The sequence below is a fragment of the Kribbella sp. NPDC020701 genome, from assembly GCF_055562215.1.
In genome coordinates this window covers 306,010-359,280 of the sequence record NZ_JBVHFT010000002.1, presented here as the reverse complement: position 1 = coordinate 359,280, position 53,271 = coordinate 306,010, and the positions used below count along the sequence as shown (strand labels likewise).

Genomic DNA, 53,271 nt, shown 5'->3' with positions numbered 1-53,271 from the left:
TCGGCCGCGGCCTTGACGCCGTACTCGCCGAAGCGCGCGATGAACGTGGGATCGACCACCAGCACCGAGTACCCCGTCATACCCTCGGTGTTCTCGGGCGCGTTGGCGTAGAGCGACGGCACGAAGCCGTACTGATCAGCCCTTGCGTTCGGCAACGAAATCGAACCCAGCTCGTAGGTGTGCCGGACCGGCAGGTGCGCGGCGACGTCGTCGACGATCGTGCGCGAGTACGCCGGCGAACCCGGGCCGGTGTCGAACCGCAGGACCGCGTCACCGTGGCGCGCGATCGGGGTGTACTCCTTCGCGTACGCCGCGATCGCGTTCGACGCCGCGAAGGCGACTGCAGCCGTCGCGGCCACCGCCATCATGATCGCGGCTGTCGCCGGACCCGTCCGGTGCCGGTGCCGGGCGGCGTCCCGGACGGCCATCCGTGCGCTCAGCGGCAGCATCCGCGCCAGGCCGGCGAGCTTCCCGACCAGACTGGGCAACATCCACACGAGGGCGGCGATCGTCGCGGTGATCCCGAGCAGCACCAGGGCGATCGGCCCGGTGGGTGTCGCCGTCGGCTGGTAACCGGGCTGAGTCGACTGCTGCGCGTGCTTCAGCGCCGCGGCGATCAGGCAGCTGCCGATGGCCACGCACACCACGCCGGCGATCAGCAGAACGACCGTTGCCACCCGGATCCGAGCCTTCACCGCCGTCGTCGCGAATCGTCCGGCCAGCGCCGCCATCGGCGCCTGCCCGCCCGCACTGATCGCCGGTACGACGGCCGCCGCGAGGCCGGCGAGCAAGCCGAGGGCAGCGATCAGTACGACGGTCCGCCACGGGACCTGCCACGCGACGAACACCGACGACGTCATCCGCTCCCACAGCGGCTTCCCCGCGAGGACCAGTGTGAATGCGAGGACGAGCCCGCCGATCACCCCGGCCAGACCGGCGAACAGCCCTTGCATCAGCACGATGCGGCGGACGTCCCGCGGTGTCCCGCCGGCTGCCATCACGAGGCCCAGTTCCCGGGTCTGCCGCCGGGCTCCGACGGCGAACGCCGTACCGGCGAGCAGGACGATCTCGAGGACGCCGAAGCCGATCACCAGCGCCACCGCGGCGTACGGGCCGATCTGCGCACTCGTCATGCCGTACGGGTCCGGCGGCGGATCGACGATACTTGCCCGCGGCAACAGATACAGGCCGTGCCCGAGCAGCTGGGTGGAGAGGTTGTAGGGATCGGCCGACGCGGGCAGCTTGACCAGGTAGCGCACGCTGCCGGCCGTGTCCGCGGTCTGCAGCGGAGTGTCCGGAGGGGCGAAGATCGTAGGCGCGCCCGGACCCGAGATCGAGCGGACGAATCCGACGACGGAGTAGCTCGTGCCGTCCGCGGCGACCACGGTGCCGGACGCCATACCGAGTCCGAGGCGATCGGCCAGCGACGGCGAGATGGCGATCTCGTTCTTCGCCGCGGGCAGCCGGCCCTCGTCCAGCTTCACGGTGCCCTGGGTGAGCGGACTCGTCCCGTCGCCGGTGACGAGGCCGACGGACGTGTTCGACCCGGGGCCCCGGATCTCGACCGTGCCGGCGTCGACGAACTGGCGGGCGACGGTACTCCCAGCCGGCAGCAACGGCAGTGGATCGAACGTCGACGGTGTCCGGACCGCCTGCTCGGCGCCGCGGACTACGGGCGGCTCGCCGAACTGCAGCGACGGCCCGCCGGGCAACTCCTGGAGCTTCCCGTACTGCGTGACGCTCAGCTGGCCGTCGGCCTGGCCGACCGTGATCGTGGCGAGCGTTTCACCCTTCGGGCTCGAGGTCTGGAAGACCACTCCCATCCAGGTCGCCGCGACGACCGGCAGGCCGATCAGCGCCGCGACCAGGAAGGTCCGGCCCGGCGACTTCCTCGTCGTCCGTCGGGCGATCCGCAATGGTGGACCCCAGTGGCCCATCAGAGCGTTTCCTGCAGCAATGCGTCGGCCTCGGGCAGCGGACCGGACTGGCCTACCAGCACACCATCGCGCAGGTAGACCACGCGATCGGCCCAGGCCGCGTGCCGGGCGTCGTGGGTGACGAGCACGCCGCCGATGCCGTGCTGGTCGCAGCGATCACGGAGTAGCTGGAGGACCGCTTCGCCGGTGTCGGAGTCGAGAGCACCGGTCGGTTCGTCGGCGAGGAGCAAACGCCGTTCGCCGACGATCGCGCGGGCGATCGCGACTCGTTGCCGTTGGCCACCGGACATGTCTTCGGGGAATCGGTCGGCGAGATCATCGATACCCACCTCCTGTAAGGCGGCTTCGGCGTACTTGCGGGCGGTCCGGGTCCGGGTGCCGTCGAGCTCCAGGGGAAGGGAGACGTTCTCGGCCGCGGTGAGGGCGGGGATCAGGTTGAAGTCCTGGAAGACGTAGCCGATCCTTCTCCGCCGCAGCGCGGCGACCGCGTTGCGGCTCAGCGTCGTCAGATCGTTGCCGTCGACAAGTACTTCGCCGTTGGTGGGCTGGTCGAGTCCGCCGGCGCAGGTGAGCAGCGTGGACTTGCCGGAGCCGGACGGGCCCATCACGGCGACGAGCTCACCGGGCGCCACCGCGAGGTCGACGCCGCGCAGAGCGTGGACGGCCTGCTCGCCCTGACCGTGGGTCCTGGTCAGGCCGCGGATGTCGAGAACGGCGCTCATCGCCTGGCCTCCTGCTCATTCGGTACCGCGTGGGTCTGTGGTGTCGCGGCGGGACGGCCGCGGTGGCGTAAGAGCAGGGCTTCGCAGTGGTCGAGCCAGCGGATCTCGGCCTCGGCGGCGAAGATCATCGACTCCAGCACGAGCTGCCACGAGATCTCTCCGTCGCGACTGCCGCGCTTCAGCCGGGTCAGCTCCTGCAGCGATCCCATCGTCGACATCCGCTGCCGCTGGACGACGGCGCTCACGTCCACGCCCGGTACGGCGAGTGCGAGCGCGAGCTTGATGGCGAGTTCGTCCCGCGGGCGCGACTCGCGCGTCACCGGGGTCTCGAACCACTTCGCCAGCTCGGCCCGGCCGGCGTCGGTGATCTGGTACATCGACCGCCCGTCAGCTTCAGCGGACGCGGCACTCACCAGGTCGTCTCGTTCGAGCCTGGTGAGGGTCGTGTAGACCTGCCCGATGTTCAGCGGCCAGGTGGCTCCGGTCGCGGCCTCGAACTCACCCCGCAACTGGTAGCCGTACTTCGGCCCCTCCCGCAGCAACGCCAGCAACCCGTGCTTGATCGACATGGATACTGAGTATGCATACCGAGTATGTGTTGGTCAAGCGACCGGTCTAGTCCTCGCGGACCAGGCGCCGGACCAGGCGCGTGGTGATGGCGTCGACGTCGTACGGGCGGCCGGTGCCGGGCGTGAGCTGGTCCAGGACCAGGCCGTCGATCGCGAAGTGCAGGAGGCGGACCTCTTCGGCGCCGCCGGGAAGGCCGGCGTTGACATGGAACGAGACGTCGGCGTCGAAGCCCTGCCGGATGGTGCGGGACAGGATCTCGTGCAGGTCGGGGCGGCGGGCGGCTTCGAGGCGGAGCTCGAGCAGGGCCAGGGAGAGCTCGGGGCGACCGAGGAGGCGCTCGACGATGTAGCGCACGTAGTCGACGACCAGGTCGATGCTCGGCCGGCGGTGTGACAGTGGCTCGATGACAGCTTCGTCGGGTGCGAGCCGTTCGAAGATGCGCTCACCGAGGGCGCCGAGGAGGGCGTCGCGCGTACGGAAGTAGTTGGACGCCGTTCCGGCGGGGAGTCCGGCCGCTGCGTCGACGGCGCGATGCGTCAGGCCGCGGGCGCCGGCTTCCGCGAGGACGGCGAGGCCGGCGTCGGCGAGTCGGGTCCGGCGTTCGGGGTTGCTGGGCATGTTGACAAGCGTAGCAGGCATCCACTACAACTGTCGTACACAACAACGACATTTGTAGTGATTAGGAGAACCGCATGCAACCCGCGGCATTCGGCGCGACCGTGGTCACCGACCGGCCGGCAGAGGTCGCCGCCTTCTACCAGCAGCACTTCGATCTACAGATCGCCATCGACCTCGGGTGGTTCATCACCCTGCGCCGTGGTGAGGCCGATTGGGAGCTGGCTATCTGCGAGCGCGGGCACGCGACGGTCCCGGCCGCGGTGTCCGCCGCCGGGGAGAGCACCCATCTGTTCGGTTTCATCGTCGACGACGTGGACAAGGTCGCCGCCGCCCTCACCGAGGCCGGCGTTCGGCTGGAGACCGATCCGGTCACCGAGGTCTTCGGGCAGCGGCACTTCTTCGTCCGCGACCCCGAAGGCACCTGGGTGGACGTCATCCAGCTGGTCGCCCCCGACCCCGACTGGCTGGCCGCCAACCTGCCGACCGCCTAGAGAGTCAGGAGGATCTTGCCCAGGTGGGTGGATTCTTCGAGGTCCTGGTGGGCGCGGGCCACCTCGGCGAGGGGGTAGGTGGCGTGGACGATCGGACGGACCTTCTTCTCGGCGATCAGGGGCCAGACGTGGCCGACGACCTCGGCGAGAATGCGGCCCTTGTCCTCGACCGAGCGGACCCGCAGGCCGGTTCCGGTGATCGATCCGCGGCGGCTCATCAGCCGGCCGAGATCCAGCTCGCCCTTCGTGCCACCCTGCATCCCGATCACCACCAGGCGGCCGTCGTACGCGAGCGTCTTCACGTTGTCGGTCAGGTACTTCGCGCCCATGATGTCGAGGATCACGTCCGCGCCGGCCTTGCCGGTCGCCTCCTGGACGACCGACGCCCACTCGGCTTCCTTGTAGTTGATCGCGACATCCGCGCCGAGCCGGGTGCAGAACTCCATCTTGTCCACGCTGCCGACCGTGGTCAGCACCCGTGCGCCATGCGCGACCCCGAGCTGGATCGCCATCGAGCCGATGCCGGACGAGCCGCCGTGCACGAGCAGCGTCTCGCCGTCCTTGAGATGCGCGGTCATGAACACGTTCGACCACACCGTCGCGACCACCTCGGGCAGCGCCGCGGCGCTGACCAGGTCGAGCCCCTCGGGTACGGGCATCACCTGCGGAGCCGGTACGGCGACCTTCTCGGCGTACCCACCACCCGCGAGCAGCGCGCAGCACTCGTCGCCGACCGACCAGCCCTCGACCTCCGCGCCGACCGCGGAGATCGTGCCGGACACCTCGAGCCCGATCGTCCCCGGTGCTCCGGGCGGCGGCGGATAGAACCCCTGCCGCTGCAGCAGATCGGCCCGGTTCACCCCCGCGGCGACCACGTCGATGACGACCTCGTCGACGGCCGGCTGCGGATCCTCGATCTCGCCGACCGTCAGAACCTCGATTCCGCCGGCACCCTCACACACGACAGCTCGCATGCCGCCCACCGTACCCTCAGCCGTTGACCAGCTCGGCCAGCTCCGCTGCGATGCTTTCGAGGTGAGTGGTCTCGCCTATCGACTTGAACCAGTCCCAGAGTTCGAGCGAGTGATAGACGCGGTACAGGTGCAGGCGGTCCGCCCAGTCCGTGGGGAGTGCGCCGTACCCGTCGACCAGACCGGCGAGCTTGTCGGCGTTGCCGCGGATCGAGTACGACGCGGTTTTCGCGAGGTCGATCAGCGGGTCGGCGGCGATCGCGTTCTCGACGTCGATGAATCCCGTCACCCGCCCGGTCACCGGATCCACGAGCACGTTGCCCTCGTGGAAGTCGTTGTGACAGAGGACGGGTGCTTCGTTGTTCGCCAGCAATCCTTGGTGGCGATCGACGAACTTTCCGATCCTCTCGGCCAGTAATTGGTCTCCGCCGAGCTGCTCGAACTCGTCGAGCTTCTTCGCGAACTGCCTGCGCATGTACTGATCGTTGTCCGGCAACGGATCGAGGATCTGGTCGGTCAGATACCCGTACGCCGGTTGTGGGATCCGATGCACCCGGGCGAGCAGTTGCCCGAGTTCGGCGTACGTCGCTCGCCAGTCAGTCGGCTCGAACTCCGACAGCGGTACGCCGTCGAGCTTCGTCAGGACTGTGAATGCGTCGTGCTCATCGGTGTGAATCACTCGTGGGATGGAGCCGTTCAGCTCCGTGGCCAGCAAGCGGTAGACATGCACTTCCTTGGCCTGCTTCCAGGCCCACTCCGGTGCGTACAGCTTCACGATCAGCGGGTCGGCGTCTACTCGTCGTACCTCGAAGACCGTGCTCAGTTGGCCGCCGGTCCGTTGGACGACCTCGGTGACTTCGCTGTCCGGGCTGGCTTTGGCCACCATCGCCTCGATATCCACAGCCTCACGCTAGAAGCGGTGTCTATCGGTTTTCAGTCGTCAAAATCTGACCAGGTGTCGACGTCGTCGCCCGCTCGGGTGGGCGCCGACCAGGTGAGATCGAGTCCCGCGAGCAGGCGGCGTACTGACTTGTCGCGGGGATCGCCGAGCTGCGTGATCGCTTCGGTGAGCGCCGTACGGCGGTACGCGGTCGCGAGCTGTTGTTCGCGGCCGTCCGTGTCCCGCAGTCCGTGGCCGTCGTGGTCACCGAGTCCGTCGACCAGCTGCGCGACGTCGTCCTTTGTCAGCCACGGCAGGTCGCAGCTCAGGAGTACGACGACCGGTGCGGTGCCATGGCTCAGCCCTGCTGCGATCCCTGCGACCGGACCGCCGGACGGTGGATCTTCGACGGTCCAGGCGACCGGGCGGCAGGTGGTGCGGACCGGGCCGACCACCACGGTCGATACGGCGTCAGCGGTCGCAGTCAGCACCCGGTCGAGGAGCGTGATGCCTTCGAGCACCAGCATCGCCTTGTCCACCCCGCCGAACCGGGTCGACCCACCCCCAGCGAGTACCAGCGCGTCGAACTCCACGAAGGCAGTCTCCCACCCGACGTGCTGCGGCTGGGTTCAAGTCCCACGCCTTTGCGGCACCATGGAGACGTGAAGATCGCCGTGGTGCAGACCGCCAGCAGCCTCGACAAGGCCGCGAACCGCGACCTGGTGACCCGCGTCGTCGCCGATGCGGCCCAGGGCCGGCCGGACCTCGTCGTACTGCCGGAAGCGATGATGTCCGACTTCGCCATCGAAGGCGGATCGGTGGCGGAGGCCGCTGAAGCGCTGGACGGGGAGTTCGTCGACACGCTGCGGAAGTGTGCGCTCGAACACGGCTTGGCGATCGTGGCCGGGATGTTCGAACGCAGCTGCGACCAGCACCGTCCGTACAACACGCTGCTGGCCGTCGGTGCGGACGGATCGTTGCTCGGCGCCTATCGGAAGATCCATCTGTACGACGCGTTCGGGTACAAGGAGTCGGATCAGCTGACGCCGGGAGACGTAGCGCCGGTGGTGGTCAACGTCGGCGGCGTGTCGCTGGGCCTGATGACTTGCTACGACCTGCGCTTTCCTGAGTTGTCGCGCGCTCTGATCGACGCCGGCGCCGAGGTGCTCGTCGTACCTGCCGCGTGGGTCCGTGGGCCTTTGAAGGAGCACCACTGGACCACTCTGCTTACCGCTCGGGCGGTGGAGAACACGTGCTACGTGGCGGCCGCTGCGCAGAACGGGAAGAAGTACTGCGGTCTCAGTCAGGTCATCGACCCGCAGGGGGTTGCTCTGGCGTCGGTGGGTGAGGCGGACGGGCACGCGCTCGCGGACGTGTCGGCCGAGCGGCTGGCCGACGTACGCACGCGCAATCCGTCACTGCGGAACCGCCGGTACACCGTGACCCCTCGCTAACGCCCAGTGCTTGGACCAACTGGTCCGGAATCCGGCTGGAACCGCTAGCCTCCAGGGGTGCTGGATGGGTTTGATCTGGAGCATCATGGCGATCTCGAGGTCGGAGATGGGCTGGTCGATCTCGCTGTCAATGTGCGGGCGGGTACACCACCGCAGTGGTTGATCGACGAGATCACGTGCAGTTTGACCGACCTGGCGTCGTACCCACGGCAGGACGCGGCGGTGGCGGCGATCGCCGCGCGGCACCGGGTGGCGCCGGCTCGGGTGCTGTTGACGGCGGGTGCCGCGGAGGCGTTCGTACTGATCGCGCGGGCGTTCCGGCCGCGGCATGCGGTGGTGGTTCATCCACAGTTCACCGAACCCGAGGCGGCGCTGCGGTCCGCCGGGCATGTGGTCGACCGGGTGATCCTGCGTGCCGAGGAGGGGTTCGTCCTCGATCCACGGACGGTGCCGGCCGACGCTGATCTCGTGGTCATCGGCAATCCGACCAACCCCACGTCGGTCCTGCATCGCGCCGACGATCTGCGTGAGCTCGCGCGCCCGGATCGGATCCTCGTCGTCGATGAAGCGTTCATGGACGCCGTACCGGGCGAACCTGAGTCGCTCGCTGCTGCCTCGATCCCGGGGTTGGTGGTGATCCGGAGTCTGACCAAGACGTGGGGTCTGGCCGGCCTGCGGATCGGGTACGTACTCGCGGCGCCCGGGTTGATCGAGCAGTTGGCTGCTGTCCAGCCGCACTGGCCGGTGTCCACTCCTGCACTTGCGGCGGCAATTGCCTGCAGCAACGAACGGGCCGTGGAGGAGGCGGCCCAGGCGGCGCTGGACATCGAGCGTCAACGCGTCCATCTGCTTGACAGCCTGGGAGTCGGGGGCATGGCCGGGTCCGGGGGTTTGGTCGCGTCCGTGGGCTCCGCCACGTCCGGTTCGGCCGGGTCCGGGGTGCGTGGTCCGGTTTCGACGTATGGCGTGCCGCGTGGACCGTTCGTGCTCGTGCGGGTCGAGGGTGGCGCCGTACTGCGGGAATCCCTGCGACAGCGTGGATTCGCGGTCCGGCGCGGCGACACGTTCCCGGGGCTCGGACCGGACTGGCTGCGGATCGCGGTCCGCCCGGAGGACGTGACCGACGGCTTCGCCAAGGTGTGGCGCGACCTCACGTCCTGACCGTTTGCGACCCCGCTTCCTGACCGCCCGCGACCCGGCTTCCTGACCGCTCGCGACCCGGCTTCCTGACCGCGCGTGGCTTGACGTTCTGGTTGCGATGGCGGTCGTGCGGCGTTCGCCGTCGAACCGAGTTGCCGCTGTAACCCCTGAGGGGTTTAGTCGACCCGCACTTTGCGCACAGGATGGTCCCTGAGTGCCCCGCTCCACGTCTGGCACTCCTTCTGGTCATTCGCGAAGGGAGCAGCAAGATGGGTCTGAACGACGATGACATGAACACCTCATCCGAAGGTGGCGAGGGTCTCGCGGACGGTGGCGCGACCGCAGGTGCCACGGATGGTGGTGCCGACGGCGGCGCCGGCGGGTACGGAGGCTCGGGCGGCGAAGGACCGGCGGACGGTGGCGCCACCCCCGGGGGCACTGACGGCGGCGCCGATGGTGGTGCGGATGGCGGTGCCGGCGGCGGTGAAGGGCCGGCCGACGGTGGTGCGACGCCTGGTGGCACGGATGGTGGTGCGGATGGCGGTGCCGGCGGCGGTGAAGGGCCGGCCGACGGTGGTGCGACACCGGGCGGCACGGATGGTGGTGCCGATGGCGGCGCGGACGGTGGCGCGGGAGGCGGCGGCGAAGGGCCGGCTGACGGTGGAGCGACGGAGGGTGGCACTGACGGTGGTGCCGACGGTGGAGCTGGCGGCGGCTCCGGGAGTTGGTGAGTACCGTGCCGGGGGCCGGGCCGCTGCCGGATGAGCGCCCGGCTCTCCGGCGCTGCGTAGCGGGTGATCTGGACGAGTTCTCGAACTCCTACTGGGGTTCGCGGGCTCTGCTATCCCATGGCCCGGACCTGCCCGCGCCGTACGACGATCTGTTCACCCTCGAGGCCGCGGACGAGCTGTTGTCCCGACGCGGGCTCCGGACACCGTTCCTGCGCATCGCCAAGAACGGTGCGGTTGTCGGCGACGGACAGTTCACCGGGTCGGGTGGTGTGGGCGCGGACATCGGGGATCAGATCCGCGACGACAAGGTGGCGGCGTTGTTCGCCAATGGCCACACCGTCGTACTGCAGGCCCTGCACCGCACCTGGCCGGCGCTCGTCGACTTCGCGACCCAGCTGTCGGCTGATGCCGGTCATCCGGTGCAGATCAACGCGTACATCACTCCGGCGGAGTCGCAGGGGTTCTCGGCGCATTACGACGTACATGACGTCTTTGTGCTGCAGGTGGCGGGTGAGAAGCACTGGACCGTGCATGAGCCGGTGCACGTCGATCCACTGCGCAACCAGCCGTGGACTGATTACTCGAACGCGGTAGCGTCGGCTGCGCGCGACGAGGCTCCGGTGATCGACGAGGTACTGCGGCCTGGCGATGCGCTCTATGTACCGCGCGGCTTCCTGCATTCGGCCAAGGCGCTCGGTGGTGTCAGCGCGCATCTGACGGTCGGCATGCACACGCTGACCCGGTACCTCCTCGTGCAGGAGCTGGCCGCGCTGGCTGCCGACGACGCATCGCTGCGGACCGCGTTGCCGCTGGGCTTCGATCCGGGCGACCCGGACCAGCTCAGCAAGGTGCTGCCAGAGGTGGCTGACCTCTTCGTCCGTCAGATCCAGTCAGCAACACCCGATGCGCTCGCGGCTCGCCTCAGACGCCGTACGTGGTCCGGCAACCGCCCCGCCCCACTACCGCCGCTGGCTCACGCAGCATCCATCGCTTCCCTGGCAGTCGGTACGACGGTCCGCCTACGCACCGGCCTCCGCTGCCGAGTCATACCAGGCGACCCCGTAGTCCTCCAGCTACCGGACCGCACCATCACATTGCCAGCCGTCACAGCCGCTGCGGTCGTGGAACTGACCTCCGGCACCGACTGCAAGGTAGGCAACCTCCCAGGCCTCGACGACCCCGACCAACTAGTCCTGGTCCGCCGCCTCCTCACCGAAGCAGTCCTAGTCGCAACCAGTCCCTGACCACCCCAACCGATGCGGTCGTAGCGCGACCAGCTCTTGAACAGCCGGGGGTGGTTGGAGCGAGCAACAGTAAGGTGAGTGGGCGTGGGTGACGACGGCAGATACCGCGCGGAGACAGGCTGCGCCGCGCTCGCCGGCCTCCGGGGCGATTCCCCCGTAGCCACCGCCCCACCCGCCAGCCGCTGGCTCCTCATCGAGTCCCACCACCCTTGGCCCCGCAACGCCCTAACCAGCCTCGACGCCGGCTCCGCAACACGTGCCCGCACCGCCAGCCCCCGTCCAGCAAGTGCTGGTCCCGGGAACGCCGCTGCCGGGAACGCCGGTACGGACAGCGCCGGTGCCGAGAGCCCCGACGCCGCGAGTGCCAGCGCCGCGAGTGCTGGTGTGGGGATTGCTGGTGCCGGGGTTGGTGGTGTGGGGGACGGGTTGGGGGTGGAGGTTGCGCGAGTTTGTCGGGAGTTGGGGTACCGGCCGGTGCTGGTACGGCGGTTTGGGCGGGTGGATCGGTCGGCGCCGCGGCGGTGGGGATTGGTGGATTGCCGGCCGGGGCGGGAGTCGGTTCGGTGGGGTGAGTTGCCTGCGGACGAGCACCTGCTGGACGTGCTTGTGGGCGCGGACAAAGGAACACTCAGCCACGAGCCGGTGTATCTGGTGTGCACGCATGGACGGCACGACGCGTGTTGTGCCGTGCGAGGGCGTCCGGTGGCTGCGGCGTTGGCGGCTGCCTATCCCGAGCGGACGTGGGAATGCAGTCACATCGGCGGCGACCGGTTCGCCGCGAATGTCGTCGTACTGCCGCACGGCCTGTTCTACGGGCATGTGTCCACGACCCGCGCCGTCGAGCTCGCCAAGCGCTACGACGAAGGCACCGTCGTACCCGATCTCCTCCGTGGATCAGGTGCGTTCACACCCCCGGTCCAAGCAGCGCAGCACTTCGCCCGCGCCGCCGGCCAGTCACTTGCCGTCAACAACCTCCGTCCTCAAGCCGTTCAAGAACTCCCCAACCACCGCTGGCTGGTAACGCTCGCTTCCACCGCAGGCCCCATCACCGTCGAGCTGTCCGTCCACCTCGACACCATCGACGCCCGCCTGACGTGCTCAGGCACAGCACCCGCCCAGGTACGCCGCTTCGAGCTACGCAACCTCACCATCGGTTGACGCGTCGCACGAGGCTACGGGTCGAGGAGGCGGTCGGACTGGTGCGTGCCGTAGTAGGTGGATTGGCGGGACATGATGTCGCGCATGGGGGTGCCGCGGGGGACGCCGTAGACGGTGCCGGGGAAGTCCAGGTCGCGCTGGAGTTGCCAGAGCTCTTCGTGCCGGTCGGGTGAGAAGAGCTGGGCCGGGTCGCCGGCCGCGATCCATCCGATCGGGAGGACCGCGCCAGGTTCCAGGCGCGAGTTCACGTGCAGCACGCTGTTGATCCGGAGCTCCGCGCCTGCGCCGGCGACAGAACCAGGGAACAACGCGGCGCCCGTGGCGATGAAGACTTCGTCCTCGACCGTGGCGCCGTTGACATGTGCATGGGGACCTACCAGGACCGCGTCGCCGAGCAGGGCGGGATGATCGGCCCGGCCGCGCACCAGGGCGTTCTCCATCACCACACTGTTCTCACCGACACGGACCTCGCCGTTCTCCGCCGTCAGCACCGCACCATGCAGGACTCTGCTGCCCTCGGCCAGCACGACGGCTCCACAGAGCACGGCTGATGGGGCGACGTAAGCGGATTCGGGCACGACCGGTCGGCGGCCGCGATGTTCCAGCAGCATGTGTCGCTGTCCTTCCGTCGATCATCACCTCGTCTTCCTCAGCTGTACCCGGTTGGTGAACGGATTCTCCACAGCCCGGGTCCTCACAACGCGGGCGGCGGCGTCGGGCGGCCGTCCACATCGAAGGTGGGAGGCTCGGTCGACCGGACGATCCAGGGTGGAGAACCACGAACTGGGAAAACATTAGAACAGATGTTCGATCGAACGCAACGCATCCTGACGAGTCAGATGTGATGTCTCAGGACATGGGTGACGGTTGATGTGTCAGGACTTCGGTGACGTTTCTAGGGGTTTGGGGCGGCTGCCGGGCGGGCGGGGGACTGCCGTTGCCGACGTATTTCACTCCGGGCGCGGGCCGGGGTGTGCTCGATGAGGATCTAGACTTCTGCTTCAGTTCGATCGAGCCGGTCCGGGACGTCGGCGAAGTCGCGGTTGACGACCCGGGGACCCAGGCGATGTTCGCCCGGCTCCAGCAGATCACCGGTACCGACGATCGACATCATCGGCGCGCAGTTTGCCATCTTCCATCAAGTCGTGTGCAGCCAGGACTCCTTCAAGAAGGACCGCGGCGCCGCGGGGCTAATGCCAGGAACCCAGCATCCGTGCAACGTGGTGAACGTCGTCGAGGCCCTTGGCAATGTCCAGCACCAACTCGTAGGCCGTGTCCTCGTCGAACCGCAACTCGACACCGTTGAGGGCATAGAACAACCGTATCGCGACCCAGCCGAGGCGCTTGTTGCCGTCGACTAGGGCATGGTTGCTGACCGCCGAGGTCAGCAGCGCGGCCGCCTTCAGGTCCAGACTCGGGTAGACGTCGATCCCGAACACGACCGAGGTGTGCCGTGCGATCGACGACGACAACAGCCCCACGTCGCGAATGCACTCCGGGCCGCCGATCCGTTCGGCAGCCCTCACCAGGTCCTCAAGCCTCAGGAACTCGGTCACTCGGCGAGACGCTTCAGCAGGTTCTCGTCCTCGGTGAAGATCCGGTCGAGGAGCCGGTCACGCAGTGCTCGGTGGTTTTGGGTGTATTCGGCGATCGCGTTTCTGGCGACGTCCTGCATCGAGCGGTGCTCAGCCTCGGCGGTTCGTCGCAGGGCATCCGTCTCTTCCTCGGTGAGTCGCAGTGTCATAGCCATACCAAATGATACCACGGCGGTATCACGCAGGCCGATCGAGCTATTCGAGACGCCCGTCTCATCAATCAGGCCCTTCATCTCTCGTCAAAGTCCGCCGATGCCTCGATTACTACCAGCTTCGAGGGGCTCGACCTCGGACGCCGGGACCGGGGCTCAAGCACCGCGGCCGGCCCATCGAGCATGGCGCGCTTGCGCAGCTCGTAGAACGAATTGCGGGAGATGCCGAACTCGGCACAAAACGTCGACACCGCCTCACGAGGCGCGTCATCAGACCACTGCGAGATAGCGAGCCGAACAGCAGGATCGATGGGTTCACTGGCAACCATCCCCAAGCCCTCAGGGCCGAAGTGTCACCACCCAGACCGCCACCAACGTCACCCATGTCCTGACGCAGAACTGTCACCTATGTCCTGAGAGATGACATCCTGACGAGTCAGATTGTCGGGCGAACCTGCGTCATTCCAGGTGCCCGGGGCGCGCGGTGAAACGCAGGTGCGCTCACGGGTGTGTTCGGTGATCCTGCCGTGTTGGGTGCGCGGGAGGCTCAGGCGCGCTGGACCGTGCTCTGAGGGATCGCCCGGTCCAACGCGAACATCGTCACGCTGGCCACGAGGGCCAAAGCGCTCAGGGCCAGCCACGGGAACTCGTGCTGCAGCTCGAAGAGCTGAGCGAAGAAGGCGGGCGCCAGCACACTCGCGAACGTGAAGGAGTACTGCCAGTAGGACAGGTACTTCCCGCGCCCGACGACCGGCGCCACCGCGGCTGACAGCGCGTTGTTGGTCGCAGCGTGCAGTACGTCGGCGAACGCGAAGCACGCCGTTGCCAGCACCAGCACGGGCACCACCAGCGCTCCCGGAAGATGCAGCAACGACGCCATCAGCAGTCCCCACACCGCCCAGGTCACACCGGACACGATCATGACGTTCGTACGACGACGCCGTTCGGTGTGCCGCACTACGAGCGTCTGGCCGGTCGCCAGGACGACGGAGGTCCCGGCCAACAGGACGCCGACCAGCCACTTGGGTACGGGCAGCGCCTCAGCGATGTACACAGGCAGTCCAACACCGAACATCATCATGCAGAGGGCCAGCAAGGTGTTGGCGCCGATCAGCACCAGGAACGGCTTGTCCTTGCGCAGAAGCGGAGCCGGTCCGGTGTCCTGCTTGGTCTGCTCGTGGTGAGACGGGTGCAACCGCAGGAGAAGCAGACCGGCCACGAAGAAGGTCACCGCGTTGACAGCCATCGCAATCAGGAACGGCGTATCGCCGCCGATCGCCAGCAGGAGGCCGGCCGCCAGTCCACCGAGGGCGAATCCCCCGGCCTGCATCATGCCGCCCAGACCGAACCACCGGTCGCGGTCGCCGTCGTCCGCGATGTCAGCCAGCAGACTGAAGATCGCAGACCAGAACGCCCGCTGTCCGGTCGTTGTCACAAGTGCGCAAAGGAACAGGAGCCAAAGCGACCGGCCGAAGAAGAAGCCCGTGAAGGCGAGACCCTGGGCGAACTGCGCGCCGATCACGAGGTTGCGCGGGCCTACTCTGTCGATCACCAAGCCCACCACGGCCGGTGCGGCGATGGAGAAGAGCGTCGCGACCGTCAGTACCAGTCCGGCCCTGCCGAGAGGGACGTCGGCGACCCTGACGAAGTAGAGCAGTAGAAGCGGCCCGGCACACCCGCCGCCGAACGAGTCGATGGACAGCGCGACGAGAAGCGGTACGCGACCACGGACCTTCGGGAGACCGAGAGATGTAGCTGTGGGCATGACAGTGCTTCTCCCATCGCATCGACTCGGCGGCCACGAACATAGCAAGCGCTCTCCGAGACCCTGCAACCGATTTCAGTCCGTTGCGGGCACCTGGCGTACCGAGACGTGGCGAAGTGGCCGCCAGGCGACCACCGTCATCAGCACCATAGCCACGAACGCTGCGGCGAACGGCGCGGCCAGTCCGAACCGTTGCGCCAGTACGCCGCCCAGCGCCGAGCCGATCGCGGCGCCACCGACCGAGGCCAACATGTACACGCTGTTCACTCGCCCCATCAGCGGCTCCGGCGTCGCCAGCTGCCGAGCGGTCGTGGACACGATGCCCCACACCACGGCGTGGACGCCGAACACAGCCATGGTCGCGCCGGCGACCCAAGGGCTCCGGGTGAGCGCGAGGATCAGGTGGACCGTCGTCTCGATCACCAGACCGCCGCGCAGCAGGGTCAGCGAGCCGACGCGCGGCTCGAGCAAGTGGTACACCGGCATGCCGAGGACCGCTCCGATTGCGCCGACCGAGATGAGCAATCCGAACTGCGTTTCGCTCAGACCGAGCCGCTCCCGGGCGAACAGCACCCAGGTCGCGAAGGCGGCGCAGAAGGTGATGTTCATGACCAGGATCGAACAGGCCAACGTCCGTACGCCGGCGTGGCCCCAGAGCCAGCGGACTCCCTCCCGCACTTCGCTCCAGAGCGCCGTACCCGACGGCTCCGGTAGTGGTGGACGTACGGCGACTCGTGCGACCAAGGCGGCCGCAGCGGCGAACGTCACCGCGTCGAAGACCAGTGGGACGCCGGACCCGACCGCGAACAGCAGTGCGCCGAGCGGTGGGCCGCCTAGCTGTTGCAGAACGGTCCCACTGGCAAACAGTCGCGCGTTGGCCCGACCCAGGTGTGCTTTGGGTACGGCGCTCACCAGCAATGCACTCGATGCGTTATCGGCGAGTGTTTCCGCCGTACCGAGTAAGAAGAGCGCCAGATAGATCGCCCACAGGGGTGAGGTGCCGAGCAGTACGGCGACGCCGAGGGCGGCGAGCACCGTCGCGCGAAAGAGGTCGGCGGCAACGACCATCAGCCGGCGATCGAGCCGGTCGACCAGTGCGCCGCTGAACAGGGCGAACAACAGCCATGGCAACTGCTGGACGAAGGCGGCCGCGCCGACCGCGGCCGGTTCACTGGTGATCGAGGCGACCAGCAGCGGGCCGGCGGCGAGCATGGCGCCGTCGCCGAGGTTGGAGATGATCGAGGCCGGCCAGATCTTGCGGAAATCGGATCCGAGGTCGGACGGCAGCAGGAACGTACCGAGGGAACGCATACGAGAGCTCCAGAGGGCATGACGGGACAACCGGAAGTGCCGGCGTGACGCCGGCGGAAGACCCGGTCGGCTGCACCACAGCCGGCCGGATAGCCCGGTCAGCCGCTGGTCAGCGCGCCGACCGGACGGTGTGTGCCATGTCCTCGAACGACCGAGACATTGCCCTCACCTCCGTCCGTACCCCAGGCGGCCCGTCCGCCTCTGCCGAGACCATACCGGTGGCTACCGGCCCCCGCACTCGACTTCCACCCCACCGCCCTGCGCTATCCTCAACGATCGGCGGCACAGCCGTCTGGAGGGTTCGCATAGCGGCCGAGTGCGCTGGTCTTGAAAACCGGTATGGCGGGTGACCGTCATCGTGGGTTCGAATCCCACACCCTCCGCGTTGTTATTTGGGTTTCCGGGTGGCTCCTGAGAGGCGGCCGGCAGCGGCGGGGCGTGGTGTGGAGCTGCGGCGGCGGGTGGTGCAGTGGCGGTACCAGGCGTAGGCGAGTAGGGCGCAGATGGCGCCGTTGAGTACGCCGGCGCCGACGTCCGTGACGTGGTGCATTCCGCGGTAGAGCCTGGAGAACGCCACGAGCAAGGGCATTGCGAGGCAGAGGATCACTGTGGTCCAGCGCAGCCAGGTGCGTTCGATGCCCAGTGCGAGCAGCGCGAACGCGACGTACAAGCCGGTCGACGCGCCTACGTGCCCACTGGGGTAACTCGCGGTCGGTGGTGACGCGTCGAGCTTGTCCACCTGCGGGCGATCGCGGTCCACGACTCTGGCCGCGATCAGGAAGATCAGCCCCTGCATGGCGATCGCCACCGGTGCGACGAGCGCCAGGCGCAGGTCCCGGGTCCGCCACAGCAGCAGGGACGAGACGACGATGCAGACCGCGATGACGCCCGCGGTGTTGCCGATCTGCGACCACACCGCGGTGATCGTGTCCCAGGTTCCGTTCCGGTCGGCGGCTAGATCCTTGTTGACCGTCTCTTCGGCGTGGGAGATCCCGTCGAGTGGTCCCTTCAGTGCGAGCCCGATGCCGATGATGAGGCCACCGAGGGCTACGCCGGGTGCGACGGTCCTGGTGAGGAGGTCGCTGCCGTCTTGCCGATGAATCCGATCCATGAAGCGAACATAATGCCCAGACCGAGTACGTGCCCGGCGAGAATGTCGGACGGGAAATGCGCGCCGATGAACAGCCGGTCCAGACCGACGATCACCGGCACCACGATCGCGAGCGCGACGGCGATGCGGCGTTGGGTGGCGGACAGCAGCGGCCAGAGCAGGAAGACCAGGACGCCGGCCGCCAAGGTGATGTTCAGGGTATGGCCGGAGGGGAACGAGTAGCCCTGCGCATGCGGCACCGAGTCGTCGACGACCGGCCGGGCGCGCTGGGCGATGGGCTTGGCGATGCCGCCGATTCCCCAGCCGACCATCATCGTGACGAAGGCCCACAACGCCCGCCCCTTGAGCTTCTTGGACCTCCAGACCCAGACCACCACCACGGTCCCCACGAGGTACACGAAGATCGGCTGGCTGACGAGCTGGATCACGGTCAGCGCCGGTACCAGCCCGTGACGAACGCTGAACCCGGTGGCCGCCCGGATGGCCGCCTCGTCGGCCGTGATCAACGGATCGAACTTCTGTCGCACCGCCAACCCGAGGAGCACCACAGGCAACGCGAACACCAGCATCGCCAGGACACCACGGACCAACCGCCAACTCCGCGTCCGGACGACCGCAGCCGCACCTGCCCGCCGTATCGCCATAATCCGCCTGTACCCACTTGTCTCGGATTTCCTTGGAACATCAGCCCGGTAGGTTGTGAGACGCCCGTCCGGAATGTGTGGAGCCACACTCCACATCCTCCGCCGATAGACCACGGGGTGGAACGTGGTGGATGAGCCTGCTGAGCGGGCAGTGCGGTTCGTTGCCGCGACAGCCGCTGGGGACGCGGTGGACCCGGGGTTGCGGGTGACGGTGAACTTTCAGCCGGATCGGTGGGTTCGGGGGCGGCTGGTGCTGGATGCGCTGGCGAGGGACGGCGTGTATGTGTCGCAGTTTGTTACTGGAGTCAGCAGTGGTGGGTTGACGGCGCATCCGGGTGGGGATCGGTGGCGGTGGGAGAGCCGGATGTTCGGTGGGGCATACGACGGGGCTCCGGCGGGTGTGCGGCCGGTCTATGGGGCTCTGAACTATCGGACCAAGGTGGTTGGTGGGGCACCGCGGTTTGGGTCGGCGCACCTGCGGTTGACGGCGGATGCGGTTGCGCGGGCGACGTTCTGTTATCCGGATAGCTGCTTTGAGCCGGAGCACTTTGGTGTTGCGGAGCGGATGGGGCTGATCGCGATGGCTGAGGCGGCGGAGTGCGACGTACTGGATGACTACGTCGAGGCTCAGATCCACGGTCCGGTGCGGTTGGCGAGGGATGTTGAGGCGGTGGTGCTGGATCCGAGTTATCGGGGTACTCCGGTGGAGGATGCGGCGCACGGGCTTGGTTGTGCGGTGGAGTGGCATGGCGGGTTTCGGTTGACGGTTGAGGAGTTGGGGCGGCATCCGGAGTACCGAGGGGCGCGGTACGTCGAGGTGGGCAGGCGGATCGCGGTCGATGGGGTGCTGACGCCGCGGGTGGTCGGGGATGCGGCGGGTGCGTACGACGAGCAGGAGTTGAAGCGGGTCTGGCACTGTCTGGCTCGGTTCGGCCTGGCAGGGTAGAGGGATGGAGCTGCGGATTCCGGTTGGGCCAGATGAGGTTTGGGCGGAGCATGTGGCGGGGGACGGGGTGCCCGTGGTGCTCCTGCATCCCGGGGTGGGGGACTCGCGGGTGTGGGATCCGGTGATGCCCGCGCTGGCGGGGCGCCGGGTCGTTCGGTACGACGTGCGCGGGTACGGGCGGTCCGCGGCGCCGACAGCCGAGTTCTCGTTGCTCGAGGATCTGGTGACGGTGCTGGATCAGCTCGGGCTGGAGCGCGCGCTGCTGGTCGGGTGCTCGATGGGTGGCGGTACGGCGCTCAGCCTGGCGCTCTCGGATCCCGCCAGAGTGCAGGGCTTGGTGCTTCTGTGTCCTGGGGTGCCGGGGTTTCCCATGCCGGACGAGCCGGAGCTCGACGCGGAGTATGAGGCGCTCGCGGACAAGAGGGATGTCGAGGGACTGGTGCGGCTCGGGCTGCGGCTATGGGGTGCCGCGGGGGATGACGAAGCCGCGGTCGCTCAACTGCAGGCCGCCGTACCGGCGTGGTTCGACCAGGACGACTATCTGACGCCGGACCCACCGGTCTACGACCGCCTCCAAACCGTGCAGGCCCCGACCGTAGTCATGGTGGGCGACAAGGACCGCCCGATCCTGGCCGCAGTCGCCGGTGCGACCGCCGCACGCATCCCCGATGCCGAGTTCATCTGGATGCCGGGCGTCGACCACCTCCCGAGCCTACGCAACCCGGCCCTGGTCAGCCGGACGATCCTGCGCCGGGCCGACCACGTTCCCACTCAGCCTTCGTGATCGAGAACTGCCGGTAGAACGACTGTGCGACGAGGAAAGGTTCTTCGGCGCCTGTGCCGGTCTCGGTCATGCCCAGGCTGAGCAGAATGCGGATCGACGCGTGGTTGGCGTCCAAGGCATCGGCGGTGATCGCCTTCAGGCCGAGGTGACCGAAGCCATGGTCGAGGCCAAGGCGAGCGATGGCGGTGCCGATGCCTTGGCCCCAGCGGGTGGACGGGCCGACGACATAGCCGAGTTCGCGCTGCTGCGGGTCCTCGCCGTGCAGGTCGACGTACCCGACGATCTCGTCGCCGAGAACGGCGGCGAGGCGGATGAGCTCCGGATGCGGTTCGGTGATCAACCGGTTCCAGTGCGCCTCGTAGTCGGGCAGCGGTAGGCCGATGGTCCACCCGGCGTGCTCACAGAACCGCTGGTCCTGCCCCCATCGCGCGTACGTCGCGATGTCCGACAGAACCAGCGGGCGGAGAGACAGCATGTACTGAGCCTAAATGCGCTGGTTCATCGGTCACGGCTAGCGAGTGATTGGACCAGCGCTCCAGAGTTGCGGCGGCACTGCCGTTGTCCACAGCCTGTCGACACCGCTCCAGACAGTCCGCCAACTGTTCGAGCAACTGTCCGTCTTCCAGGTGCAGGGTGGCCAGGGCGGCCGCAGCGTTCAGGAGTACGACGTCTCGCACCGGACCGTGTTCACCGTCGACCAGACCGCGGAGCACACGGGCGTTGAAGGCGGCGTCACCGCCGCGGAGCTCGGCCAGTGAGGACGGGCGCAGTCCGAGTGCGCGTGGGTCGAAGACATGCGAGCGGGCGGAGCCGCCGGACACCACCCACAGCCGAGAGAGCCCGGTGGTGGTGAGCTTGTCGAGGCCGTCGTCGCCTCGGGCTACGAGGGCGGATTTCCCTTGCTGGGCAAGCGCATGGGCGAGCACTGGGAGCATGCGAGGGTTGGCGACGCCGACCAACTGATGCTGCGGGTCGGCGGGATTGAGCAACGGGGCCAGGACGTTGAAGGCAGTGGGGACCGCGAGCTCGCGACGTACCACGGCGACCTGGTGCAAGGCCGGGTTGAAGCGTGGTGCGAACAGATAGGTGAGGCCGACGTCCGCAGCCACCCGCGCCGCGTCCGCGGCGGACAGATCCAGTGGGACGCCGAGGTGCTCGACCAGATCGGCAGAGCCTGCTGCGGACGAGGACGCGGCCCGACCGCCGTGCTTGACCACGGTGACACCGGTGGACGCCGCCACGACCGCGGCCATGGTGGAGACATTCACCGCACCGGTACGGTCGCCGCCCGTGCCGACGATGTCCACGAACGGCTCGTCGATCCGCACCGGCGTGGCGTGCGAACGCAGTACCGAGGCCAGTCCGGCGAGTTCGTCGGCGGTTTCGCCCTTGGCCCGCAAGGCGATCAGGAAGCCGGAGATCTGGGCCGGTGACGCGTCGCCCAGCACGACCTGGTCCATCGCCCAGCCGGTGTCCGCGGCCGTCAGGTCGGAGCCGGCCAGGAGCGCGGAGATCAGTCCGGACCAGGTCCGGAGTGTTGTTGCCATCGGCAATCCTCGAGGGTGCGGGGCCGCCCACGAGGAGACATCACAACGGCCGCCTCGCAGGAGACGGCCGGGTGGTTACGCGCGGAAGCAGCCGTCTAGTCGACGGCCCACCACTGACCCGCGCGCAGGAACATACCGACGACCTTAGTCAGGCGACCAGTTGCTCCGCAATGTTCCATCCACGGATGGAGTCGACGGTGAAGGTGGGCACATGGTCGTTGGCACTCCCGTCGGGGAAGTCGAAGACGGCGAGCATCAGCTGCAGCGGGTACGTCGGAGCGCCCGATCAACTGCGGATCGGCGCGCCGTCGACGAAGAACGTCGCCTCGCCGGAGGCCCATTGCACGGCGTAGGTGTGGAAGTCGCGCAGGTCCAGCGGGAGCCGGACCGCCTCGAAGTCCTGCGGCACGGACGGGTCACGGATGGTTTTCAGGCCCATGCCGACAGCTGTGGAGTCACCGGGAACGATCGCGTCGCCGAAGACCTCCATCACACAGATCTCTCCGCACCGCTCCGGCTGGTCCTCCAGTCCGACCATCCACAGCGACACCATCGACCGTGGACTGAGATCGGCCCGCGCCCGCAGTTCGACGTACCCACCGTTCGGAGTCCAGCCCCAGAACTCATGCTGCGCCTCGCGGACGACGAGACCCTCCCGGTACGGCTGCTGCCCGATCGTGCTGCCGACCGGACCGGAGTAGTTGCCGGACTGGATCCCCGACACCCGCAGGTCCGGTTTGTGGTCGCCGTCGCACCAGAGTCCCTGCTCCGGCGGGATGCTGAGCGTGAGGCATGAGTCATTCAGCCGGTACGTCGCAGCCGACGCCGCACGGGAGCTCCAGTGCGGCAGATAGTGCGGTGACCACGCGGACCGGTCGAGCGACGACGCTTCGAAGTCGTCCTCGAACACCAGGTCACCGCGGGTCGCAGGCATGACCCCATCATGGGTGATGCGGAAGCCCTGTCACATCATGGTGCTCCGATCCGTCAGGGAAGTGATGGAGGCATCAGTGGACGACCACGACCAGCTGGCGAGGCAGTTCGAGCAGCATCGCGGGCAGTTGCGCGCGGTCGCGTACCGGATGCTCGGGTCGCTCGCTGAGGCCGAGGACGCCGTCCAGGAGGCGTGGTTGCGGCTGAGCCGGTCCGACGTGAGTGATGTCGGCAATCTGGCCGGATGGCTGACCACCGTGGTGTCGCGGGTCTGTCTGGACATGCTGCGCAGCCGCAAGTCCAGGCGGGAGGACTCACTGGACACGTTCGTACCAGATCCGATCATCAGCCGGGAGGCCGGTGGGCTCGGGCCGGAAGACGAGGCGTTGCAGGCGGATGCGGTCGGTCTGGCGCTGCTCGTCGTACTGGAGACGCTGGCGCCGGCGGAGCGGCTGGCGTTCGTGCTGCACGACATGTTCGGGGTCAGCTTCGACGAGATTGCGTCGATCGTGGACAAGTCCCCGGCGGCGACCCGGCAGCTGGCCAGCCGGGCACGGCGGCGGGTACAGGGCGCGCCGCGCAGCGATGGTGACACCGGGCGGCAGCGGGCTGTGATGGAAGCGTTCATGGCCGCGTCGCGCAGTGGTGACTTCGAGGCGTTGCTTTCGGTGCTCGATCCGGACGTCGTACTGCGCGCTGACGCGGGAGCGGCGACCGCGGAGTTCGCCGGTCCGGCGGTATCGAAGCTGGTCCGTGGTGCGCGGGCGGTGGTCGAGCAGGCGCTCCTCTTCGGCCGGATGGCGCCGTACATGGAGCTCGCGACGATCAACGGCGAGCCGGGCGGGATCACCGTCGTCAACGGCCGCCTGATGGGGGTCATGGCGGTCACGGTCGCCGATGGCAAGATCACCCAGATCGATATCCTCGCGGACATCGAACGCCTCAAGGAACTCCCGCTGCCGGCCTGAGCAGCTCGAGCACCCGTCGCGCCTGCGCCTCCGCCGCACCGGGTGGATTCCGGTTGGCACTTGGTCCGCCCGGACCGATCAGTGTCAGCCAGAACGCCGCCCACAGACAGCGGGCGGTGTGGAAACGGGACGGGTCGACGGCGAAACGTCGTACGACGGGACTCCAGTCGGTCTCGCGTCCGGCGAGATGCTCGACGAGGTTGGCGAGCTCAAGGCAGAGGTCACCGCGCCCCGCGTCCTCGAAGTCGACTATGCGGATCCGGGTGCCGTCCCAGAGGTAGTTGGTCAGGTTGGGATCGCCGTGGGCGACCACTGGGTCGCGCAGCTCGAAGTCGGCAAAGCCGTCGAGCCAGACCGCTGCGGCTGTGGCGGCATCGGCGAACACTCCCGTGCCTGTCCGCAGAGTGGCGAGGGCGGTCTGGGTGCGGTTGACCAGGGCCGGTGTGTCGATCGGGTAGGTCGTGGGGAGCCACCGACCACAGAGTGGTGAGGGCGTCGCCCAGGGCGTCGATTTGCGCACCAGTGAGCGCGCCGCTAAGTGGCTGACCAGGGAGGACTGTCATCGAGACCCACGGACGCGGCGCGGCGCCGTCGACCAGGGGGATCGGTGCCAACCCCGGCGCGTGCTGCGCGAGCAAGGTGAGGGCAGCCCATTCGCGGCCCGGCTCATCGCGGGACCACGAGCTGTAGTGCTTCGTGAGGACCTCGCCGGTGACCTCGACGGTGTGGGTCATCTGAAGAAGTTTGCCGGGGCGTGTCGATCGGCGCCTCCTTCCTTCGACGTATTGGCAGAAGCGGATACGTGAGGGAGTGGGTTGGGATGACGACGCAGACGGTTGCACCGGTTGCAAGCGACGTGGTGGCGGGGCTGCTGGGCGCCGGGTTCAACGGCGCCATCCGGCAGCCCGGTGAGACGGAGTACGACGTACAGCGGAAGTCCGTGATCCCCACAATCGACTCACGGCCGCTGGTGGTCGCCGAGGCCTCCAGCCGGACCGACGTCCAGGCGGCGGTGCGGACGGCACGCGAGTACGGCGTACCGATCGCGGTGCAGGCCACGGGTCACGGGACTCGGGTACCGGCCGACGGCGGGATCCTGCTCAAGACCACGCCCATGACGAGCGTGCTGATCGACCCGGAGCGCCGGATCGCCAAGGTCGCACCGGGAGCGCGCTGGGGTGCGGTGCTGGACGCCGCAGGGCAGTTCGGGCTGGCGCCGCTGTCGGGCTCACACCGCGACGTCGGCGTCACCGGGTACACGCTCGGTGGCGGCGTGGGCTGGCTGGCCCGGAAGTACGGGTTCGCGGCCGACAGTGTGATCCGCGCCGAGGTCGTCACCGCGGACGGGCGCACTGTGACCGCGAGCGCCGAGCACCACCCGGACCTGTTCTGGGCGATCCGCGGCGGCACTGGCAACTTCGGCATCGTCACGTCGCTCGAGTTCCGGCTGTATCCGGTCCGCACAGTCCACGCCGGCATCGTGTACTACGGCATCGACCGCGCGGCCGCGATCCTGCGCCACTACCGCGACTGGACCGCCACGATCCCCAACGAGCTGAGCACTGCGGTCGTCCTGACCCGGGTCCCCGGCACCGAGCAGCGTGCCGTCGCGATCAAGGTCATGTACGCCGGTGCCGCCGAGCTGGCCGAGCACCTGCTGAAGCCGCTGTTCGAGGTCGCCGGTCCCCGGCTGGCCGGCGAGCTGACCACGATCGAGTACGGCGACGCCGCGATGGGCGGCACGCCCGCCCGGCACCTCGACTTCCTCGACACCCTGACCGACGAGGTGATCGACGTGGTCACCGGCTTCGACGACGAGGACGCGCCGACCGTGGAGATCCGGCACTGGGGCGGTGCGATGGCCCACCCGGGTCCCGGCGCCGGTCCGGTCGGTCACCGCGGAGCGTCGTACTCGCTGATCGTGGACCGCGAGATGCACGGCGTGCTGCCGGACTCGGGCCGCACCTTCGTGAACTTCCTCGGCGACCTGGGCCGCGCGGACACGGCGTACGACGTCAAGGACCTCAGCCGGCTGCGCGAGGTCAAGCGGGCCTACGACCCGACGAACTTCTTCCACCTGAACGCCAACATCCGCCCCTGAAAAAGCGACCCGGTCCCCAGGAGGGCAGGGGACCGGATCGCTCGGGGCGTCTCGGGTTTGGCTCAGACCGTGCCGGAGTTCCCGTAGACAGTCACGTGCACGTGGTCGTAGTGGTTCGCGGTCGTGCTGCCGCGGTCCTCCATCGCGCGCCAGCCTTCGCTGCTGCGCTGGACGGTCCAGATGTGCTGCTGCCAGATCAGCTGGCTGACACCGAGCTTCTTGTAGTTCGCGTGCAGCCAGTCCGCGACCTCCTGGCCCTCCGACCCGCTGACCATGATGTCCAGCGCGTGACCGGTGGAGTGCTCCGAACCGCTGTCGCCGGACCGCAGACCGCCGTACGACGTGATGTCCGGGAACTTGGCGCAGATCGCGCGGTGGACCCGGATCGCGTCCTGGGTCAGCCCGTCCTCGACCGAGGAGCCGGACTTGCAGGCCGCCTGGGAGATGCTGCCGGAGGTGCTGGTCGTGCTCGCGACCGGCTTGGTGGCCGACAGGTACGCCGCCTTCACCCAGCGGGACTTGTTGTCGCTGACGACCTCGGCCCAGATCCCGTCGATCTTGCCGGTGACGGAGACCTTGGTGCCCTTCGGCAGCACGTCCAGCAGGACGCCGGTGAGCGGGAGCGACCAGAGGTTCACGTCGGTGGTCGTGTACTTCGTGCCCATCACCTTCGGCGGCGTAGCGCTCGCGGCGGCGCGCGTCTTGGTCGCGGTGGGCTTCGGGATCGGCGCCGCCTTCTTCAGGTGCTTCGCCGAGGGGGTGCTCTTCGGCTTGGGAGCCGGGGTCTGCGACGGAGCGACGTCCAACGGCGGGCGCAGAGCGTCCCGGCTGACCTGGGCCTCGCGCGACAGCTGCAGGGACGAGCTGGCGATCGAGGTGTCGAACTTGACGTGCTGGTCGGGGAGTGCGGCCGCCGATCCGGTGACCACCAGGGCCACTGCGGCGCCGGGAATCGCCACCTTCGCGACACCGGGCCGGATCACCTGGGGGCGCGCCTGCCGGTGCCGCGCCTGTCTATGCCGTCCTGCAGTCACTTTCTGAAACCCAATCTGCCGAGACCAAAACGTTATCGACCGGAGGAGTCAAGCACACATCGCCGCGCGGGTTCGAATCGGCCCCGAGTCTTAACGCATTACGAACATCCACAGCGGGGTCCCAGTCGTGATCTGCTCGCGATTCGGATGTGACCTCTTCGAGATCAAACGCTTGGTCGGATCACGGCGTCCGTGATCGCGCTCGCGACCAGGTCGGCGTACCGCTCGGGGGTCCAGCCGCGGAGCAGAACGAGGAGCTCGTAGAACTCGACCGAGATGTACGTCCACAGCACGTCGGCGACCTCGTCGAGCGTGATCCCGGGCCGCAGTTCGCCGGTGTCGAGCAGGTGCCGGCCGAACATGGTCATCCCGGTCAGGCGTTCGTCCAGCAGGGTCTGCCAGGTATCCCGCAGGGTCTCGTCGTTGTGCCGGCCGTCCCGGATCAGGATCTGCACCCGCGCCGACCGCTGCTGCCGCTGGACGAACCCGTCGACGTACAACTGGATCTTCCGGCGTACGTCGGGCTCCTGCTGGATCGCCCGTGACTCGGGGCGCTCCGCCATCGGGATCGGCGCGTCGTCGCCGGCGATCACGAAGTCGAACACGGCCTTGGCCAGCGCGGCCTTGGTGCCGAACCCCTTGTAGATGCTCTCGGCCGAGACTCCGGCGCGCTGTGCGACCGCACTGATCGTGGTCGCCTGGAAACCGTCGGCCTCGAAGAGCTCCTGCGCCGCGACCACGACGTCCCGCCGCCGTTGCCGGGCCCGCTCGCGCCGGCCGGTGGCGTCGTACTGCCTCTTGACTTCCGCCATCACCGATCCCATGCTTTTGAGTACAGCCTCACTGTATCTAATTAATGGGGGAACCATGCACACCGAAACCGACGTGGGTGCGATCGCGGTCCGCGGCATCCAGATCATGGCCGACGGCGACCGGGCCGACTTCGACACCCTGATCCATCCGGACGCGGTCAACCGGGAGGACGAGATCGAGCCGCCGGACTGCCGGGTCGGTGGACCGGCCGGCTACTACGCGACCGCGCTCTGGCTGCGGACCGCGTTCGAGGGACTCGCGTACGAGATCCATCATGTGGTTGCCGACGGCAACTTGGTCGCGATCGACTCGACGATGAGTGGGCGGCACGTGGCGCCGTTCGCGGTTTACACCCCGGTGGGCCAGGTGGACACGGTCTTCCCGCCGACCGGCAAGACCTTCGCCATCACGCAGTCGCACTGGCTGCGGATCGAGGACGGGAAGGTCGTCGAGCACTGGGCCAACCGCGACGATCTCGGTCAGGCCAAGCAACTCGGCTGGGTCCCGCCGACGCCCGCCTACCTCTTCCGCATGGCCCGCGCGAAGTCCCGCGCCAAGCGCGCCGCCGCGTAGTCCTTCTTTGTGCACGGCTCGACCGTTTTGGCGGCCGATCCATGGTCGAACGGTGCACAAAGTGGGTGGTGTGATGCAGCTAGCGGCGCGGAGGGGTGGCCGGCTGGTTGACTGCGGGGGTGGATGAGCTGGGGTTCCGGATCGAGGGCGGGGTGGTGGCCCGGCTGGTGATCGACCGGGTCGAGAAGCGGAACGCGCTGACCCGCGCGATGTGGGATGCCCTGCCCGGTCTGCTGGCGGAACTGGCGGCCGACGACGCGGTGAAGGTGCTGCTCGTCACCGGCGCCGGGCCGACCTTCTCCGCCGGTGCGGACATCCGCGAGCTGATCTCCGGGGACGATCCGGTCGATCCGATGGCGGAACTGCGGGCGTTCAACCTGCGGGCCCAGACGGCGCTCCGAGATTTCCCGAAGCCGACGATCGCCGTGGTGCGCGGGCACTGCATCGGCGGCGGTCTGGAGATCGCGGTGAACTGTGACTTCCGGTTCGCCGCGCGGGACGCGACGTTCGGGGTGACACCGGCCCGGATCGGGGTGGTCTATCCGCCGGCGGCGATCAAGGTCTTGCTCGATCTGGTCGGTCCGGCGACGACGAAGTACCTGCTCTTCAGCGGTGAACTGCTGACCGCGGAACAGGCCGAGCTGAAGGGTCTGGTCGATCGGGTCGTCGACGATCCGGACGCCGAAGCGGCGGCCTTTGCGGCGACGATGGTGTCGCGGTCGCAGCTGACGATTCGCTCGGCCAAGGAGACCGTGAACGCGTTGCTGGCCGGCGAGGACGCGGACGCCCAGGCCGTACGGCGTTATCGCGAGACGATCGCCGGTGGTGAGCTCGCGGAGGGGATCGCGGCGTTCACGGAGAAGCGCTCACCCACGTTTCCCTGGCATTCACGCTGAGATCAGCGTGCCGCGGAGCTCGACACGATCGCCGGCCGCGGTCGAGACGCGCGCCGCGATCGCCTGGGCCTGGTCGTCGTCGGCGACATCGATGAGGAAGAAGCCCGCGAGCTGCTCCTTCGACTCGCCGAACGGCCCGTCGGTGACCACTTGCGCACCATCGCGGATCTGCACGATCCGCCCCTCCTCCGGAGGTAGCAGCCCCTCCGAACTGACCAGCTCACCACTGGCGGCGAGCTCGCTCTCGAGCCGCATGAGCCGGCCGAGCGCCTGCTGGTCCTCGTCGGTCCAGGTGCGATCGAGGCTCCGGAAAATCATCACGACGTACTTCATGGGCACACCGTAGCGACCCGCACGGACAGAACCCCGCGGGCCGGAAGGGCCCGCGGGGTTCTGAAGCCTGCGACGGATCAGTACCAATGTCTGCGTCCGCCGACCGCCCGGCCGGCCGATCCGAGCAGGAACAGTACCGCTCCGATCACGACCAGGATGATGCCGATCGTCCACAGGATCGGAACACTCAGTAAGAACCCCAAAATCAGCAGGATCACACCGAGGATGATCATGAAGCCTCCTTCTCGAGGGCCGCCGGGCGAAAAGGTGGCGGCCACGCGGATCAGGTGCCCTCGGCCGTCGCAACGGCAAACGTCCAACGAGTGTTTGAAGTCAGGGCGCCACTGCCTCCAGCTGGTGCTGTACGGTGCGATTGCGTCCGAGCAGGAGGCCGCATCCGGCGAGACCGAGCGCGATGAACAACCACACCGCCACGAACGCGACCCGGTAGCCGTGGGTGAGAGCGGTCGGCGTGGCACCCGTCGTACTGGCCGTGGCGACTGCCGATAGAACGGCGATGCCTACCGCGCCGCCGATCTGGAAGCTGGCGTTCTGCAGTCCGGATGCGACGCCGGCGTCTGCGCCGGTCACGTCGCTGAGGGAGGCGATGGACCCGGCGACCGTTCCGGCACCCAGCCCGGCACCGAAGATCGTCAGACCCCAGAAGGCCAGCTCGAAGTACCCGGAGTCCACCGTTAGCCGAGCCATCACGGTAGTGCCGACGCCCGCGAGCAGCAGGGAGACGAACGCGACCCGGCGGGTGCCTACGCGTGTGACGAGGTGTTGGCCGACCATGGACCCGCCTACCGCGGCAGCCGCGAGTACGGCGGACATCAGGCCGTAGCGGATCGCGGACACACCCAACGCCAGTTGGGCGTACTGCGTGTAGATGAAGTTCAGTCCGAACGCCGCCAGTCCCCAAGCGATCGTGATCAGGTTGCCGCCGACCAGAGCGCGCGAGCGGAAGATCCGCAGTGGTACGAGCGGTGCGGCCGACCGCTTCTCCACGAGTACGAACAGTCCGAACAGGGCGGCCGACAACAGCACTAGCAGCACGGTCCGGCCCGCGGACGACTCCGGCGCTTCGATGACGGCGTACACGAGCACGATGAGCGCAGCAGTCACTGTGACAGCGCCGGCCACGTCGAACCCGCGTCTGCCCGGTCCACGGCTGTCCAGCAGCAGAACGGGAGCCAGTACGACGACCAGCAGGCAGATCGGCACGTTGATGAAGAAGATCCACTGCCAGCCGAGTCCGTCCGTGACAGGCCCTCCGACGAGCGATCCCGCCGTACCGCCGACCCCACTGGTCGCTCCCCAGATCCCGAGCGCCTTGTTGCGGTCCGGACCCGCGGGGAACGTGGTCATGACGATCGAGAGTGCACTCGGAGCCAGTACGGCGGCAGCCGCGCCCTGCAGCCCACGCGCGAGTACCAACGCGTCACCGCTCCACGCGAACCCGCAGAGCAGCGAGGACCCGGCGAACAGCACCAGTCCGGTGATGAACACCCGACGTCGGCCCAGCAGGTCGGAGATGCGGCCGCCGAGCAGCAGCAGGCCGCCGAACATCAGCGCGTAGCCGCTGGGCACCCATTGCACGCCACCGGTCGAGAAAGTCAGCTCACGCTCGATCGACGGGACGGCGACCAGCACGATCGACGCGTCCAGGATGATCATGAACCCGGTCAGGCAGAGCAGCGCCAGTGCGAACCAGCGCTTCGATTCCAGAACCATCTGACATCTCCAGTACGGCGCGGACGCCCCGGCTGAGCGTCACTCGGTGGAGACGTCGGGTCCGGCCCGGTCACTTCGACATCTCGCGTTTGTCGAGTCGGGCCCGGGTGTTACGACGTACCGGGTGAGAGGGGGTCACAGCGGCCTCCGCGAGGGACAGGATGGTGCCTGTGAAATACATGCTGCTGATCTACAGCAACGCCGAGAGCTGGGCGGGCCTGTCTGCTGAGCAACGCGAGGGTCTGTCGCGGGCGCACGAGTCGCTGTCGCGTGAGCTGAGTGAGCAGGGGCTGCTGGTCAGTGCGGCCGGGCTGGCCGACCCCATCACCACGCGGACCGTGCAGGTGCGTGACGACACCACGATGACCACGGACGGGCCGTACGCTGAGGCCAAGGAGCACCTGGCCGGGTTCTACCTGGTCGAGTGCGATGACATCGACCAGGCGATCGGGTACGCCGCCCGGATGCCGGATGCGGAGTACCTCGCGGTGGAGGTGCGACCGGTGATGGACACGTCCGGGCTGGAGATGTGAGCGACTTCGAGCTGCTGCTCCGTGAGCAGGCGCCGCAGGTCCTGAGCGCGCTGGTCCGGCACTACGGTCACTTCGACCTGGCCGAGGAAGCCGTCCAGGAGGCACTGCTGGCGGCCGCGCAGCAGTGGCCGACCGAGGGGATTCCGGACAACCCGCGGGGCTGGCTGATCCGCGTCGGGTCCCGCCGGCTGACCGATCTGCTGCGCAGCGAGTCGGCCCGGCGGCGCCGCGAGGAGAACGCGGCACAGCTGTCCGCACCGGAGGAATTCGTTGCTTCAGGCCCGGAGATCGACGATCCGGGCGGCCGGGACGACACGCTGACGCTGCTGTTCCTGTGCTGTCACCCGGCCCTGTCGCCGGCCTCGCAGATCGCGCTGACGCTGCGCGCGGTCGGTGGTCTCACCACTGCGCAGATCGCGGCCGCGTTCCTGGTGCCGGAGGCAACCATGGCGCAACGGATCAGTCGGGCGAAGCGCAGTATCAAGCAGGCGGGCAGTACGTTCGAGCTGCCGCCCGAGGCGGAGCGGGACGAGCGGATGGGCGCCGTACTGCACGTCCTCTACCTGATCTTCAACGAGGGCTATACCGCCTCATCCGGTACGTCGTTGCACAGCGCGGAGCTCACCACCGAGGCGATCCGGCTGGTGCGGGGCGTGCGCAAGCTGCTGCCGGACGACGGAGAGGTGGCCGGGCTGCTGGCACTCATGCTCCTCACCGACGCACGTCGGCCGGCTCGGACCGGTGTGGAGGGCGCACTGGTGCCGTTGGCGGACCAGGACCGCTCGAAGTGGAACAAGGCTGCGATCGTCGAGGGCGAAGCACTGGTGACGGATGCGCTGTCGCGCACGCAGCTGGGGCCGTACCAGGTTCAGGCCGCGATCGCTGCGGTGCATGACACCGCTGAGCGCGCCGAGGACACGGACTGGCGGCAGATTGTCGCGCTGTTCGACGTACTCGAGCAGATGGTCGACAACCCGATGGTGAAGCTCAACCACGCGGTCGCGGTCGCCATGGCGGTCGGTCCGAAGGAGGGGCTCGCCGTACTCGAGCCACTCGAGTCCGACGACCGCATGACCGGCCACCACCGGCTGGAGGCGGTGCGTGCGCACCTGCTGGAGATGTCGGGTGAGCGGGCTGCCGCACGAGAGAGCTTCCTGCTGGCGGCCCGCCGGACGACGAGTGTCCCGGAGCGCAACTACCTGCAATCGAAGGCAGACGAGCTGACCTGAGTCGCGATGCCCCCGGACATGTGTCAGGTTTGAACCGTGGATCTGACCAGGGCCTCGCTCCTCCGGGAGATGCTGACCGGCACTGAGCTGGGGAGCCGGACGACCGAGTTCGCGCACTCCCTGCGGCGGTTCACCACTCGGACCGGTGGACTGATGCTGTTCGGGCCGGCCGACGACGAGCCGTGGCATCTGACCGCGCACCTGGATGACGAGCTGCACCGAGCCGGGGTTGAGGACATCCGGCCGTCGCTGGTCCGCTGGGCGCCGCCACCGGACGCACCGCCGCACCTGGCGATCGGACTGGATCGGCTGCAGGACGCGGGCCGCGGTGAGTCGCTACTGGTGGTCGCCGAGGCGGATCCGGCGGAGACGTTGCTCGAGCGGATCAGCGACGTACGACGCCGGGGTACGACGATCTTCAGCATCGGGAACGGGGATCAGGAGCTGACGTCCCTCAGCCACGAGACGCTGGTGCCCGAGTTGCTGGTGCCGGACGGGTTCGGGTGGACCAGTCGGCGGATCGAGCTCGAGTTCGACCACGACGAACCGCAGACCGCCGTACCGCTGACCGATCTGGAGCCTCAGGCGGCGGAGGGGTTCGAGATGGCCCAGCATCTGGTCAGCCTGGCCGCGGCCGACGCGGACGCCGGTCAGCCCGGGTGGCGCCGCCGGCTCCGCGCCGCCATCGAACGCCTCAGCGGCGAACCGGCCTAGGCTTCTAGGTAGAGCGCGGCCAGCCGGGGCAGGTGGGTCTCCAGGTCGTCCTCGTCGTCGAAGTCGATCTCCTTACCGGCAGGCAGGGCCGGGGTGTCCGGGGTGTCCGCCTCGACGGCCTTCCAGTACGCCGCATCGTCGCCGGTGACGTTCTTGTACGCGTGACTGCCCACGTGCAGCAGCCCCTCACCGTCGAATCCCTCGAAGCCCTCCGGCCGGTCCTCGTCGACCACGTCCGCGAGCGAGTCCGGTTCGGCCAGCGCGGCCTCCCAGACCTCCCTCCCCTGCGCGATCAGCCAGCCACGGAACGAGTCGAACCCGTCCTCCGAGGCACCCGAGTTGATCAGGTACGCCGCCGCCCACAGATCCCACCGGTAGGACTCGACCTGCAACCGCGCGAGCTCCACCCCGAACTCGGCGATCTCCCCGGCCTCTAGTCCACCCAGCTCCTTGACCAGCGCGTCCGCAACCCCATCCGGATCCGCGACGGTGTCATCCACACCACCACGCGCATCCTCGACCAGTCCCCAGAAACCATCCCTGTCCACCCCCAAAGCGTCTCACCACCCCTAGGCCAAAGGGGAGCGTTGATCAGAGGTGATTTACCAGACCTCGTCCAGTTGGGCGCGGTGTTCGGGGGTGAGTTGGAGGTGGGCGCCGTTGAGGGCGGTTTGGAGGTAGGTGGGGGTGCTGATGCCGATGATGGGGGTGATGGCGGGGGTGCCGGTGGTGAGCCAGGCGATGACTGCTTCGGAGGGGGTGATGTCGAGGTCCGCGGCTACCGCGGTGAGGGCTTCCAGGCGGCGGGTGGTGCCGGGGTGGGTGAAGGCATCGGGGATCGGGCGGTCGGGGCGGTTCTCGTAGGCGCCGGACATCAGCGGGCTGTAGGCGAAGAGTTGCTGGCCGGGGTTGGTGGCGGCGTAGTCGAGGACCTCGTCGGTGATCCAGCCGAAGCGGTGGTCGTGGGTGTGGTCGCGGACCAGGGGGCGGGGCTGGAGGTAGGAGTAGCGAAGCTGGAGAGCGCTCGGGCCCATGACACCCAGCTCGGCGGCGAGTCCGCGCATCCGCTCGTACCGCCACAGGGCGTAGTTGGACAGGCCGAGGCGGCCGATGGTGCCGGCTGCAGCGTGCTTGCCGAAGGCGGCGGCGGTTTCCTCCAGCGGGGTCGAACGGTCGTCGCGGTGGGCCCAGTACAGGTCGATGTGGTCGACGCCGAGTCGCCGGAGCGAGGTCTCCAGCGCCGCGTCGATCGCCTGAGCGCCCAGGCCTTCCGCGTGCTCGGGGTAGCTGCCGGGCCACAGTGGTTCGCAGCCGACCTTCGTCGCGAGTTTCACCCGGTCACGCACCCCTGGCCGCTGGGCGAACCACCGGCCGAGCAACTCCTCGCTCTGCCCGCCATGCCCACTCGGGTCCTGCCAGAACGCGTAGCAGTTCGCCGTGTCGATCCATTCACCCCCGGCATCGACGTACGCATCCAGCAGCGCGAAAGACTCCTTCTCACCGATCCGCGTCCCATACTCCATAGCGCCCAGCGCGATGTTCATCATGCCGACCACCCAACGACCTAGACCGCTCTCTAGGTCAAGTCGTGTGCGAACTGGCGGAGGACCGGTGCGAGTACGGGAGGCTCGACGTTGTGGTTTTCGCCTGGGACGGGCTTAAGGGTCGCGGTTGGCAGGAGTTCGGCGACTGCTTGGCTGCCGGTGATCAGGAAGGGTGCGGTGGCGTCGCCGTGCATGACCAGGACCGGGACGTCGACCGCGGCCCAGCGGTCTGCTGGCAGTGGGTTGCCCGACATGGTCGTGCCCATGATCCGGCCGTCGTACGAGATCGTGTGCGCGATCTCCTCGACCGGCGCCCAGTACGGGCTCTGCCGGATCCCGGCGACGAACTCGGGCGGCATGCCGGCCGCGGCGGTCATGAACAGTTCCGCGGCCTGGTCCCGGCGGCCCGCCGCGACGAACGCGTCGAGTTGCTCGACGTAGTCGGAGGGCAGCGGCGGACGCGAGTCGTCGACCACCACCGGCGGCTCGAAGAGCGCCAGTGCGGTGATCGGTAGCCCGGCGGCCGCCGCGTCCAGGGCCAGCAGCGAACCGGAGGACCAGCCGAACACGATGGCCGGCTGCCCGGCGTCCTCGATCAGCGCGGCCAGGTCCTCGATCTCCCGCTGGATCGCGTACGGCGCGGTGTCGGAGCTCTCACCGCGTCCGCGCCGGTCGTAGGCGTAGACCCGGAACTCGTCACTCAGCAGCTTCGCCACCTCGGCGTTCGACGGGTTGACCGCGCGGTGGGCGGTGGCGCCGTCGACCAGGATCAGCGGCCGGCCCGTGCCCCACGCCTCGAAGGCGATCGTCGTGCCGTCGGCGGATTTCACAGTGCTCATCGTCGTTCTCCTTCAGTGTCGTTCGGAACTAGACCGTACAGTACTCAGAGAAGAACTGGACTGTCTAGTATGATTTCGGTGACCACCGAGGAGGACGCCGTGGAGGAGTATCGACAGCGGGCTGCCGTCTGGCAGCCGGAGCAGGCCGCCGTCACCGTCGAGGGCGAGGGCAGGACGCCCCGCAAGCGCCGGGCGATCCTGGCCGCCGCGACCGAGGTCTTCCTCCAGCACGGCTATCTCGGCGCGAGCATGGACGAGGTCGCGGCGAAGGCCGGCGTCTCCAAGCAGACGGTCTACAAGCAGTTCGAGAACAAGGAGCGCCTGTTCGCCGAGATCGTCCTCGGCACCAGCGATCAGCTGATGGACGGACTGCTGCAGGCGTACGCCGAGACTCTCGACGGCGCGACCGATGCCCGCGAAGCCCTGCGCGCGCTGGCTCGTCGGCTGCTCGACAGCCTCACCTCCGACAGCGTGCTCCAGCTGCGCCGGCTCGTGATCGCCGAGGCCGATCGGTTCCCCGAGGTCTGCGGAGCCTGGTTCACCAGCGGGTTCGAGAACTCACTGGAGGCGTTGGGTACGGCGCTCACCCGGCTGACCGAGCGTGGTCTCCTGCGTGAGCTCGACGACCCGACGCTGGCGGCGTACCAGTTCGCCGGGCTGGTCATGTACAAGCCGATGAACCGGGCGATGTTCGCCGGCACCCGGCAGCGGCCGAAGCCGGGCGAGCTCGACAAGCTCGCGGACCAGGCGACCGAGGTGTTTCTCGCCGCGTACGGCGCTTGACGCCTACTCCTCATCCCCGGCGGACGGCGGTGCCTCTCTCCTCGACGGACTGGTGATGTGCAGGTGGATCCGCCAGCCGGCCCAGGCCAGGAGGCCCACCGGGATCGGCAGCCAGAAGGAGACGAGCCGATACATGAGTGTCCCGATGAGTGCCGTGTCCGCGCTGACTCCGATCAGGACCAGCAGCGCTGCGAGCCCGGCGTCGACGAAGCCGAGACCACCCGGCGTGATCGGGATCATCGCGAGGGCCTGGGCGACGACATAGGCCAGGAGCACCATTGAGGGCCGGGCGTGCGCATCGAGCGCCGCCAGCGCGGCCACGAGCGCTGCGTAGTCGAACATGCGGTTCGCCGCCGCCGCGACGGCCGCACTCCACCAGTGGCCCTCGAACGCAGCGGCTACCCGGTCCCGCTGTGCGACCAGCGTCGCGGCGCAACTGTCCGCGGTCACGCTGCGCTTCACGACATGGATGACGCGACCGGCCGCCCGACCGGCCATCACCACGAACCGTTTCCAGGTGAGCGCAGTGAGCCCGAGACCGACGATGACGATCGCCATGATGAGCGACACCAGGAGGCCGAGTTCCAGCTGCCGAGCGGGCGGTGGACCGATCAGCACCGCGGGCACAGTGAGTACGGGCAACAGCAGCAGCACGCCGGTGGTGATCAGGCCCATCGCGGTCAGAGCGGACGCAACGACTGCGGCCGGCTGCCCGGCCTGGATCAGGAGCCTGGCTTGGAGGACTCCACCGGTGGCCGCGCCACCGGGGACGACCTTGCTCGCGGCGTTCCCGGCCAGTTGCGCCGTCGCGATCGTGCCCCACCCTGGATGGACGGGTCGTGGCTCCTGGTCCCCGTGGTGCTGGGCCAAGGCCAGTTTGGCGAGCCACCACAGCGCGGCGAAGCTGCAGGCCTCCAGGACTACGAGGACCGGGAACCACCAGGGATTCACATCAGCGAGGCGTGGCCAGGCTCCGAAGAGGGACAGAATGCTCGGCGCCACGATGTACAGGCCGACACCGGTGATCGCCAGGCCGACAGCGCGGCCGCCCCACCGCCGCACCAAACCCCCGCCAGCGACGCGCATGTCTCACCTCGCACAGTGACCCCCACTCGCCTGGCCACCATAGCGCGACAGGCTCAGAGAGTGCCTCGGGTCGAGGTCCGGACGACGAGCTCGGGGGTGAACGTCACCCGCTGGTGCTCGTGGTCCGGGTTCGAAGACTCGTCCAGCAACAGTTCGGCGGCGGTCCGGCCGAGGAGCTGCCGCGGCTGGCGGACCGACGTCAGGGGTACGGCGGCAGCCTCGGCGAACTCGATGTCGTCGTACCCGACGATGGCGAGGTCCTCGGGAACGCGCAGGCCGAGGCTCACGCACTGCTGCAGCAATCCCAGCGCCAGCAGGTCGTTCGCGCAGAAGGCGGCGGTCGGGCGCCGGGCCGCCGGGAGGCCGGCGAGTCGTTGCCCCGCGCCCCTACCTTCCGCGACCGTCAGAGCGCCGGTGGTGATCTCGATCAGGTTCTCCGGCGGTTTGCCGGCCTTGCGGAGCGCGCGCCGGGCGCCGTCGCGGCGGTCGATGACCTGGCCGATCGTGTTCGGGCCGCCGACGTACGCGATCCGTTCGTGGCCGAGCTCGAGCAGGTGGGCGATGGCGAGCTCGCCGCCGAGGATGTCGTTCACCGCGACGGAGCAGTGGTCGGAGTCGTCGATGGAACGGTCCACGACGACGACCGGCGTACCGCGGGACGGGAGTTTGCGCAGGCGGGAGGAGTTCTGGTCGATCGGGGTGATCAGAATGCCCTGCACGCGTTGCTGCTCGAGCAGGTCGAGATAGTCGGCCTCGCGGTCGGCGTCCTCGTTGCTGTTGCAGAGGAAGACCGACAGTCCGGCCGCGCGGGCCGCCTCCTCGACCCCCTTCGCGACATCGGTGAAGAACGGGTTGCCGGCGTCGAGCATCAGGTACGCGAGGATCCGGCTGCTGCCCGCGCGGAGCTGGCGGGCCGACTCGTTCCGCACGAACCCCAGCGAGGCCATCGCCGCCTCGACCTTCGCCCGCGTCAACGGACTGACCACCTCGGGCCGGTTCAGCACATTCGAGACCGTCCCCAAAGACACTCCCGCTGTCGCCGCCACCGCCTTGACCCCCGCAGCATGCCGCTTGGCGGCTGACCGGCTGGCGCCGGCACGGCGGATGGGGCCAGGGGCGTGGTCCGGGGTGCTGTCCGCCGGCATGCGTGACCTCCCCGCGTCGTGGATCGGTTTGAAACGTGTTAGCGGGCGAAGCGTACCTGCTTTCCGCCGGGTTTCCGCAGTAACCGTCCGGAATGGGACGCCAGGAGGTGGGCGACCTCTTGACGGCTGGAGGCGCCCACCCTTACGTTCGTGCAATCCTCTTGAAACCTTTCAGCAACTCTACGCCCCGAGTTGGAGGTGACGATGACCGACGGCTCGCCGCGTCCCCGACCTGTCCGGGGCCGGGAACATCGCGATGGGCCGCCGGCCGCTGGGTCGTTTCAACATCATCGACCGGGCTGTCGCGGCCCGGCGGTCCGCCCAGCCGTTCGGCCGCCTCGGCGTGTCGACCGCCACCATCGACCAGTTCAACTTCTGAGGACCGCTGTGAATCGCTACTGCTTCTGCCTCCAGGTCAGACCTGACCGCTTGGAGGAGTACATCGAGCGCCACCGGAACGTCTGGCCCGAGATGCAGGCCGCGTTACGTGACTCCGGCTGGCACAACTACTCACTCTTCCTCCGCGACGACGGCCTGCTGATCGGATACGTCGAGTCCGACGACCTGGAGGCGGGGCAGAAAGCGATGGCGGCGACCGAGGTCAACACCCGCTGGCAGGCGGAGATGACCGAGTTCTTCACCGGGATCGATGGCCGGCCACCGGACGAGTCGTTCCTGCTGCTGCCCGAGATCTTCCACCTGACTGCGTCGAATTTTCCATCCGAAGGGGACTGAACCATGACGACCGAAGCCGCGAAGGCCGCCCTCAGCCGCCAGGAGATCGAACTGCCCTCGTGGGCGTTCGGGAACTCCGGCACCCGGTTCAAGGTGTTCAGTCAGCCCGGCGTGCCGCGCTCGCCGGAGGAGAAGATCGCCGACGCCGCCGTCGTGCACAAGTACACCGGTGTCGCGCCGAGCGTCGCGCTGCACATCCCGTGGGACAAGGTGAACGACTACGCAGCCCTGTCGGCGTACGCGAAGGAGCAGGGTGTCCGGCTGGGCGCGATCAACAGCAACGTGTTCCAGGACGACGACTACAAGCTCGGCAGCGTCACCAACCCCGATCCCCGGGTACGGCGGAAGGCGACCGACCACCTGCTCGAGTGCGTCGACATCATGGACGCGACCGGGTCCCGCGATCTGAAGCTGTGGTTCTCCGACGGCACGAACTACCCGGGCCAGGACGACATCCAGGACCGGCAGGACCGGCTCGCCGCGGCGTTGAAGGAGGTGTACGACCGGCTCGGTGACGACCAGCGGATGCTGCTGGAGTACAAGTTCTTCGAGCCGGCCTTCTACACCACCGACGTGCCGGACTGGGGTACGGCGTACGCGCACTGTCTCGAACTGGGGCCGAAGGCAACGGTCTGCATCGACACCGGGCACCACGCGCCGGGGACCAACATCGAGTTCATCGTTGCCTCCCTGCTCCGGACCAAGAAGCTGGGCGCCTTCGACTTCAACAGCCGGTTCTACGCCGACGACGACCTGATGGTCGGGGCGGCCGACCCGTTCCAGCTGTTCCGGATCATGAACGAGATCGTCCGCGGTGACGCGCTCGACCCGGACCGCGGGATCGCGTTCATGCTCGACCAGTGCCACAACATCGAGGAGAAGATCCCCGCGATCATCCGCTCGGTGATGAACGTCCAGGAGGCCACCGCGAAGGCGCTGCTGGTCGACCGGGACGCGCTGCGCGCTGCCCAGGCCTCAGGTGATGTGCTGGAGGCGAACGCCGCGCTGATGGACGCCTACAACACCGACGTACGGCCGTTGCTCGCCGAGCTGCGGGAGTCGCAGGGACTCGATCCGCAGCCGGTCGCGGCGTACAAGCGCAGTGGCTACTTCGAACAGATCGTCAAAGACCGAGCCGACGGCCAGCAGGCCGGATGGGGAGCCTGAGCAACTATGACCGACACCGCCTCCGAACTTGTTGCACGTAGCAACAGACTCGGTGCCGATCCGCGCAATACGAACTACGCGGGTGGGAACACGTCCGCGAAGGGTACGGCGACCGACCCGGTGACGCAGCAACCCGTCGACCTGGTCTGGGTGAAGGGCTCCGGCGGTGACCTCGGCACGCTGACGTCGGCCGGTCTCGCCGTACTGCGGCTGGACCGCCTGAACTCGCTGGTGGACGTCTATCCGGGCGTCGACCGCGAGGACGAGATGGTCGCCGCGTTCGACTTCTGCCTGCACGGTAAGGGGGGTGCGGCGCCGTCGATCGACACCGCGATGCACGGCCTGGTCGACTCTCCCCATGTCGACCACCTGCACCCGGACTCCGGGATCGCGCTGGCGACCGCGGCCGACGGCGAGAAGCTGACCGCGGAGTGCTTCGGCGATCGGGTGGTCTGGGTGCCCTGGCGGCGGCCCGGGTTCCAGCTCGGTCTCGACATCGCGGCGGTCAAGCGGGAGAACCCGTCCGCGATCGGCTGCATCCTCGGTGGTCACGGCATCACCGCGTGGGGTCAGACCTCGGCGGAGTGCGAGGCCAACTCGCTGGAGATCATCCGTACGGCGGAACGCTTCCTGGCGGAGCGTGGATCCGCGGAGCCCTTCGGTGGCGTGGTCCCCGGGTTCGAGCCTCTGCCGGAGGACGCCCGGCGGACCCGTGCGGCGGAGTTGGCACCGGTGATCCGCGGACTCGCCTCGACGGACAAGCCACAGGTCGGCCACTTCACCGACTCGGAGGTCGTCCTCGAATTCACCGCCCGGGAGAAGCTCACCGCCTTGGCGGCGCTGGGTACCTCTTGCCCCGACCACTTCCTCCGCACCAAGGTGCGGCCGCTCGTGCTCGACCTGCCCCCGACCGCCCCGCTCGACGAGGCGGTCAGCCGGCTTCGCGAGCTGCACGAGCAGTACCGCGAGGACTATGCCGCCTACTACAACCGGCACGCCTCGGCGGACAGTCCGGCGATGCGGGGTGCCGACCCGGCGATCGTGCTCGTTCCGGGTGTCGGCATGTTCAGCTTCGGCAAGGACAAGCAGACCGCGCGGGTGGCCGGCGAGTTCTACGTGAACGCGATCAATGTGATGCGCGGTGCCGAGGCGGTGTCGACGTACGCGCCGATTGACGAGCGGGAGAAGTTCCGGATCGAGTACTGGGCGCTGGAAGAGGCCAAGCTGCAGCGGATGCCCAAGCCGAAGCCGCTCGCGACCCGGGTCGCTTTTGTGACCGGTGGTGGGTCGGGGATCGGGAAGGCGATCGCTCAGCGGCTGGCGGCCGAGGGCGCTTGTGTCGTGGTGGCGGACCTGGATCTGGCCGCGGCCGAGGCGGTGGCGAAGGAGATCGGGTCGTCCGACGTGGCCGTTGCCGTCGGCGCCGATGTCTCGTCGGCCGAGGCAGTGGAAGCGGCGCTACGGGAGGGCGTACTCGCCTTCGGTGGTGTCGATCTGATTGTCAACAATGCCGGATTGTCGATCTCGAAGTCGTTGCTGGAGACCACCGAGCGCGACTGGGACCTGCAGCACGATGTGATGGCGAAGGGTTCGTTCCTGGTCTCGCGGGCGGCGGCGAAGGTGCTGATCGACCAGGGCCTGGGCGGCGACATCATCTACATCTCCAGCAAGAACTCGGTCTTCGCCGGCCCGAACAACGTTGCGTACGGCGCGGCCAAGGCGGACCAGGCACACCAGGTCCGGCTGCTCGCGGCCGAGCTGGGTGAGCACGGCATCCGCGTCAATGGCGTCAACCCGGATGGCGTCGTACGCGGTTCCGGGATCTTCGCCAAGGGCTGGGGAGCGCAGCGTGCCGCGGTGTACGGCGTGCCCGAGTCGGAGCTGGGTGCGTACTACGCGCAGCGGACCTTGCTGAAGCGGGAGGTCTTGCCGGAGCACGTGGCGGCCGCTGTGTTCGCTCTCGCCGCCGGCGAGCTCACGCACACGACCGGTCTCCATGTGCCCGTTGACGCCGGCGTGGCTGCCGCCTTCCTTCGTTAGGAGTTTTGATGACCGAGCTGGACGTCCGCCCCGGGCTGGAGCGGATCACCACGCGCAAGACGCGGATCGGGCTCGTGGCCGGCGGGCTCGGGGCCTACTGGCCACAGTTCCCCGACCTGCTGCCGCAGTTGCAGGCGTCTGCGCGGCGCGTCTCGGAGCGGTTCTCCGCACTGGACTGTGAGGTCGTCGACGTCGGGTTCATCTCGGACGCGCAGGAAGGTGCTGTCGCGGCCGAGAAGCTGCGGGTCGCTGACTGCGATCTGATTGTCGGCTTTCTGACGACGTACATGACCGCGTCGATGCTGGTCCCGGTCGCTCAGCGGAGCGGTGCGCCGGTGCTGTTGCTGAATCTGCAGCCGACCGAGGCGATGGACCACGCGACGTTCGACACGGGTGCTTGGCTGGCGTACTGCGGTGCCTGCCCGTTGCCGGAGATGGCCAACGCCTTCGAGCGGTGCGGGGTCGACTTCCGATCCGTGTCCGGCTATCTGGAGGACGAGCGGGCGTGGGGGCGGATCGATCGGTGGATCCGCGCGGCCGGGGTGCGGGCGGCGTTCCGGCACGGGCGGCATGGTCTGCTCGGGCATCTGTACCCGGGGATGATGGACGTGATCACCGACCCGACGCTGGTCTCGTCGCAGCTCGGCGGCCACGTGGAGATCCTCGAGATCGACGACCTGCGGGTCCGCGTCGAGAAGGTCACGTCGGCCGAGACGGACGAGCGGATGAAGCTCGCGCAGGACATCTTCACCCTCGACGACTCGGTGAACGAGGACGACTTCCGGTGGGGTGCCACGGTGTCGGTCGCGCTCGACCGGCTGGTGGCGGACTTCTCCCTTGATTCGCTGGCCTATTACCACCGGGGGCTCGACGGAGAGACGCACGAGCGGGTCGCGGCCGGCATGATCCTGGGCGCTTCGTTGCTCACGGCAAGGGGTATTCCGGCGGCCGGCGAGTACGAGCTGCGGACGTCGCTGGCGATGCTGGTGATGGATCGGCTGGGTGCGGGCGGGTCGTTCACCGAGCTGCAGGCGCTGAACTTCAACGACAACGTGGTCGAGATGGGCCACGACGGACCGGCGCACCTGGCGATCAGCTCGTCCAAGCCGTTGCTGCGTGGGCTCGGGGTGTATCACGGGAAGCGCGGCTGGGGTGTCTCGGTCGAGTTCGACGTGAAGCACGGGCCGGTGACGGCGTGCGGTCTGGGTCAGCGCCGGGACGGTTCGTTCAACCTGATCGCGTCCGAGGGCACCGTCGTACCGGGGCCGTTGCTGCAGATCGGGAACACGACGTCGCGGGTCGACTTCGGGTGTGATCCGGGCGAGTGGACCGACGCGTGGTCGGCCTCCGGGGTCGCGCACCACTGGGCGCTCGGTACCGGTCACCGCGCCAAGGACCTGGCCGCGGTCGCCGACCTCCTCGATCTCGACCTGACCGTCGTCTCCCCATGAAACATCTCGCCGCGGTAGATCTGGGCGCGTCCAGCGGAAGAGTCATGCTGGGCGCGGTCGGCGACGGCCGCCTGGACCTGACCGAGATCCACCGCTTCTGGAACGGTCCGGTGCAGGTCTCCGGCACCCTCCACTGGGACATCCTCCACCTCTACCGCTCAATCCTCGAAGGCCTCCGTACGGCGGGCGCGGTGGACGGCATCGGCATCGACTCCTGGGCCGTCGACTACGGCCTCCTGGACACCTCCGGCCGCCTCCTCAACAACCCCGTCCACTACCGAGACTCCCGTACCGACGGCGTGCTGGAACGGGTCCTGGAGAAGGTGTCCGCCGCCGAGCTCTACGAGATCACGGGCCTGCAGCAACTTCCGTTCAACACGATCTACCAACTAGCTGCAGAGAACGCGCTCGACCGGGCCGAGGTTCTGCTCATGATCCCGGATCTGCTCGGCTATTGGCTTACCGGGGAGGTTGGGGCCGAGCGGACCAACGCCTCCACCACTCAGCTGTACGACGTACGTGCGCGGGAGTGGAGTGACGTGCTGGCCGCGAAGGTGGGGATCCCTCGGGAACTGCTGCCGGCGCTGCGTGAACCGGGTGAGGTGGTGGGGACTTTGCTGCCTTACGTGGTTGAGGAGACTGGGCTTGATGCTGCGACGCCGGTGATTGCGGTGGGGTCGCATGACACTGCTTCGTCGGTGGTCGCCGTACCTGCTGGGGACGAGCGGTTTGCGTATATCTCGTCCGGCACCTGGTCGTTGGTGGGGCTGGAGTTGGAGGCGCCGGTGCTCACGGAGGAAGCGCGGGCGGCGAACTTCACCAACGAGGGTGGGGTGGACGGGCGGACCCGGTTCCTGCGGAACGTGATGGGGTTGTGGATTCTGCAGGAGTGCCGGCGCATCTGGGGGGACGACGACCTACCGCGGCTGTTGCGGGAGGCGGCCGACGCGCCGCCGTTCGCCGTACTGATCGATCCGGACGCCCCGGAGTTCCTTGCCCCCGGCAACATGCCGCAACGGATCGACGAGCACTGCCGTGCGACCGGGCAGGAGCCGCCGCGATCGCGGGCCGCCGCAGTGCGGTGTGTGCTGGAGAGTCTCGCGCTCGCGTACCGCCGGACGTTGCGGTCGGCGCAGAGCATCGCAGACCGGGCGGTCGACGTACTGCACGTCATCGGCGGCGGCTCGCAGAACGAGTTGCTCTGCCAGTTGACCGCCGACGCCTGTGGGTTGCCTGTACTGGCCGGGCCGGTCGAGGCCTCGGCGCTGGGCAACATCCTCGTTCAGGCTCGCGCGTTGGGCGAGCCGTTGCCGGACCTGAGCGCGATGCGCGCCCTGGTCCGGTCCACCCATCACCTGCGGCGCTACGACCCGCAGGGCAAACCGGCCGACTGGGACGCCGCCGAGTCCCGGATGTTCGGAACCAGGTGATCCGTATGACCGTTCTCCCCCAGGAACTCCGCCCCCTCGCTCGCCGGGTGCCACCTCGCGAGATCAGCCACGACGACCTGCAACTTCTGCGACTGCTCGCCACCGGGCTGCCGGTCGACGCGGTGGCTCGCCGGCTCGACCTGTCCGAACGCACTGTTCGCCGCCGTACCCGCCTGGTCTGCGACCGCCTCGGCTTCAGCACCGCCATCGAAGCGATCGTTTGGGCCGCCCGCCGCGGACTGGTCTGAACCTCAACCCGGACCGGCTTCGGCGTTAGGCCGAGGCAGGTCCGGGTACCGGGTGTTCTGGACATCGAGCCTTGGAGGGGCGATGGACGGATTGACTGTTTTGTGGATTGTTGTGGCTGTTGCGGTGCTGGTCATCCTGGTGGCTCTGCTCGCCGGGGCCTCGTCGCGGTCGTCGAAGCGACGGGCCGAGCGGGAGCGTCAGGAGGCTTACGAGCACGAGCAGCAGGCCAGGGCTTCGGCAGTGCAGGCCGAGCGGCAGCAGGCTGTGGCCGATGAGGTCGAGGCGCGCTCGCGCAAGGCGCAGGCGATCGCCGATGAGAAGGCAGCTGAGGCACGTCGCCTCGCGGCCGGTGCGGCTGAGCGGCAAGAGGCCGCGCAGGAAGCCCGTACGGAGTCGGAGGACCACCGCGCGCAGGCAGCTGACCTGACGCACGATCGGGATCAGGACTGGGCCGATGGCACGCATCCGCAGGATCCGCGGACTGCGAGGCATACGAAGAACTGACGACGAGGTGGTGATCCCGCCGGCGCGGAGAACGCTCGGCGGGATCAGTGCGTTCAGATCAGGTAGCGGAACTCCGGTGAGTTCGGGTTGATGCGTTCGATCTCGAGCGGCGCCGCGTCCATCCGTGCCTTCAGTCCCTCGAGATCGCCCGGCCGGCTGATCTCGATGCCGACCAGTGCCACACCCGTCTCGCGGTTGTTGCGCTTCACGTACTCGAACAGCGTGATGTCGTCGTCCGGGCCGAGCGCCTCGTCCAGGAACTGGCGGAGTGCGCCCGGCTCCTGTGGGAACGTCACCAGGAAGTAGTGCTTGAGCCCTTCGTGCACAAGCGATCGCTCGAGGATCTCGCCGTACCGGCTGACATCGTTGTTCCCGCCGGACAGCAGGCAGACCACCGTCTCACCCGGCCGCACCGCCAGACCGTTGCCCAAGGCACCTGTCGACAGCGCGCCGGCCGGCTCGGCGATCAACCCGTCGGTCTGGTAGAGCTCGAGCATCTCCGAGCACACCAGTCCTTCGGGCACCGACATCATCTCGACGCCGGCCGCCTGGACCAACGGCAGTGTCACGTCGCCAACCCGCCGTACGGCGGCGCCGTCCACGAAGCTGTCCAGGTGCGGCAACGTCACCGGCTCGCCGGCTTCCAGCGCCGCGGCCATGCTCGCCGCTCCGGCCGGCTCGACGCCGACGATCCGTACGCCGGGATGCCGCTCGGCCAGCCACGTCGCGACCCCCGCGACCAGCCCACCACCGCCGACCGGAACCACCAGTACGTCGGGCGCCTGACCGAGCTGCTCGACGAGCTCGACGGCCACAGTCCCTTGTCCTGCAACGGTTCTCGGGTCGTCGAACGCCGGAACCAGTGTGGCACCGGTGGCCTCGCCTTCCGCGAGTGCCGCGGCGGCCGCGTCGTCGTACGTGTCGCCGGTGACGATCACCTGGATCTGCTTGCCGCCCAGCGCCGCGATCCGGTCCCGCTTCTGGCGTGGCGTCGTACGCGGAACGTAGACCTTGCCGTGGACACCGAGGATGTGGCACGAGTACGCCAGGCCCTGACCGTGGTTGCCCGCACTCGCACAGACGACCCCGGCCGCCTTGGCCGCGTCGTCGAGCTGGGCGATCAGGTTGTAGGCGCCGCGAAGCTTGTAGGACCGGCCGATCTGCAGGTCCTCCCGCTTCAGCCAGACCTGCGCGCCGGTGCGTTCGGAGAGGCGGAGGTTGCGTTGCAACGGTGTACGCACCGCGACGCTGTCGAGTCGCTTGACCGCGGCCTCGATCGCTGCCGCGTCAACGGCCGGATGGCCTGTACCGGTGGTCGATCGAGCGACTGAACTACTGCCCTGCATGAGCTTCCTTCCCGTGCATTTGCACGATCCTCGCCGATTCGCTCGCTGCACAAGACAATTCGCGTCCACAGTACGGACGGGCGGGCTAACTTTGCGCATCAGACTCTTGCACTATGCGTGAAACGGCTCTTCGATGGGGATTCTAGTTTTCATACGCTCACTCGGTGTAACGGCCAGGGGTCTGGACGGGATGAGCCGAGTAAAGCCGGTCAGAAGGACTGGAGGGCAGGATGGAACTGATTCCGTTCAGTCTGTGGGGCGACGCCTTGTGGTGCGGTCAGGAAGTCGTGCGGGAGGCTCCGCACGAGCAGGCGATCCGAAGCCTGTTCCCCGACCCCATCCCGGCGCGCGGCGCAGACCTGGACACCGAGGCGGACCTGGTCCCGGAACCGCACAACCGTTTCGACCCCCGATCGATCGCCGTACGGGTGCAGGGGAAGGTTGTCGGCTATCTGCCGAGGGACGACGCGCACCGGTACCACCCGGTGCTGTCAGAACTGGTGGCACAAGGCCTGCAACCGCAGGTGCCGTGCCATCTGTGGGTGAGTGAGTGGGAGCCGGCGGACTGGGACAGCAAGGGTGACCAGGGCACCGAGTTCCACGCCAGCGTGGCGGTGGCCCTCGGCCAGCCGCACATGCTCGTCCCGGTGAATCTGCCGCCACCCGGCAGCTTCCACCTGCTGCCGCCCGGCAGCGGCATCGTCGTACCGGGCAGCGAGGTCTATCCCGACCTACTGGCGCCGTTCTTCCGGGCGGAAGGCGAGTGCTGGGCGTACGCCACCATGCATGCGATCGAAGAGGAGGACGGCATCCAGGACCGGCACCGGATCGTGGTTGAGATCCGGCTGGACGACGAACCCGTCGGCCGGCTCAGTCCTCGGCTGAGTGCGGAGTTCCTGCCCGCCATCCACTACCTCAACGACATGCGTGCCGAAACCGCCGCACGCGTCGCCGTCCGCGGCGACCGCACCGCATCGGAGGTGACCTTGTACGCGGCGCGAAGTCACGACCTGCCGGCTACCTGGCCGGACGGCTTGACCCGCTCCCCGGTCGCGTCCCCGCAATGGCACTACTGGGCCACCAAAGAGGCCAACTAGGCGGCTGCGCAGTACTCACCACGCCCTGAGGTGGGTACTGCGGAGCTACTTCAACCGTCTACCTGAAGGCTGCGGCGTTCTGCCGGCACCAGTCCGCGAAGGTCCGTGGGTCCTGACCGGTGAGGCGGCGTACGGCGTCTGTGCGCAGGCCGACCGTGTCGGCGCGCATGAGCTGGAGACCCTCGACGAGCGCGGCGGCCAGGGCCGGCGGGGCGCCGTCGGGGTAGCGGAACCGCACCGCGTCCTCTGGGGTCTCGACTGTGCGGACTTCGAGGTCGCGGCCGATCGCCTGGCTGAGGATCACGACCTGCTCGGCCACCGTGAACGTCTCGCCGCCGGTCAGGGTGTAGTCCTTCTTCTCGTGTCCTTCCTCGGTGAGGACGGTCGCCGCGACCGCCGCGATGTCGGCCGGGTCGATCGGTGCGGCGCGGCCGGGGCCGATCGGGTCCAGCACGTAGCCGCCGTCCCGGATCGTCGGCAGCCAGTCGAACGCGTTACTCATGAAGCCGGTCGGCCGGAGGAAGGTCGCCGGGATCCCGGCCCGCTGGATCAACTGCTCGCGCTCGTGATGCCAGTGGCCCATGGCGGGGATCGGTTCGCCGAGTACGGCGTACGACGAGAGGTACACGAGGTGCCGTACACCAGCGGCCCGGGCGGCGGTGACGACGTTCTCGGTGTGCTCGAGGCCGATGCCGGGCGCGAGGAGAAACACCTTGTCGACGCCTTCCAGTGCGAGCGTTTCCGGCCGGCCGAGGTCGCCGATGAGGTGCTCGCCGGGCACGTCGGTGCGTGGTTCTCGCAGGAGGACCTTGAACTCGGCGCCGCGGCGGTCGAGCTCGCCGACCAGGAGCCGGCCGACGTGGCCGGTGGCGCCGGTGATGAGTAGCATGGGAGACTCCTTTACCGGTTAACGATCTCTGAGAACGTTAACCGGTAAACGATCTGGTCGTCAATCCGGAGTCCCTTGATGCCTGAGTTCCTGGACCTGCACAGCAAGACGTCGAAGGCGCTTCGGGTGGCCGCGGACGCCGCCGTACAACGGCATGGGCTGCGGCTCGGGCAGGACCACCTGCTGGCCGCGTTGTGGGAGCAGGACGGGCGTACGCCGGGCGAGATCGCCGCCGCGGTGAACGTCACCACGCCGGCCGTCACCAAGCTCGCCACCCGGATGGCGGAGTCCGGGCTGATGGAACGCCGGCCCGATCCGCACGACAACCGACTCGTCCGCCTCTGGCTCACCGACGCCGGCCGCGCCCTCCGCGAACCGATCGAGGCCGAGCGTCAGCACCTCGAGGATCAGCTCACCGCCACGCTGACGAAGACCGAACGCGCCCACCTCATCAAGGCCCTCACCAAGATCCACGAAGCAGCGACGACGCTGGCCAAGTGACGTACGTTGGCTCCATGGCAGCTGATGTCGTCGCACCCACGTGTCCAACCTGTGGCGATCGTGGAGTGCCGATCCTCTACGGCCTGCCAACACCTCGGGCCCACGAAGCAGCCGCCGCCGGCCGGGTCGCCCTCGCCGGCTGCGTCCTACCGCAAGAACCCCCGCAATGGTGCTGCCCCGCCGCCCATCAGTGGCGCGCCGGCGACGAACAACTCCTGGTCGCCGCCATCGAAGCAGCCCTCACCGAGAGGTAGATCACGTCACGGCGCGAGGATGCCGAGGTGGTCGGCAGCCTCGATGACACTGACCTTCCACGAAGGCGATGCGGTGCACGAACTCGACCCGGGCGACTCGATCGAGGTCGACGAACCCGTCGCGCACGTCTTCGCCAACACCAGCGATGGCGAGTGCCGCTACGCGATCATCCTCACCCGCGTCGACAGCCCGTAGGCCCAGGTCGATGACCTGGGCCTGGGGCCTCCGTGCTGCTACTTGGTGGGTTGGATGTTCTGGTTGAGGTGGAACAGGTTGGTGGGGTCGTAGGTGTTCTTCACGGCGACGAGCCGGTCGTAGGTCGTCGTCGGGTACGACGCCCGCACGATGTCCTCGTTGGTCTCGCCGGTGAAGTTCACGTACGACGCCGCGTTCGGGCCGAGTGCGGCACCCGAGGCGCGAGCCCACTGGACGGCCTCGTCGTAGCCGTCCGCGTCCGGCGTACGGGCGACCACGTTCAGGATGTACTCACGGTCGCGAGTGCCGAACGCGGTGGCGTCCGCCGGAACCCGGCCCATCGCTCCTCCGAGGTGATGGACGTGGAGCTCGGACACACCGTTCGGCACCTGGGCGTGGGCCGAGACGAGCGCGTCGACGGTCGGCTGCTCGAGGTCGCTGAAGAACGCCGAGCGGAAGTAGTTCCGCATGCCGCGCGGGAACAGCGGATCGAGCAGCGTCTGCATCGCGTTGTACGGCATCGGGCCGAACAGATCGGCAACCACCGGCGCGAGCTCGCGGAACGGCTTGGTCGCCGCATCGCCCTCCTCGACCCGCCCCGACCACATGCCCAGTACGGCGACAATCGGCTTGCCGTGCACATCTTCCGGCAGGAACGGCAGCGGCGGCGCGGTCGTCAGGTTGATCGCCAGCGACAACTCGTCGGGTGCGCCGGCGGCCGCCGTACCGAAGCCGCGCAGTACGTCGGCTGCGCTGTCGCCCGGGTAGAAGACGAGACCGGCGAACACCGTCGGGCCGACCTCGTGCGCCTTGAACTCGAACGACGTGACGACACCGAAGTTGCCGCCGCCGCCACGCAACGCCCAGAGCAGCTCCGGGTTCTCCTCCTCACTTGTGTGCAGGTACCGGCCGTCCGCGGTGACGATGTCGGCGCCGACGAGGTTGTCGCACGCGAGTCCGGCTTTGCGGACCAGCCAGCCGATCCCGCCGCCGAGGGTGAAGCCCGCGACGCCGGTCGTGGACACCAGGCCGCCGGTGACGGCCAGCCCGAAGGCCTGCGCTTCGGCGTCGACGTCTCCCCAGACGCAGCCGCCCTGCGCCACGATGCGGCGCCGGTCGGGATCGATCCGGACCGAGTTCATCGGCGACAGGTCGATCACCAGGCCGCCGTCCGTCGTCGAGAAACCGGGGATGCTGTGACCGCCGCCCCGGACGGCCAGCGTCAACCCCTCGCTCCGGGCGAACTCCACGGCCCGGATGACGTCGGCCACCCCGCGGCAGCGCACGATGAGCGCGGGTCTCTTGTCATGCGCGGCGTTCCAGATCGACCGTGCTTCGTCGTACGAAGCGTCGGTCGGGCGGATCAGCTCGCCACGAAGTCCCTCGGCGAGCTCACCGAGCGTGGCCTCCCCGAGCGTGTCCTGCCGCGCTTGCGTCGTTGTCATCTCTGCTCCTGATTCGTCGAACCCAGGGGTTTCCCTGGACCCGAACGACATTAGGAAGGCTGACTTCGCAATGGCTTAGCGTGACTTAGCGTGCTGCGGTCAGGGGAGGGCGGCTGCCCGTGCGATGCCGATGCGGGAGCCGAGCCGGGCGAAGATCTCGACCGCCACCCGGCCGTGCCGGGACAAGGTCTCCACGTCACCGTCGTCCCGTGCGAGCTCGGCGGCGAGGAGCCGGGTCCATGCCTCCAGGCGCAGATAACCCTGTGGCCGAAAGGCTTCCACCGCCTGTTCGGCCAGCATCCGGGCGGCCTTCCGCCGGCCGGCGAAAAGTTCGACGACGACGAGGTTCAGCAGCGCGCCGGCCGCGCCGGGCACATCGTCGACCGCCTCGCCGCGGTCGAGGGCGACGCGGGTGAGCCGCCGGCCCGCCGCGGGGTCGCCGGCCGCCGCAGACAGCAGGCCGAGGTTGGCCAGCGTCAGGTTCTCGCCCCGGCGATCGCCCAGTTGCTCGCGGATCCGCAGCGCCTCGCGGAGATGGTCCTCGGCCGGCTCGAACAGTCCCTGGTCGCGTTCGATGCACCCCAGATGGTTGAGCGCGTGGCCGAGACCAGCCGCGTCGTCGACACCGGCGAACACCTCGACAGACCGCCGTACGGCGTCGAGCGCGCCGGCCAGATCTCCCGCCAACCGGTGGGCGTCAGCGAAGGCCGACAAGGCGTAGCCCCGGCCGCGGACGGCGCCGACCCGACGGCCGAGCAGGAAGGTCTCCTCGAACACCGGCACCATCGAGCCGTCGACCGGGGCGAGCGGCATACACGCCGTCACGGCAGGGAAGAACGGGCCAACTGCCGGGTCGATCAGGCTCAGCCGCTCGAGGCACTCGGCGAACCGTTGCTGTGCCGGTTTCACGTCCTCGCGGAACAACGCGGCCATCGCGG

Annotated in this window: 60 protein-coding genes, 1 tRNA gene and 1 pseudogene (2 of these 62 cut by a window edge); 29 read left to right on the top strand and 33 right to left on the bottom strand. The window is 68.4% G+C overall.

Translation table 11 applies throughout. The annotated features are described in order from the left end of the window. The 4 genes in view from ACZ3HV_RS05250 to ACZ3HV_RS05235 are tightly spaced (at most 46 nt apart) and all read right to left on the bottom strand, a layout consistent with a single transcriptional unit that may run on beyond the window. On the bottom strand, window positions 1-1,937 hold the 5' portion of the coding sequence (locus ACZ3HV_RS05250) for an FtsX-like permease family protein (protein ID WP_465681118.1). Its footprint begins 697 nt before the window's first position; the window shows 1,937 of its 2,634 coding nt (coding positions 1-1,937); the start codon lies at window positions 1,935-1,937; the stop codon falls past the left edge of the window. Further along, on the bottom strand, window positions 1,937-2,659 hold the full coding sequence (locus tag ACZ3HV_RS05245) for an ABC transporter ATP-binding protein (RefSeq protein ID WP_465681116.1): 723 nt from the start codon (window positions 2,657-2,659) through the stop codon (window positions 1,937-1,939). Before ACZ3HV_RS05245 ends, ACZ3HV_RS05250 begins: the two co-directional genes overlap by 1 nt. After that, complete coding sequence (locus ACZ3HV_RS05240) at window positions 2,656-3,228, bottom strand: PadR family transcriptional regulator (protein ID WP_465681114.1); 573 nt, start codon at window positions 3,226-3,228, stop codon at window positions 2,656-2,658. The genes ACZ3HV_RS05245 and ACZ3HV_RS05240 overlap by 4 nt, the downstream gene beginning before the upstream one ends. A gap of 46 nt (window positions 3,229-3,274) precedes the next feature. Next, window positions 3,275-3,847 (bottom strand): TetR/AcrR family transcriptional regulator, encoded by a 573-nt coding sequence (locus tag ACZ3HV_RS05235; protein WP_465681112.1) that lies wholly within the window; start codon window positions 3,845-3,847, stop codon window positions 3,275-3,277. Window positions 3,848-3,921: 74 nt separating this feature from the next. Here ACZ3HV_RS05235 and ACZ3HV_RS05230 point away from each other — a divergent pair, with 74 nt between their 5' ends. Continuing rightward, window positions 3,922-4,338, top strand: a complete 417-nt coding sequence (locus tag ACZ3HV_RS05230; RefSeq protein ID WP_465681110.1) for a VOC family protein — start codon at window positions 3,922-3,924, stop codon at window positions 4,336-4,338. Here the strand turns inward: ACZ3HV_RS05230 and ACZ3HV_RS05225 are convergent. The 3 genes from ACZ3HV_RS05225 to mobA are packed head-to-tail and all read right to left on the bottom strand — an operon-like array spanning window position 4,335 to window position 6,782. After that, window positions 4,335-5,312, bottom strand: coding sequence for an NAD(P)H-quinone oxidoreductase (locus tag ACZ3HV_RS05225; RefSeq protein ID WP_465681108.1), 978 nt, complete (start codon window positions 5,310-5,312; stop codon window positions 4,335-4,337). The genes ACZ3HV_RS05230 and ACZ3HV_RS05225 overlap by 4 nt on opposite strands. Before the next feature lie 16 nt (window positions 5,313-5,328). After that, window positions 5,329-6,210, bottom strand: a complete 882-nt coding sequence (locus tag ACZ3HV_RS05220) for a phosphotransferase family protein (RefSeq protein WP_465681106.1) — start codon at window positions 6,208-6,210, stop codon at window positions 5,329-5,331. A 32-nt stretch (window positions 6,211-6,242) separates the two neighbouring features. Continuing rightward, window positions 6,243-6,782: a molybdenum cofactor guanylyltransferase gene (gene mobA / locus ACZ3HV_RS05215; protein ID WP_465681104.1), complete on the bottom strand. Its 540-nt coding sequence runs from the start codon at window positions 6,780-6,782 to the stop codon at window positions 6,243-6,245. A gap of 69 nt (window positions 6,783-6,851) precedes the next feature. Between mobA and ACZ3HV_RS05210 the strand changes: the two genes are divergently transcribed. The 5 genes from ACZ3HV_RS05210 (at window position 6,852) to ACZ3HV_RS05190 (ending at window position 11,916) form a co-directional block, all read left to right on the top strand. Continuing rightward, window positions 6,852-7,643: a carbon-nitrogen hydrolase family protein gene (locus ACZ3HV_RS05210; protein ID WP_465681102.1), complete on the top strand. Its 792-nt coding sequence runs from the start codon at window positions 6,852-6,854 to the stop codon at window positions 7,641-7,643. Window positions 7,644-7,700: 57 nt separating this feature from the next. Beyond that, window positions 7,701-8,804, top strand: a complete 1,104-nt coding sequence (gene cobC, locus ACZ3HV_RS05205) for an Rv2231c family pyridoxal phosphate-dependent protein CobC (protein ID WP_465681100.1) — start codon at window positions 7,701-7,703, stop codon at window positions 8,802-8,804. 333 nt (window positions 8,805-9,137) lie between these two features. Next, the gene (locus tag ACZ3HV_RS05200) at window positions 9,138-9,548 is read left to right on the top strand and encodes a hypothetical protein (RefSeq protein ID WP_465681098.1); all 411 of its coding nucleotides are present in this window, start codon (window positions 9,138-9,140) and stop codon (window positions 9,546-9,548) included. Then, the gene (locus ACZ3HV_RS05195; protein ID WP_465681096.1) at window positions 9,511-10,758 is read left to right on the top strand and encodes a cupin domain-containing protein; all 1,248 of its coding nucleotides are present in this window, start codon (window positions 9,511-9,513) and stop codon (window positions 10,756-10,758) included. The genes ACZ3HV_RS05200 and ACZ3HV_RS05195 overlap by 38 nt, the downstream gene beginning before the upstream one ends. A 78-nt stretch (window positions 10,759-10,836) precedes the next feature. Continuing rightward, window positions 10,837-11,916 (top strand): sucrase ferredoxin, encoded by a 1,080-nt coding sequence (locus ACZ3HV_RS05190; protein ID WP_465681094.1) that lies wholly within the window; start codon window positions 10,837-10,839, stop codon window positions 11,914-11,916. Between the two features lie 14 nt (window positions 11,917-11,930). On the opposite strand, the gene ACZ3HV_RS05185 is transcribed toward ACZ3HV_RS05190, so the two are convergent. The 6 genes from ACZ3HV_RS05185 to ACZ3HV_RS05160 form a co-directional block, all read right to left on the bottom strand. Next, entirely contained in the window at window positions 11,931-12,527 is a 597-nt protein-coding gene (locus ACZ3HV_RS05185) for a gamma carbonic anhydrase family protein (protein WP_465681092.1), read from the bottom strand. Window positions 12,528-12,904: 377 nt separating this feature from the next. After that, window positions 12,905-13,030 (bottom strand): hypothetical protein, encoded by a 126-nt coding sequence (locus ACZ3HV_RS05180; protein ID WP_465681090.1) that lies wholly within the window; start codon window positions 13,028-13,030, stop codon window positions 12,905-12,907. Between the two features lie 76 nt (window positions 13,031-13,106). Continuing rightward, window positions 13,107-13,472 (bottom strand): type II toxin-antitoxin system death-on-curing family toxin, encoded by a 366-nt coding sequence (locus tag ACZ3HV_RS05175; protein WP_465681088.1) that lies wholly within the window; start codon window positions 13,470-13,472, stop codon window positions 13,107-13,109. Next, window positions 13,469-13,744: a ribbon-helix-helix domain-containing protein gene (locus ACZ3HV_RS05170; protein WP_465681086.1), complete on the bottom strand. Its 276-nt coding sequence runs from the start codon at window positions 13,742-13,744 to the stop codon at window positions 13,469-13,471. The genes ACZ3HV_RS05175 and ACZ3HV_RS05170 overlap by 4 nt, the downstream gene beginning before the upstream one ends. A 466-nt stretch (window positions 13,745-14,210) precedes the next feature. After that, window positions 14,211-15,428, bottom strand: coding sequence for an MFS transporter (locus tag ACZ3HV_RS05165; protein WP_465681084.1), 1,218 nt, complete (start codon window positions 15,426-15,428; stop codon window positions 14,211-14,213). A 75-nt stretch (window positions 15,429-15,503) separates the two neighbouring features. Further along, a complete protein-coding gene (locus tag ACZ3HV_RS05160) occupies window positions 15,504-16,739 on the bottom strand; it encodes an MFS transporter (RefSeq protein WP_465681082.1) in 1,236 nt (411 codons plus the stop codon). A gap of 294 nt (window positions 16,740-17,033) precedes the next feature. Between ACZ3HV_RS05160 and ACZ3HV_RS05155 the strand changes: the two genes are divergently transcribed. Beyond that, window positions 17,034-17,122 (top strand) — tRNA-Ser (locus ACZ3HV_RS05155). Window positions 17,123-17,127: 5 nt separating this feature from the next. Here the strand turns inward: ACZ3HV_RS05155 and ACZ3HV_RS05150 are convergent. Beyond that, entirely contained in the window at window positions 17,128-17,850 is a 723-nt protein-coding gene (locus ACZ3HV_RS05150; RefSeq protein WP_465681080.1) for a phosphatase PAP2 family protein, read from the bottom strand. Further along, the gene (locus ACZ3HV_RS05145) at window positions 17,787-18,494 is read right to left on the bottom strand and encodes a phosphatase PAP2 family protein (RefSeq protein WP_465681078.1); all 708 of its coding nucleotides are present in this window, start codon (window positions 18,492-18,494) and stop codon (window positions 17,787-17,789) included. Before ACZ3HV_RS05145 ends, ACZ3HV_RS05150 begins: the two co-directional genes overlap by 64 nt. Window positions 18,495-18,621: 127 nt before the next feature. Here ACZ3HV_RS05145 and ACZ3HV_RS05140 point away from each other — a divergent pair, with 127 nt between their 5' ends. Both ACZ3HV_RS05140 and ACZ3HV_RS05135 read left to right on the top strand, forming a co-directional pair. Further along, complete coding sequence (locus tag ACZ3HV_RS05140) at window positions 18,622-19,440, top strand: DUF3626 domain-containing protein (RefSeq protein WP_465681076.1); 819 nt, start codon at window positions 18,622-18,624, stop codon at window positions 19,438-19,440. Window positions 19,441-19,516: 76 nt separating this feature from the next. Continuing rightward, window positions 19,517-20,224, top strand: a complete 708-nt coding sequence (locus ACZ3HV_RS05135; RefSeq protein WP_465681074.1) for an alpha/beta fold hydrolase — start codon at window positions 19,517-19,519, stop codon at window positions 20,222-20,224. Here ACZ3HV_RS05135 and ACZ3HV_RS05130 read toward each other — a convergent pair. The 3 genes from ACZ3HV_RS05130 to ACZ3HV_RS05120 all read right to left on the bottom strand — a co-directional run bounded on the left by ACZ3HV_RS05130 (window position 20,172) and on the right by ACZ3HV_RS05120 (window position 22,705). Continuing rightward, a complete protein-coding gene (locus tag ACZ3HV_RS05130) occupies window positions 20,172-20,699 on the bottom strand; it encodes a GNAT family N-acetyltransferase (RefSeq protein WP_465681073.1) in 528 nt (175 codons plus the stop codon). The two genes, ACZ3HV_RS05135 and ACZ3HV_RS05130, sit on opposite strands and share 53 nt — an antisense overlap. After that, on the bottom strand, window positions 20,623-21,771 hold the full coding sequence (gene trpD, locus ACZ3HV_RS05125; protein ID WP_465681071.1) for an anthranilate phosphoribosyltransferase: 1,149 nt from the start codon (window positions 21,769-21,771) through the stop codon (window positions 20,623-20,625). The genes ACZ3HV_RS05130 and trpD overlap by 77 nt, the downstream gene beginning before the upstream one ends. A 286-nt stretch (window positions 21,772-22,057) precedes the next feature. After that, a complete protein-coding gene (locus ACZ3HV_RS05120; RefSeq protein WP_465681069.1) occupies window positions 22,058-22,705 on the bottom strand; it encodes a glycoside hydrolase family 16 protein in 648 nt (215 codons plus the stop codon). Between the two features lie 76 nt (window positions 22,706-22,781). Between ACZ3HV_RS05120 and sigJ the strand changes: the two genes are divergently transcribed. Then, window positions 22,782-23,672: an RNA polymerase sigma factor SigJ gene (gene sigJ / locus ACZ3HV_RS05115; protein ID WP_465681067.1), complete on the top strand. Its 891-nt coding sequence runs from the start codon at window positions 22,782-22,784 to the stop codon at window positions 23,670-23,672. Here the strand turns inward: sigJ and ACZ3HV_RS05110 are convergent. Further along, a pseudogene (locus ACZ3HV_RS05110) lies at window positions 23,647-24,406 on the bottom strand (aminoglycoside phosphotransferase family protein). The gene sigJ and the pseudogene ACZ3HV_RS05110 overlap by 26 nt on opposite strands. 86 nt (window positions 24,407-24,492) lie before the next feature. Here ACZ3HV_RS05110 and ACZ3HV_RS05105 point away from each other — a divergent pair. After that, entirely contained in the window at window positions 24,493-25,773 is a 1,281-nt protein-coding gene (locus ACZ3HV_RS05105) for an FAD-binding oxidoreductase (RefSeq protein ID WP_465681065.1), read from the top strand. Window positions 25,774-25,835: 62 nt separating this feature from the next. On the opposite strand, the gene ACZ3HV_RS05100 is transcribed toward ACZ3HV_RS05105, so the two are convergent. Together ACZ3HV_RS05100 and ACZ3HV_RS05095 are read right to left on the bottom strand one after the other, a co-directional pair. Further along, window positions 25,836-26,756, bottom strand: coding sequence for a VldE C-terminal domain-containing protein (locus ACZ3HV_RS05100; RefSeq protein ID WP_465681064.1), 921 nt, complete (start codon window positions 26,754-26,756; stop codon window positions 25,836-25,838). A gap of 215 nt (window positions 26,757-26,971) precedes the next feature. Further along, on the bottom strand, window positions 26,972-27,619 hold the full coding sequence (locus ACZ3HV_RS05095; RefSeq protein WP_465681063.1) for a TetR/AcrR family transcriptional regulator: 648 nt from the start codon (window positions 27,617-27,619) through the stop codon (window positions 26,972-26,974). 55 nt (window positions 27,620-27,674) lie between these two features. Between ACZ3HV_RS05095 and ACZ3HV_RS05090 the strand changes: the two genes are divergently transcribed. After that, the gene (locus ACZ3HV_RS05090; protein WP_465681061.1) at window positions 27,675-28,193 is read left to right on the top strand and encodes an ester cyclase; all 519 of its coding nucleotides are present in this window, start codon (window positions 27,675-27,677) and stop codon (window positions 28,191-28,193) included. A 119-nt stretch (window positions 28,194-28,312) separates the two neighbouring features. After that, entirely contained in the window at window positions 28,313-29,089 is a 777-nt protein-coding gene (locus tag ACZ3HV_RS05085) for an enoyl-CoA hydratase/isomerase family protein (RefSeq protein WP_465681059.1), read from the top strand. Here ACZ3HV_RS05085 and ACZ3HV_RS05080 read toward each other — a convergent pair. The 3 genes from ACZ3HV_RS05080 to ACZ3HV_RS05070 form a co-directional block, all read right to left on the bottom strand. Then, window positions 29,081-29,422 carry a YciI family protein gene (locus ACZ3HV_RS05080; RefSeq protein WP_465681057.1) on the bottom strand — a complete coding sequence of 114 codons (342 nt, stop codon included), beginning with the start codon at window positions 29,420-29,422 and terminating at the stop codon, window positions 29,081-29,083. The two genes, ACZ3HV_RS05085 and ACZ3HV_RS05080, sit on opposite strands and share 9 nt — an antisense overlap. Before the next feature lie 77 nt (window positions 29,423-29,499). Beyond that, window positions 29,500-29,655 carry a DUF6131 family protein gene (locus tag ACZ3HV_RS05075; RefSeq protein WP_465681055.1) on the bottom strand — a complete coding sequence of 52 codons (156 nt, stop codon included), beginning with the start codon at window positions 29,653-29,655 and terminating at the stop codon, window positions 29,500-29,502. 100 nt (window positions 29,656-29,755) lie between these two features. Further along, entirely contained in the window at window positions 29,756-31,156 is a 1,401-nt protein-coding gene (locus ACZ3HV_RS05070) for an MFS transporter (RefSeq protein WP_465681053.1), read from the bottom strand. A 179-nt stretch (window positions 31,157-31,335) separates the two neighbouring features. On the opposite strand from ACZ3HV_RS05070, the gene ACZ3HV_RS05065 reads away from it, so the two are divergent. From ACZ3HV_RS05065 to ACZ3HV_RS05055, 3 genes are read left to right on the top strand one after another with little or no spacing between them, the layout of a single operon-like run. Then, window positions 31,336-31,689 (top strand): YciI family protein, encoded by a 354-nt coding sequence (locus ACZ3HV_RS05065; protein WP_465681699.1) that lies wholly within the window; start codon window positions 31,336-31,338, stop codon window positions 31,687-31,689. Further along, window positions 31,686-32,918 (top strand): RNA polymerase sigma factor, encoded by a 1,233-nt coding sequence (locus ACZ3HV_RS05060; protein ID WP_465681051.1) that lies wholly within the window; start codon window positions 31,686-31,688, stop codon window positions 32,916-32,918. Before ACZ3HV_RS05065 ends, ACZ3HV_RS05060 begins: the two co-directional genes overlap by 4 nt. A 36-nt stretch (window positions 32,919-32,954) precedes the next feature. Beyond that, window positions 32,955-33,632 (top strand): hypothetical protein, encoded by a 678-nt coding sequence (locus ACZ3HV_RS05055; protein WP_465681049.1) that lies wholly within the window; start codon window positions 32,955-32,957, stop codon window positions 33,630-33,632. Here ACZ3HV_RS05055 and ACZ3HV_RS05050 read toward each other — a convergent pair. The 3 genes from ACZ3HV_RS05050 to ACZ3HV_RS05040 are packed head-to-tail and all read right to left on the bottom strand — an operon-like array spanning window position 33,629 to window position 36,015. Then, entirely contained in the window at window positions 33,629-34,180 is a 552-nt protein-coding gene (locus ACZ3HV_RS05050) for a DUF4240 domain-containing protein (RefSeq protein ID WP_465681048.1), read from the bottom strand. The genes ACZ3HV_RS05055 and ACZ3HV_RS05050 overlap by 4 nt on opposite strands. 54 nt (window positions 34,181-34,234) lie before the next feature. Next, window positions 34,235-35,179, bottom strand: a complete 945-nt coding sequence (locus tag ACZ3HV_RS05045; protein WP_465681046.1) for an aldo/keto reductase — start codon at window positions 35,177-35,179, stop codon at window positions 34,235-34,237. A 29-nt stretch (window positions 35,180-35,208) separates the two neighbouring features. Beyond that, window positions 35,209-36,015: an alpha/beta fold hydrolase gene (locus tag ACZ3HV_RS05040; RefSeq protein WP_465681044.1), complete on the bottom strand. Its 807-nt coding sequence runs from the start codon at window positions 36,013-36,015 to the stop codon at window positions 35,209-35,211. 78 nt (window positions 36,016-36,093) lie between these two features. Here ACZ3HV_RS05040 and ACZ3HV_RS05035 point away from each other — a divergent pair, with 78 nt between their 5' ends. Continuing rightward, complete coding sequence (locus tag ACZ3HV_RS05035; RefSeq protein WP_465681042.1) at window positions 36,094-36,798, top strand: TetR/AcrR family transcriptional regulator; 705 nt, start codon at window positions 36,094-36,096, stop codon at window positions 36,796-36,798. Between the two features lie 3 nt (window positions 36,799-36,801). Here the strand turns inward: ACZ3HV_RS05035 and ACZ3HV_RS05030 are convergent, their stop codons facing one another. Next, window positions 36,802-37,884: a lysylphosphatidylglycerol synthase transmembrane domain-containing protein gene (locus tag ACZ3HV_RS05030; protein WP_465681040.1), complete on the bottom strand. Its 1,083-nt coding sequence runs from the start codon at window positions 37,882-37,884 to the stop codon at window positions 36,802-36,804. Window positions 37,885-37,937: 53 nt separating this feature from the next. After that, a complete protein-coding gene (locus tag ACZ3HV_RS05025) occupies window positions 37,938-39,029 on the bottom strand; it encodes a LacI family DNA-binding transcriptional regulator (RefSeq protein ID WP_465681038.1) in 1,092 nt (363 codons plus the stop codon). 256 nt (window positions 39,030-39,285) lie between these two features. On the opposite strand from ACZ3HV_RS05025, the gene ACZ3HV_RS05020 reads away from it, so the two are divergent. From ACZ3HV_RS05020 to ACZ3HV_RS04985, 8 genes are all read left to right on the top strand, one after another. Next, window positions 39,286-39,408 carry a hypothetical protein gene (locus ACZ3HV_RS05020; RefSeq protein ID WP_465681036.1) on the top strand — a complete coding sequence of 41 codons (123 nt, stop codon included), beginning with the start codon at window positions 39,286-39,288 and terminating at the stop codon, window positions 39,406-39,408. 8 nt (window positions 39,409-39,416) lie between these two features. Beyond that, window positions 39,417-39,764 (top strand): L-rhamnose mutarotase, encoded by a 348-nt coding sequence (locus ACZ3HV_RS05015; RefSeq protein WP_465681034.1) that lies wholly within the window; start codon window positions 39,417-39,419, stop codon window positions 39,762-39,764. A 3-nt stretch (window positions 39,765-39,767) separates the two neighbouring features. After that, window positions 39,768-40,931, top strand: a complete 1,164-nt coding sequence (gene rhaI / locus ACZ3HV_RS05010; RefSeq protein WP_465681032.1) for an L-rhamnose isomerase — start codon at window positions 39,768-39,770, stop codon at window positions 40,929-40,931. A 6-nt stretch (window positions 40,932-40,937) separates the two neighbouring features. Further along, window positions 40,938-42,971 carry a bifunctional aldolase/short-chain dehydrogenase gene (locus ACZ3HV_RS05005; protein WP_465681030.1) on the top strand — a complete coding sequence of 678 codons (2,034 nt, stop codon included), beginning with the start codon at window positions 40,938-40,940 and terminating at the stop codon, window positions 42,969-42,971. An 8-nt stretch (window positions 42,972-42,979) separates the two neighbouring features. Next, window positions 42,980-44,422 carry an arabinose isomerase gene (locus ACZ3HV_RS05000; protein ID WP_465681028.1) on the top strand — a complete coding sequence of 481 codons (1,443 nt, stop codon included), beginning with the start codon at window positions 42,980-42,982 and terminating at the stop codon, window positions 44,420-44,422. Further along, window positions 44,419-45,852 carry a rhamnulokinase gene (locus ACZ3HV_RS04995; protein WP_465681026.1) on the top strand — a complete coding sequence of 478 codons (1,434 nt, stop codon included), beginning with the start codon at window positions 44,419-44,421 and terminating at the stop codon, window positions 45,850-45,852. Before ACZ3HV_RS05000 ends, ACZ3HV_RS04995 begins: the two co-directional genes overlap by 4 nt. Before the next feature lie 5 nt (window positions 45,853-45,857). After that, window positions 45,858-46,100 carry a helix-turn-helix domain-containing protein gene (locus tag ACZ3HV_RS04990; RefSeq protein WP_360369602.1) on the top strand — a complete coding sequence of 81 codons (243 nt, stop codon included), beginning with the start codon at window positions 45,858-45,860 and terminating at the stop codon, window positions 46,098-46,100. A gap of 82 nt (window positions 46,101-46,182) precedes the next feature. Then, a complete protein-coding gene (locus tag ACZ3HV_RS04985) occupies window positions 46,183-46,605 on the top strand; it encodes a hypothetical protein (protein ID WP_465681024.1) in 423 nt (140 codons plus the stop codon). A 53-nt stretch (window positions 46,606-46,658) separates the two neighbouring features. Here ACZ3HV_RS04985 and ilvA read toward each other — a convergent pair whose 3' ends face one another. Next, complete coding sequence (gene ilvA, locus ACZ3HV_RS04980; RefSeq protein ID WP_465681022.1) at window positions 46,659-47,951, bottom strand: threonine ammonia-lyase IlvA; 1,293 nt, start codon at window positions 47,949-47,951, stop codon at window positions 46,659-46,661. 230 nt (window positions 47,952-48,181) lie between these two features. Here ilvA and ACZ3HV_RS04975 point away from each other — a divergent pair, with 230 nt between their 5' ends. Continuing rightward, window positions 48,182-49,048, top strand: a complete 867-nt coding sequence (locus tag ACZ3HV_RS04975; protein WP_465681020.1) for an HIRAN domain-containing protein — start codon at window positions 48,182-48,184, stop codon at window positions 49,046-49,048. A 58-nt stretch (window positions 49,049-49,106) separates the two neighbouring features. Here ACZ3HV_RS04975 and ACZ3HV_RS04970 read toward each other — a convergent pair whose 3' ends face one another. Next, entirely contained in the window at window positions 49,107-49,937 is an 831-nt protein-coding gene (locus ACZ3HV_RS04970; protein ID WP_465681019.1) for an NmrA family NAD(P)-binding protein, read from the bottom strand. A gap of 78 nt (window positions 49,938-50,015) precedes the next feature. Here ACZ3HV_RS04970 and ACZ3HV_RS04965 point away from each other — a divergent pair, with 78 nt between their 5' ends. Genes ACZ3HV_RS04965 through ACZ3HV_RS04955 form a run of 3 tightly spaced genes read left to right on the top strand, consistent with a single transcriptional unit; the run spans window position 50,016 to window position 50,888 of the window. Then, the gene (locus tag ACZ3HV_RS04965; RefSeq protein ID WP_465681017.1) at window positions 50,016-50,438 is read left to right on the top strand and encodes a MarR family winged helix-turn-helix transcriptional regulator; all 423 of its coding nucleotides are present in this window, start codon (window positions 50,016-50,018) and stop codon (window positions 50,436-50,438) included. A 14-nt stretch (window positions 50,439-50,452) separates the two neighbouring features. Further along, a complete protein-coding gene (locus tag ACZ3HV_RS04960) occupies window positions 50,453-50,692 on the top strand; it encodes a hypothetical protein (protein ID WP_465681015.1) in 240 nt (79 codons plus the stop codon). A 43-nt stretch (window positions 50,693-50,735) separates the two neighbouring features. Beyond that, window positions 50,736-50,888: a hypothetical protein gene (locus tag ACZ3HV_RS04955; protein ID WP_465681013.1), complete on the top strand. Its 153-nt coding sequence runs from the start codon at window positions 50,736-50,738 to the stop codon at window positions 50,886-50,888. Between the two features lie 38 nt (window positions 50,889-50,926). Here the strand turns inward: ACZ3HV_RS04955 and ACZ3HV_RS04950 are convergent, their stop codons facing one another. Next, window positions 50,927-52,333, bottom strand: coding sequence for an FAD-binding oxidoreductase (locus ACZ3HV_RS04950; protein ID WP_465681011.1), 1,407 nt, complete (start codon window positions 52,331-52,333; stop codon window positions 50,927-50,929). Between the two features lie 99 nt (window positions 52,334-52,432). Next, window positions 52,433-53,271, bottom strand: the 3' portion of a protein-coding gene (locus ACZ3HV_RS04945) for a BTAD domain-containing putative transcriptional regulator (RefSeq protein ID WP_465681009.1). Its footprint extends 2,311 nt past the window's final position; 839 of the gene's 3,150 nt are visible here — the last part of the coding sequence; its start codon lies off the right edge, out of view; its stop codon occupies window positions 52,433-52,435.

Excerpts from the sequence above, each read along its gene's own strand:
- ACZ3HV_RS05245 (WP_465681116.1), bottom strand. The coding sequence starts at position 2,659 with ATGAGCGCCGTTCTCGACATCCGCGGCCTGACCAGGACCCACGGTCAG.
- ACZ3HV_RS05240 (WP_465681114.1), bottom strand. The coding sequence starts at position 3,228 with ATGTCGATCAAGCACGGGTTGCTGGCGTTGCTGCGGGAGGGGCCGAAG.
- ACZ3HV_RS05235 (WP_465681112.1), bottom strand. The coding sequence starts at position 3,847 with ATGCCCAGCAACCCCGAACGCCGGACCCGACTCGCCGACGCCGGCCTC.
- ACZ3HV_RS05230 (WP_465681110.1), top strand. The coding sequence starts at position 3,922 with ATGCAACCCGCGGCATTCGGCGCGACCGTGGTCACCGACCGGCCGGCA.
- ACZ3HV_RS05225 (WP_465681108.1), bottom strand. The coding sequence starts at position 5,312 with ATGCGAGCTGTCGTGTGTGAGGGTGCCGGCGGAATCGAGGTTCTGACG.
- ACZ3HV_RS05200 (WP_465681098.1), top strand. The coding sequence starts at position 9,138 with ATGGTGGTGCCGACGGCGGCGCCGGCGGGTACGGAGGCTCGGGCGGCG.
- ACZ3HV_RS05185 (WP_465681092.1), bottom strand. The coding sequence starts at position 12,527 with ATGCTGCTGGAACATCGCGGCCGCCGACCGGTCGTGCCCGAATCCGCT.
- ACZ3HV_RS05180 (WP_465681090.1), bottom strand. The coding sequence starts at position 13,030 with ATGATGTCGATCGTCGGTACCGGTGATCTGCTGGAGCCGGGCGAACAT.
- ACZ3HV_RS05170 (WP_465681086.1), bottom strand. The coding sequence starts at position 13,744 with ATGAAGGGCCTGATTGATGAGACGGGCGTCTCGAATAGCTCGATCGGC.
- ACZ3HV_RS05165 (WP_465681084.1), bottom strand. The coding sequence starts at position 15,428 with ATGCCCACAGCTACATCTCTCGGTCTCCCGAAGGTCCGTGGTCGCGTA.
- ACZ3HV_RS05160 (WP_465681082.1), bottom strand. The coding sequence starts at position 16,739 with ATGCGTTCCCTCGGTACGTTCCTGCTGCCGTCCGACCTCGGATCCGAT.
- ACZ3HV_RS05150 (WP_465681080.1), bottom strand. The coding sequence starts at position 17,850 with ATGGATCGGATTCATCGGCAAGACGGCAGCGACCTCCTCACCAGGACC.
- ACZ3HV_RS05145 (WP_465681078.1), bottom strand. The coding sequence starts at position 18,494 with ATGGCGATACGGCGGGCAGGTGCGGCTGCGGTCGTCCGGACGCGGAGT.
- ACZ3HV_RS05130 (WP_465681073.1), bottom strand. The coding sequence starts at position 20,699 with ATGCTGTCTCTCCGCCCGCTGGTTCTGTCGGACATCGCGACGTACGCG.
- trpD (WP_465681071.1), bottom strand. The coding sequence starts at position 21,771 with ATGGCAACAACACTCCGGACCTGGTCCGGACTGATCTCCGCGCTCCTG.
- ACZ3HV_RS05120 (WP_465681069.1), bottom strand. The coding sequence starts at position 22,705 with ATGCCTGCGACCCGCGGTGACCTGGTGTTCGAGGACGACTTCGAAGCG.
- ACZ3HV_RS05105 (WP_465681065.1), top strand. The coding sequence starts at position 24,493 with ATGACGACGCAGACGGTTGCACCGGTTGCAAGCGACGTGGTGGCGGGG.
- ACZ3HV_RS05095 (WP_465681063.1), bottom strand. The coding sequence starts at position 27,619 with ATGGCGGAAGTCAAGAGGCAGTACGACGCCACCGGCCGGCGCGAGCGG.
- ACZ3HV_RS05090 (WP_465681061.1), top strand. The coding sequence starts at position 27,675 with ATGCACACCGAAACCGACGTGGGTGCGATCGCGGTCCGCGGCATCCAG.
- ACZ3HV_RS05080 (WP_465681057.1), bottom strand. The coding sequence starts at position 29,422 with ATGAAGTACGTCGTGATGATTTTCCGGAGCCTCGATCGCACCTGGACC.
- ACZ3HV_RS05075 (WP_465681055.1), bottom strand. The coding sequence starts at position 29,655 with ATGATCATCCTCGGTGTGATCCTGCTGATTTTGGGGTTCTTACTGAGT.
- ACZ3HV_RS05070 (WP_465681053.1), bottom strand. The coding sequence starts at position 31,156 with ATGGTTCTGGAATCGAAGCGCTGGTTCGCACTGGCGCTGCTCTGCCTG.
- ACZ3HV_RS05065 (WP_465681699.1), top strand. The coding sequence starts at position 31,336 with ATGCTGCTGATCTACAGCAACGCCGAGAGCTGGGCGGGCCTGTCTGCT.
- ACZ3HV_RS05045 (WP_465681046.1), bottom strand. The coding sequence starts at position 35,179 with ATGATGAACATCGCGCTGGGCGCTATGGAGTATGGGACGCGGATCGGT.
- ACZ3HV_RS05040 (WP_465681044.1), bottom strand. The coding sequence starts at position 36,015 with ATGAGCACTGTGAAATCCGCCGACGGCACGACGATCGCCTTCGAGGCG.
- ACZ3HV_RS05030 (WP_465681040.1), bottom strand. The coding sequence starts at position 37,884 with ATGCGCGTCGCTGGCGGGGGTTTGGTGCGGCGGTGGGGCGGCCGCGCT.
- ACZ3HV_RS05025 (WP_465681038.1), bottom strand. The coding sequence starts at position 39,029 with ATGCCGGCGGACAGCACCCCGGACCACGCCCCTGGCCCCATCCGCCGT.
- ACZ3HV_RS05020 (WP_465681036.1), top strand. The coding sequence starts at position 39,286 with ATGGGCCGCCGGCCGCTGGGTCGTTTCAACATCATCGACCGGGCTGTC.
- rhaI (WP_465681032.1), top strand. The coding sequence starts at position 39,768 with ATGACGACCGAAGCCGCGAAGGCCGCCCTCAGCCGCCAGGAGATCGAA.
- ACZ3HV_RS05005 (WP_465681030.1), top strand. The coding sequence starts at position 40,938 with ATGACCGACACCGCCTCCGAACTTGTTGCACGTAGCAACAGACTCGGT.
- ACZ3HV_RS05000 (WP_465681028.1), top strand. The coding sequence starts at position 42,980 with ATGACCGAGCTGGACGTCCGCCCCGGGCTGGAGCGGATCACCACGCGC.
- ACZ3HV_RS04995 (WP_465681026.1), top strand. The coding sequence starts at position 44,419 with ATGAAACATCTCGCCGCGGTAGATCTGGGCGCGTCCAGCGGAAGAGTC.
- ACZ3HV_RS04990 (WP_360369602.1), top strand. The coding sequence starts at position 45,858 with ATGACCGTTCTCCCCCAGGAACTCCGCCCCCTCGCTCGCCGGGTGCCA.
- ACZ3HV_RS04985 (WP_465681024.1), top strand. The coding sequence starts at position 46,183 with ATGGACGGATTGACTGTTTTGTGGATTGTTGTGGCTGTTGCGGTGCTG.
- ilvA (WP_465681022.1), bottom strand. The coding sequence starts at position 47,951 with ATGCAGGGCAGTAGTTCAGTCGCTCGATCGACCACCGGTACAGGCCAT.
- ACZ3HV_RS04975 (WP_465681020.1), top strand. The coding sequence starts at position 48,182 with ATGGAACTGATTCCGTTCAGTCTGTGGGGCGACGCCTTGTGGTGCGGT.
- ACZ3HV_RS04970 (WP_465681019.1), bottom strand. The coding sequence starts at position 49,937 with ATGCTACTCATCACCGGCGCCACCGGCCACGTCGGCCGGCTCCTGGTC.
- ACZ3HV_RS04965 (WP_465681017.1), top strand. The coding sequence starts at position 50,016 with ATGCCTGAGTTCCTGGACCTGCACAGCAAGACGTCGAAGGCGCTTCGG.
- ACZ3HV_RS04960 (WP_465681015.1), top strand. The coding sequence starts at position 50,453 with ATGGCAGCTGATGTCGTCGCACCCACGTGTCCAACCTGTGGCGATCGT.
- ACZ3HV_RS04955 (WP_465681013.1), top strand. The coding sequence starts at position 50,736 with ATGACACTGACCTTCCACGAAGGCGATGCGGTGCACGAACTCGACCCG.
- ACZ3HV_RS04950 (WP_465681011.1), bottom strand. The coding sequence starts at position 52,333 with ATGACAACGACGCAAGCGCGGCAGGACACGCTCGGGGAGGCCACGCTC.